The organism is Bifidobacterium pongonis (genome assembly GCF_019331805.1).
Taxonomy (GTDB): Bacteria; Actinomycetota; Actinomycetes; order Actinomycetales; family Bifidobacteriaceae; genus Bifidobacterium; species Bifidobacterium pongonis.
This window is the reverse complement of the sequence record NZ_JAHBBE010000012.1, coordinates 1-57,671: the sequence shown is the minus strand read 5'-3', so window position 1 is coordinate 57,671 and position 57,671 is coordinate 1. Positions and strand designations below refer to the sequence as shown.

45 protein-coding genes, 1 pseudogene and 1 riboswitch (1 of these 47 running past the window's edge) are annotated in these 57,671 nt (G+C 60.1%); of the genes and pseudogenes, 36 read left to right on the top strand and 10 right to left on the bottom strand.

Annotation, left to right across the window (positions count from 1 at the left end):
- The 10 genes from KIH75_RS04445 to KIH75_RS04400 all read left to right on the top strand — a co-directional run.
- Positions 1 to 103 carry the end of a phage/plasmid primase, P4 family gene (locus KIH75_RS04445; protein WP_219055577.1) on the top strand. Its footprint begins 1,715 nt before the window's first position, so 103 of the gene's 1,818 nt are visible here — the last part of the coding sequence; the start codon falls outside the window, past its left edge; its stop codon occupies positions 101 to 103.
- 13 nt (positions 104 to 116) lie between these two features.
- Positions 117 to 1,064: a hypothetical protein gene (locus KIH75_RS04440; protein WP_219055576.1), complete on the top strand. Its 948-nt coding sequence runs from the start codon at positions 117 to 119 to the stop codon at positions 1,062 to 1,064.
- A 28-nt stretch (positions 1,065 to 1,092) separates the two neighbouring features.
- Positions 1,093 to 1,413 (top strand): hypothetical protein, encoded by a 321-nt coding sequence (locus tag KIH75_RS04435; RefSeq protein ID WP_219055575.1) that lies wholly within the window; start codon positions 1,093 to 1,095, stop codon positions 1,411 to 1,413.
- A 301-nt stretch (positions 1,414 to 1,714) separates the two neighbouring features.
- The gene (gene mobC / locus KIH75_RS04430; RefSeq protein WP_219055574.1) at positions 1,715 to 2,173 is read left to right on the top strand and encodes a plasmid mobilization relaxosome protein MobC; all 459 of its coding nucleotides are present in this window, start codon (positions 1,715 to 1,717) and stop codon (positions 2,171 to 2,173) included.
- Positions 2,173 to 3,702 (top strand): relaxase family protein, encoded by a 1,530-nt coding sequence (locus tag KIH75_RS04425; protein WP_219055573.1) that lies wholly within the window; start codon positions 2,173 to 2,175, stop codon positions 3,700 to 3,702. Before mobC ends, KIH75_RS04425 begins: the two co-directional genes overlap by 1 nt.
- A gap of 331 nt (positions 3,703 to 4,033) precedes the next feature.
- Entirely contained in the window at positions 4,034 to 4,591 is a 558-nt protein-coding gene (locus KIH75_RS04420) for a ParA family protein (protein WP_219055572.1), read from the top strand.
- A 90-nt stretch (positions 4,592 to 4,681) separates the two neighbouring features.
- Positions 4,682 to 4,912 (top strand): hypothetical protein, encoded by a 231-nt coding sequence (locus KIH75_RS04415; protein WP_219055571.1) that lies wholly within the window; start codon positions 4,682 to 4,684, stop codon positions 4,910 to 4,912.
- Positions 4,913 to 6,202: an adenine-specific methyltransferase EcoRI family protein gene (locus tag KIH75_RS04410; protein ID WP_219055570.1), complete on the top strand. Its 1,290-nt coding sequence runs from the start codon at positions 4,913 to 4,915 to the stop codon at positions 6,200 to 6,202.
- Complete coding sequence (locus tag KIH75_RS04405) at positions 6,202 to 7,368, top strand: HNH endonuclease family protein (protein WP_236028047.1); 1,167 nt, start codon at positions 6,202 to 6,204, stop codon at positions 7,366 to 7,368. Before KIH75_RS04410 ends, KIH75_RS04405 begins: the two co-directional genes overlap by 1 nt.
- Before the next feature lie 129 nt (positions 7,369 to 7,497).
- Positions 7,498 to 9,081 (top strand): recombinase family protein, encoded by a 1,584-nt coding sequence (locus tag KIH75_RS04400; protein ID WP_236028039.1) that lies wholly within the window; start codon positions 7,498 to 7,500, stop codon positions 9,079 to 9,081.
- Between the two features lie 148 nt (positions 9,082 to 9,229).
- Here the strand turns inward: KIH75_RS04400 and KIH75_RS04395 are convergent, their stop codons facing one another.
- Positions 9,230 to 9,784 (bottom strand): hypothetical protein, encoded by a 555-nt coding sequence (locus KIH75_RS04395; RefSeq protein ID WP_219055568.1) that lies wholly within the window; start codon positions 9,782 to 9,784, stop codon positions 9,230 to 9,232.
- Positions 9,785 to 10,018: 234 nt separating this feature from the next.
- Positions 10,019 to 11,707 carry an aryl-sulfate sulfotransferase gene (locus KIH75_RS04390; RefSeq protein WP_219055567.1) on the bottom strand — a complete coding sequence of 563 codons (1,689 nt, stop codon included), beginning with the start codon at positions 11,705 to 11,707 and terminating at the stop codon, positions 10,019 to 10,021.
- 798 nt (positions 11,708 to 12,505) lie between these two features.
- Here KIH75_RS04390 and efp point away from each other — a divergent pair.
- From efp to gmk, 6 genes are all read left to right on the top strand, one after another.
- Complete coding sequence (gene efp / locus KIH75_RS04385) at positions 12,506 to 13,063, top strand: elongation factor P (RefSeq protein WP_033521907.1); 558 nt, start codon at positions 12,506 to 12,508, stop codon at positions 13,061 to 13,063.
- Positions 13,064 to 13,083: 20 nt separating this feature from the next.
- A complete protein-coding gene (gene nusB, locus KIH75_RS04380; RefSeq protein ID WP_033521905.1) occupies positions 13,084 to 13,497 on the top strand; it encodes a transcription antitermination factor NusB in 414 nt (137 codons plus the stop codon).
- Between the two features lie 206 nt (positions 13,498 to 13,703).
- On the top strand, positions 13,704 to 14,900 hold the full coding sequence (gene carA, locus KIH75_RS04375; RefSeq protein WP_420829172.1) for a glutamine-hydrolyzing carbamoyl-phosphate synthase small subunit: 1,197 nt from the start codon (positions 13,704 to 13,706) through the stop codon (positions 14,898 to 14,900).
- Position 14,901: 1 nt separating this feature from the next.
- Entirely contained in the window at positions 14,902 to 18,285 is a 3,384-nt protein-coding gene (gene carB, locus KIH75_RS04370) for a carbamoyl-phosphate synthase large subunit (RefSeq protein WP_219055566.1), read from the top strand.
- 1 nt (position 18,286) lies between these two features.
- Positions 18,287 to 19,237 carry an orotidine-5'-phosphate decarboxylase gene (gene pyrF / locus KIH75_RS04365; RefSeq protein WP_420829171.1) on the top strand — a complete coding sequence of 317 codons (951 nt, stop codon included), beginning with the start codon at positions 18,287 to 18,289 and terminating at the stop codon, positions 19,235 to 19,237.
- Between the two features lie 207 nt (positions 19,238 to 19,444).
- Entirely contained in the window at positions 19,445 to 20,023 is a 579-nt protein-coding gene (gene gmk, locus KIH75_RS04360; protein ID WP_219055565.1) for a guanylate kinase, read from the top strand.
- Between the two features lie 401 nt (positions 20,024 to 20,424).
- Here the strand turns inward: gmk and KIH75_RS04355 are convergent, their stop codons facing one another.
- Complete coding sequence (locus KIH75_RS04355) at positions 20,425 to 22,818, bottom strand: energy-coupling factor transporter ATPase (protein WP_219055564.1); 2,394 nt, start codon at positions 22,816 to 22,818, stop codon at positions 20,425 to 20,427.
- A gap of 10 nt (positions 22,819 to 22,828) precedes the next feature.
- Entirely contained in the window at positions 22,829 to 23,497 is a 669-nt protein-coding gene (locus KIH75_RS04350) for an ECF transporter S component (RefSeq protein ID WP_420829173.1), read from the bottom strand.
- A gap of 81 nt (positions 23,498 to 23,578) precedes the next feature.
- A riboswitch (FMN riboswitch) is annotated at positions 23,579 to 23,730 on the bottom strand.
- 231 nt (positions 23,731 to 23,961) lie between these two features.
- On the opposite strand from KIH75_RS04350, the gene ppgK reads away from it, so the two are divergent.
- Positions 23,962 to 24,732 (top strand): polyphosphate--glucose phosphotransferase, encoded by a 771-nt coding sequence (ppgK, locus tag KIH75_RS04345; protein ID WP_219055583.1) that lies wholly within the window; start codon positions 23,962 to 23,964, stop codon positions 24,730 to 24,732.
- 195 nt (positions 24,733 to 24,927) lie between these two features.
- Positions 24,928 to 26,100 carry a pyridoxal phosphate-dependent aminotransferase gene (locus tag KIH75_RS04340; RefSeq protein WP_219055563.1) on the top strand — a complete coding sequence of 391 codons (1,173 nt, stop codon included), beginning with the start codon at positions 24,928 to 24,930 and terminating at the stop codon, positions 26,098 to 26,100.
- A 44-nt stretch (positions 26,101 to 26,144) separates the two neighbouring features.
- Here the strand turns inward: KIH75_RS04340 and KIH75_RS04335 are convergent, their stop codons facing one another.
- A complete protein-coding gene (locus KIH75_RS04335) occupies positions 26,145 to 26,954 on the bottom strand; it encodes an ATP-binding cassette domain-containing protein (RefSeq protein ID WP_219055562.1) in 810 nt (269 codons plus the stop codon).
- Between the two features lie 192 nt (positions 26,955 to 27,146).
- Here KIH75_RS04335 and KIH75_RS04330 point away from each other — a divergent pair, with 192 nt between their 5' ends.
- The 13 genes and pseudogenes from KIH75_RS04330 to KIH75_RS04275 all read left to right on the top strand — a co-directional run bounded on the left by KIH75_RS04330 (position 27,147) and on the right by KIH75_RS04275 (position 44,967).
- Complete coding sequence (locus tag KIH75_RS04330) at positions 27,147 to 29,339, top strand: hypothetical protein (protein WP_476695624.1); 2,193 nt, start codon at positions 27,147 to 27,149, stop codon at positions 29,337 to 29,339.
- Positions 29,340 to 29,579: 240 nt separating this feature from the next.
- A complete protein-coding gene (locus KIH75_RS04325) occupies positions 29,580 to 32,771 on the top strand; it encodes a tetratricopeptide repeat protein (RefSeq protein ID WP_236028037.1) in 3,192 nt (1,063 codons plus the stop codon).
- Between the two features lie 46 nt (positions 32,772 to 32,817).
- Positions 32,818 to 35,673, top strand: coding sequence for an NAD-dependent DNA ligase LigA (gene ligA / locus KIH75_RS04320; RefSeq protein WP_219055560.1), 2,856 nt, complete (start codon positions 32,818 to 32,820; stop codon positions 35,671 to 35,673).
- 19 nt (positions 35,674 to 35,692) lie between these two features.
- Positions 35,693 to 36,493: a response regulator gene (locus KIH75_RS04315; RefSeq protein WP_219055559.1), complete on the top strand. Its 801-nt coding sequence runs from the start codon at positions 35,693 to 35,695 to the stop codon at positions 36,491 to 36,493.
- The gene (locus KIH75_RS04310) at positions 36,483 to 37,634 is read left to right on the top strand and encodes a sensor histidine kinase (RefSeq protein ID WP_219055558.1); all 1,152 of its coding nucleotides are present in this window, start codon (positions 36,483 to 36,485) and stop codon (positions 37,632 to 37,634) included. Before KIH75_RS04315 ends, KIH75_RS04310 begins: the two co-directional genes overlap by 11 nt.
- A gap of 438 nt (positions 37,635 to 38,072) precedes the next feature.
- Positions 38,073 to 38,753 carry a hypothetical protein gene (locus KIH75_RS04305; RefSeq protein WP_219055557.1) on the top strand — a complete coding sequence of 227 codons (681 nt, stop codon included), beginning with the start codon at positions 38,073 to 38,075 and terminating at the stop codon, positions 38,751 to 38,753.
- A gap of 23 nt (positions 38,754 to 38,776) precedes the next feature.
- Positions 38,777 to 39,436: a hypothetical protein gene (locus KIH75_RS04300; protein WP_219055556.1), complete on the top strand. Its 660-nt coding sequence runs from the start codon at positions 38,777 to 38,779 to the stop codon at positions 39,434 to 39,436.
- Positions 39,437 to 39,460: 24 nt separating this feature from the next.
- A complete protein-coding gene (locus KIH75_RS04295; RefSeq protein ID WP_219055555.1) occupies positions 39,461 to 39,934 on the top strand; it encodes a hypothetical protein in 474 nt (157 codons plus the stop codon).
- Positions 39,935 to 39,945: 11 nt separating this feature from the next.
- Positions 39,946 to 40,689 (top strand): ATP-binding cassette domain-containing protein, encoded by a 744-nt coding sequence (locus KIH75_RS04290; RefSeq protein ID WP_219055554.1) that lies wholly within the window; start codon positions 39,946 to 39,948, stop codon positions 40,687 to 40,689.
- Between the two features lie 116 nt (positions 40,690 to 40,805).
- Positions 40,806 to 41,393, top strand: coding sequence for an IS607 family transposase (locus KIH75_RS04285; RefSeq protein WP_219055553.1), 588 nt, complete (start codon positions 40,806 to 40,808; stop codon positions 41,391 to 41,393).
- Entirely contained in the window at positions 41,386 to 42,690 is a 1,305-nt protein-coding gene (tnpB, locus tag KIH75_RS04280; RefSeq protein WP_219055581.1) for an IS607 family element RNA-guided endonuclease TnpB, read from the top strand. The genes KIH75_RS04285 and tnpB overlap by 8 nt, the downstream gene beginning before the upstream one ends.
- Before the next feature lie 39 nt (positions 42,691 to 42,729).
- Positions 42,730 to 43,071, top strand: a pseudogene (locus KIH75_RS10220) (cysteine peptidase family C39 domain-containing protein); the annotation flags it as partial.
- A 60-nt stretch (positions 43,072 to 43,131) separates the two neighbouring features.
- Complete coding sequence (locus KIH75_RS04275) at positions 43,132 to 44,967, top strand: peptidase domain-containing ABC transporter (protein WP_338024286.1); 1,836 nt, start codon at positions 43,132 to 43,134, stop codon at positions 44,965 to 44,967.
- 173 nt (positions 44,968 to 45,140) lie between these two features.
- On the opposite strand, the gene KIH75_RS04270 is transcribed toward KIH75_RS04275, so the two are convergent.
- The 3 genes from KIH75_RS04270 to KIH75_RS04260 all read right to left on the bottom strand — a co-directional run bounded on the left by KIH75_RS04270 (position 45,141) and on the right by KIH75_RS04260 (position 48,649).
- Positions 45,141 to 45,950: a carbon-nitrogen hydrolase family protein gene (locus KIH75_RS04270; protein WP_219055551.1), complete on the bottom strand. Its 810-nt coding sequence runs from the start codon at positions 45,948 to 45,950 to the stop codon at positions 45,141 to 45,143.
- Between the two features lie 304 nt (positions 45,951 to 46,254).
- Complete coding sequence (locus KIH75_RS04265; RefSeq protein ID WP_219055550.1) at positions 46,255 to 47,406, bottom strand: Mrp/NBP35 family ATP-binding protein; 1,152 nt, start codon at positions 47,404 to 47,406, stop codon at positions 46,255 to 46,257.
- A gap of 121 nt (positions 47,407 to 47,527) precedes the next feature.
- Positions 47,528 to 48,649, bottom strand: coding sequence for a cation diffusion facilitator family transporter (locus tag KIH75_RS04260; RefSeq protein ID WP_236028036.1), 1,122 nt, complete (start codon positions 48,647 to 48,649; stop codon positions 47,528 to 47,530).
- A 346-nt stretch (positions 48,650 to 48,995) separates the two neighbouring features.
- Between KIH75_RS04260 and KIH75_RS04255 the strand changes: the two genes are divergently transcribed.
- From KIH75_RS04255 to KIH75_RS04235, 5 genes are all read left to right on the top strand, one after another.
- Positions 48,996 to 49,625 carry an ECF transporter S component gene (locus tag KIH75_RS04255; protein ID WP_219055549.1) on the top strand — a complete coding sequence of 210 codons (630 nt, stop codon included), beginning with the start codon at positions 48,996 to 48,998 and terminating at the stop codon, positions 49,623 to 49,625.
- Between the two features lie 202 nt (positions 49,626 to 49,827).
- Positions 49,828 to 51,303 (top strand): ABC transporter ATP-binding protein, encoded by a 1,476-nt coding sequence (locus KIH75_RS04250; RefSeq protein WP_219055580.1) that lies wholly within the window; start codon positions 49,828 to 49,830, stop codon positions 51,301 to 51,303.
- Between the two features lie 191 nt (positions 51,304 to 51,494).
- Positions 51,495 to 52,370 (top strand): energy-coupling factor transporter transmembrane component T family protein, encoded by an 876-nt coding sequence (locus KIH75_RS04245; protein ID WP_219055579.1) that lies wholly within the window; start codon positions 51,495 to 51,497, stop codon positions 52,368 to 52,370.
- Positions 52,371 to 53,412: 1,042 nt separating this feature from the next.
- Entirely contained in the window at positions 53,413 to 54,396 is a 984-nt protein-coding gene (locus tag KIH75_RS04240; protein ID WP_219055548.1) for a hypothetical protein, read from the top strand.
- A gap of 218 nt (positions 54,397 to 54,614) precedes the next feature.
- Positions 54,615 to 54,755, top strand: a complete 141-nt coding sequence (locus tag KIH75_RS04235) for a hypothetical protein (protein WP_219055547.1) — start codon at positions 54,615 to 54,617, stop codon at positions 54,753 to 54,755.
- Positions 54,756 to 55,209: 454 nt separating this feature from the next.
- Here the strand turns inward: KIH75_RS04235 and glnA are convergent, their stop codons facing one another.
- Positions 55,210 to 56,649: a type I glutamate--ammonia ligase gene (gene glnA / locus KIH75_RS04230; protein WP_219055546.1), complete on the bottom strand. Its 1,440-nt coding sequence runs from the start codon at positions 56,647 to 56,649 to the stop codon at positions 55,210 to 55,212.
- A gap of 353 nt (positions 56,650 to 57,002) precedes the next feature.
- Positions 57,003 to 57,671: DUF4191 family protein (locus KIH75_RS04225; RefSeq protein WP_219055545.1), on the bottom strand; the 669-nt coding region annotated here is incomplete at its 5' end.

The following is a 57,671-nucleotide window of genomic DNA, read 5'->3' as shown; positions in this document are numbered from 1 at the left end:
TTACTGCACCGCCCACGGCACGACTCCCGCAGACCTCGGTGCCGGTTACGCGGCGGTGAGGGAGCAGCTTGGTCTTGCGACGGATACAGAAGACGACGATTAAGGAGGAGTAAATCATGAGCGATTTGACGCCTGATGAGCTGGCTCGATTTCGCCTGAAGGCGAAGCACGGGACGCTCACGCCCGAAGAGCAGCGGGCGTACAACGACTATGTGACGGAGCAACTTTCCGCTGTTCCGTCGCCGCCCTCGGGTGCTGTACCGCCTAAGAAGGATAAGCCGAAGCGAAACATTGATGCGATTGATGTTGTGCGCAAGATTGCCGGTGTGGCGGTGATTTTTGTCGCGCTTGCGCTTCTTGGGACTAAACTTCTCGGCATTGGTACTGATTTGCTTGGTGATGCAATGAACTTCACCACGGCGGTGCACGATGCGGCAGATGCGCAACGCACTGGGAATGCGCATTATGTGGCAACCTCTCATGAGGCTGGCACGATTGACTTTAAGCGTTCCGACGTGTTTGTCAGCGGTGAGTATTTCATTGCTATAAAGTCGGATGCACACTATGGAATTTTGAGCATCACTTGCGGTGCGTACGATGCGAACGCTCCCGATAAGACAAACAAGTACAACACCGTACCTGATTATTTTGACAAGCGTGGCGGTGTTGGCATGGCTGTTGTTGATGCCGGTAGTAGTCAATGGACTATTCGCGATAACGAGCTTCGTACTGTTCTTGAGGCGCATGGTCTCAGCTACGACACGTTCTGCTCGAATGCAGCGACTTTCAATCTGAGCGAGAGCGAACTGGCCGATTTGACTGCACAAGTTGCGTCCGTGATTACGTATGGAGACATCGCGAGTTATCCGGTTACTGAGGATACCAATTTCATTGATGCACAAAACGGTCATCCCTATCAATCCGACGAGAATATGGATGACTGGGCTGTGTTTACGGGCGGTGTAATTCATATAAGTTACCCGGACAATTTCACTCTCGATGGTTCTGTTGATGGTTCCCAAATGTTCGCAGACGCACAGCCGACTTCGGCTGTGGAGCAGTAGCTATTTCACTAACAAGGAGGAATAAATTATGGCAACGAAGAGTTTTGATGATGTGGCCGAGAAGGCACGTGCGTTAGAGGCTCAGGCGAAGAAGCTGCGCCGCGAGGCGCAGGCCGCGAGGACGAAGGCTTACGCCGACGCGCTCGTGACGGTTTTCCCTGAAGTGAAGGACATGGGTTCGGCGGAAGAGGTCCTTGACTTCGTCAAGGGACTGAAGCCGGGCACCGGACACGGAACGCCGGATGCGCGCGCCGCTGGCGCTGCGGATTCCGGTCATGTTCCTACCGCAGAAGCTGGAGAGTCGTCGGAAGCGCACGGCGGTTTTTCCGGTGCGGCCTACCAAGGGTAGCCGTGCCGGGTTCCACCGAGGGATTCGGGTTCCATGTCGGACAGGGGAAGTCGTTCCCGTGTCCGACATGGACGGACGATGCTCGGTGGACAAAAGGCGGGGGTTCGAAGGGGGCGGCGCAGCCGCCCCCTCGCAAGCTGACGGAGTAGGGCAAATTGCGAGAATCGCAATTTGTACGTACGAAGTCAATGCTTGCTCTTTTCCCCTTTGCGCAGAGACGTTGTGAGATTAGCCGAAAACGGCATTTCGGATTGTCCGCCGCAGGCGGGCGTTTCGGATAGCAGCAAAGGAGGTGTTCCGCATGGCGGAAACGTATGAAAAAAGAAGCGGGAAGGCGACGCGCCAGAAGTACGTGAAAGACCGCCGTGACAAGGTGGTTCAGGTGCGTATGAGCGACGCAGAGCTTTCCCTGCTGGACGAGCAGCGTGGGACGTGCTCGCGTTCCAATTTTCTTCGCGGTGAGCTGTACGCGAGTCGGTACGCGCCGCCCAGCCGCGAGGTGGTTCTGGACGTCCCGGCCCTGGACCGTGTCCGTGTCGAGCTGAACCGCATCGGCGTCAACATGAATCAGATTGCCCGCGCGCGCAACCGGCGCTTGAGCGGCATGGGAATACTCGACGCGACGCGTGAGGAAATGAGGACGAAGGACGAGGCGGAAGCGTTCCGCGAGTTCCGCGATTCGGTGGACAAGCTCCGGGCGCAAGTCGATGGACTGCGTGCGGATTTGCAGGCGTACGTGGAGATGGGAGGTGATGTCTGATGTCAACGACGCATGTGCAGTCGCTTCCGAACGTGCGCGGGCGTATGTCGTACACCGAGTTCGGCGAGGGAAAGCGCAGACGCGCTCATCTGGAAAACGGCACGGACCGCATCGCCGCGCAGATGGGTGACGCCGCCTCAAGAGGGGATTTCATTGTCTACTGCGAGGGGCAGAAGCATCGCCACCCGAACGCGGTCAACGAGGGCTACGAGCTGCGCATCTCATGGGCGACCGACGAGCTTGACCCAAGCAAGGCCGACGACATCCAGCGTGGCATGGAATACGCGTACACGCTGTGCCACGAGCTTGCCCCCGACTCCATGTGCTGGGTCACCATGCACGTGGACGGCGAGGGAGGCTGCGTGCATGCGCACGCGACCATTGCGAACCACGACGCCCGTACCGGTCAGGTCATCAACAAGGGGGACACGAGCCTCTATGCTCCGCGTGTGAAGGCGGTCAATGATGAGCTGAGCCGTGAGAATGGTTTCTCGGTGCTCGGGGCGGACAAGGAGATGTCCCTCTGGGAGCAGAAGCGCGAGACGTTCCAGCCGGATTCCTTCGACAGAAGGCTCGGCGACAGGGTGGCGGGTGCCCGCGACCGCTCCAGCACGCTGGACGAGTTCAGGCGCAAACTTGGGCTGAGCGGCGTGACGCTGAAGGAGACCACGAAGACCGACAGGAAGACCGGCGAGGTCACGACGGGATGGTCCTACAAGGCCGTGGACGAGTGGGGACCGAAGCGCCGCACCCGCAAGCGCCGTGCCTCCAACCTCGCCGACGACCTGACCCGCGAGGGCATCGAGGCGTACTTCGAGGCGAAGCAGCGCGAGCTTGAGGCACAGCAGCAGGACGCCCCGGCACCGGAGGTCCTTCCCGACGTGCCCGAGACGGCAGAACCGGAGGAGCGGCCATCTAAGGATTTCGCTCTCGACGTGTACGACCTCGACCGGGCGTACGTGTCGGAGATGGCGTCCGACCTTCAGAAGGCGCATATCCACCGCTCACGCGAGGAGGGCAAGCCCTTCATGGACGAGCGCTATCAGCAGATTGTCGAGGCGCGGAACCACCCGGACGAGCAGCTGGCGAGGCTGCGCGAGGACGTGGACGCCGCAAGGCGCGAGTTCCATGCCTCCAAGGAGGCGCGCGACACCCTGCAACGCCCGTGTCCGGGGCTTCTGGCCGGCATGCACGTGTTCGCCAAGGCGGGGTGCAACGCCCGTGACCCCGTGTCCCGCATGATGGCCGACATGACCGCCATGATGCTGCGCATGATGATTCAGCAGTTTCTCGCGGAGGAACGGCGCCGCCAGCGCGAGGAGGCGGAGAGGCGCGTGTACGAGTCCCGCAAGAGCATGTGGGATGCCGAGAAGCGCCTCAAGGCGGCGGAGAAGGCACTGTCCGACGAGGACGAGCGCGAGAGGCGTCTGAAGCACGAGCGCATGCAGCGCCGTGTCAAGGAGGCCGAGCAGCGTGCGCCCGTGAGGACGCCGAGGTCGGCGGACAAGGACACGCAGTTCGACGAGTAGCCGAAACGATGAGGGAGCAGCGTCAAGCTGCTCCCTTTCTCAAGTACCCGCTCGCGGGCTTTGATGAGACCTTCAGAAGGGCTGTTGATGGGCGTACGCGCAAGGGGCGGAAAATCGGGGTTTTCGTCGTCCGCTCGTTTATGAGCCGGATTCGGAAAACGCGGCGGAACGGACGGAGCGAAGCGAGGGCGTGAAGCCCGTTTTGAGACCGGCAAAAGCCCAGATGAAGACCCGATAAAGCCCCGAAAGTGGCAGTTGAACATGTACTTGTCGGCTCATATAATTAAATATGGAAATACGTAATTGATTAAATATATAGCGAGGTGAGGATATGAAGACGATTCTGGTATGCAATCAGAAGGGCGGCGTTGGCAAGTCCCTGGTCGCCGACGAGATTGCCTTCTCCTTCGAGCGCTCCGGCATCCCCGTGAGCTTCTACGACTTGGACACGCAGGGCGGCACGCTGCACGAGACGCATGAGGCGGACGGCGCGCAGGTCGCCGTGGTGGACACGCCGGGGGCCTTGCAGGAGGCGCTGTCGGACTGGCTGAGGGAGGCGGACGTGGTGGTCATCCCGACCAGAACCACGTCGAGGGACATCGAGCCGCTGATGCGCATGCGCAAGGCGGTGTTCAAGAACGGCCGCGCGAAGATTGTCTACGTGATGAACGGGTGGAACCGCTTCAAGGCGTCCCGCGACTTCATGGAGTGGTTCGGCGGTCTTGCGGGCGACCAGACGGTGGCCACGCTGCCCCAGTCCGAGGCGTTCGTCCAGGCGGGAGCCGCCGGCAAGTCCGTGGTCGAGTTCGACCGACGCGGCAAGGCGGCGAGAGCGACGCGCGAGCTGGTAGACACGGTGCGCGAGGCTGCGGGGTTCCCGAAGGAATAACCGCAGGTCAGAGGTGCTATCCATCTGGACAAATGCGTCTCAATGATGTATAATTGTACAAATATGTAAATAATTAAAGGAGGTCGAGCCATGGCGAATATGTTCGAGAAATACGCTGCCGACCGCGAGGCCGAGCAGAAGAAGATAGAGAAGGCCGTCGTCGCCGATACGACGGCGGACGAGAAGCGCACGACGCTCTCGCTGTCGCTCACCGTGAGCGACAAGAAGGCACTCAAGATGATGGCTGCTGAGCGCGAGACGACGATTGCTGCAATCATCCACGAGTGGGTTCAGGAGCATCTTGAGGAGGTGAGCGAGTAAATGGCCGAAAATACAGCATTGCATTCAGCGAGGGATGCCAAGAACGATGAGTTTTACACGCAGTACAGTGACATTGAAGCCGAGATGAACGCCTATGTGGAGTTCAATCCTGATGTGTTCAGGGACAAGACGGTTCTGTTGCCTTGCGATGACCCGGAGTGGTCGAACTTCACGAAATACTTCGCGGCGAACTTCGAGCGCTTCGGGCTGAAGAAGCTGATTAGCACATCGTATGCGAAGAGCGCGGGTAGTCAGCAGCTCACGTTGTTCGAGCAGGAGTCGCCACTGTTTGACGCCGACAAGCATGATACGCACGGCAAGCTGTTCACCCTGGCGAAGGACAAGGACGGTTCCGGACGGGTCGATGCCGACGACATCGAGTTTTCGGGATACCTCAAAGGTGACGGTGATTTTCGCTCCGCCGAGGTAAGGGCGTTGCGCGATGAGGCGGACATCATTATCACGAACCCGCCGTTCTCGTTGTTTCGCGAGTTCCTTGCGTGGATTCTGGAGGCTGGCAAGCAATTTGTGATTCTCGGAAACATGAACGCTATCACCTACAAAGAGGTGTTCCCTCACCTGAAGAACAATGAAATCTGGCTTGGTTACAAGTCGCTCAATCAGGACATGTATTTCGATGTGCCAGACGAGCGCAAGCAATGGCTAGTTGAGCACAAAAAGGAGGGTTCTGCGTACAAGATTATCGGTGGCGTGGTCATGGGACGTTTGGCGTCCGCTTGCTGGTTCACGAACATAGACCATAACAAACGTCACGAGCCGTTGCTGCTTGATACGATGGAACACAATTTGAAGTTCAACAAAAGGCTTCGTAAGAAACTCGAGAAGGACTACGGCAAGCTGGAATATCCGCATTATGACAATTACGATGCCATCGAGGTACCGTTTGTGGAAGCCATTCCGTCTGATTATGACGGCGTGATGGGTGTGCCGATTACGTTTTTGGACAAATACAATCCCGAGCAGTTTGAAATTGTCGCTTTTCGCAAGGGTGAAGATGGCAAAGACTTAGTCTTCACGAGAGAGAGAGAGTTCAACCGTACTTTCGTATCCTTGTTCGACAGCGATAGCGGGGATGATAAAAAACGCAGAAGGCAAGATAAATGGGAAGATTACCTACGCCAGAATCACGGTCAGACACAAATTGAACCAATAGATTATTTCTTTCCGTCGAGTGTTAAGAGTCGTGCCACTGGCTCTATGAATGGAACAATCAACGGAAAGGAAACTTATCGCCGTGTTCTTATATGCCGGAAAGGAGGCAACAATTGATGAAGACAACTTTACATACTGATTGGACGGTCGGCGATGTCTGTAAGGGCTTCGTGTTCGACCGCAACGAGGGAAAGGGGTTGTTCGGCCTCGACGGACAGCTCATCATCCAGCCCGAGTATCAGCGCAACTATATCTACGGAGACGGCAAGCGCGATGTGGCCGTTGTCGAGTCCTTGTTGAAGGGCTATCCGCTTGGCCTGATTTACTTCGTGAAGAACGCCGACGGGATGTACGAGGTTCTGGATGGGCAGCAGCGCATTACGTCATTTGCCCGCTACGTGAACAAGTCGTGGCCGTTCGCCGTCGAGCTGAACGGCAAGCCGCGCTATTTCGACAGCCTGGACGCCGACCAGCAGAAGCTCATTATTGACGCGCCTTTGACGATTTACGTCTGCGAGGGCGAACCGTCGGAGATTCAAGCGTGGTTCGAGACTATCAACATTGCTGGTGTTCCGTTGGTGAAGCAGGAGTTGCGCAACGCGGCGTATCACGGCCCGTTCGTGACGATGGCGCGTGAGGTGTTCTCGAATACGGGAAATTCGAACATGAATCGCTGGCAGACGTACGTGAAGGGAGACCCGAAGCGTCAGGCGATTCTCGAGACCGCGCTCGATTGGGTGAGCGAGGGCGAGATTGACGAGTACATGGCCTCCCACCGCAACGACACGAACATCGACGAGCTGAAGCGTCATTTCGACACGGTCATCGACTGGGTCGATAAGGTGTTCGAGTACACCGGAAGCGAGATGTGCGGGCTTGATTGGGGCCGTCTATACCGCGAGTACCACAAGAACGCATACTCGAAGGATAAGGTCGCAGAGCGCGTCGAGGCCCTGCTGGATGACTCGCAAGTGACCGACAAGAAGGGAATCTTCGAGTACATTCTCGGTGGCGAGAAGGACGAGCGCCTGTTGAACATCCGCGTGTTCGATAAGAAGACGATTAAGTCTGTCTATCGCAAGCAGACGGCGGACGCTAAGGCGAACGATACGTCGAACTGCCCGCTTTGCGCCCTCGGACACGATGCAAATGCTAAACGCATTTACAAGGAGACCGAGATGGACGCCGACCATGTGACTGCATGGAGCCGAGGCGGAGCGACGGATGAGGCGAACTGTCAGATGCTCTGCAAGACGCATAACAGAGCGAAGGGCAACCGATAACGGAAGCGAGAAGCCCGTCGTCCTTATGGGCGGCGGGCTTTATAATTAAATGCGTATTTACGCAATTCATCATACAGGAGGAACTAACGTGAAAACCTATAAGCAAAAATTACAGGGGGTGGTAAACCTATGGCACGCAAGAAGAAATTCGCGCCGAACGACAACAACCTTGCGATAGCGTACTATCGCTTCTCGTCCCACTCGCAGAACGACGCGAGCATCGACCAGCAGCGCGAGCTTGCCCACGAATGGGCGGACGCGCACGGCTTCAAAATCGTGCAGGAGTATGAGGACGCGGCAATATCCGGCACCACGGACGCACGACCGGGGTTCCAGCAGATGCTGTCGGAAGTCGCAAAAATCCGTCCCCATACCCTCATCATGTGGAAGACCGACCGTCTGGGACGCGACAAATACGTCCTGGCGATGGCGAAGAAGAAAATCCGCGACGCGGGATGCGAGATTCACCTGCTGGCCGAGCACATCCCGACGGAGGGACCCGAAGGCGTCCTCATCGAGGGGCTGATGGAGGCCATGGCGGAGTATTACAGCCGCCAGCTGTCGCAGAACATCCAGCGCGGCATGGACTACAACGCGCAGCACGCCCTGTACAACGGCCACAAGCTGTTCGGCTACGACGTGGACAGGTCCACGAAGAAGTACGTCCCGGACCCGAACACGGCGCCGTTCGTGCAGTGGGCGTTTAAGGAATACGCGTCGGGCAAGCCGCTGAAGGCCATTGCCGAGGAGATGAACGCGCAGGGCCTGCGCACGCCGAGGAACGCGAAGTTCAGCGTGAACATGCTGAATAAGATGCTCAAGAACCGCGCCTACATCGGCGAGTACCACCACGGCGACATCACGGTCGCCGGCGGAATGCCCGTCCTTGTCGACGAGGCGACTTTCGATAGGGCGCAAAGGCGGTTCGCCGAGAACAAGCGCAAGGGTTCCCAGCGGGCGCACGGCATGGACGGCAGCGACGCCCCGCGCTATTGGCTCACGGGCAAGCTCTATTGCGGTGAGTGCGGGAGCACCATGCAGGGCGTGTCAGGTACGAGCAAGACCGGGCGGACGTATTACTACTACTACTGCTCCGCCCAGCGCAGGAAGGAGTGCCACCTGCACAAGGCCCGCAAGCGGGACTTGGAGGACATGGTGCTGTTCGCCCTGCACAACATCGTCGACGACGAGGAGAACGTGACGGCGCTCGCCCTGGATGCGGCGGAGTATTACGAGAAGAGCCACGACGACACCGCATATCTCGAGGCGCTGGAGGCGAAGCGCAGGGAAGTGGAGAAGAGCCTCGCGAACCTCGTGAAGGTCATCGAGAAGGGCGTGGTCAGCGACACGGTGACGGAACGTCTCGCGCAGCTCGAGGAGCAGAAGAGCGCCCTGGACGATGCCATAGGGACGGAAAACGTCCGCGTGTCGCTGTGCGAGGACAGGCACAGCATCCAGGCGTACTTCGACAAGTTCCTGCACGCCGACGTGAACGACCCGGAGATTCGAGACCAAGTCTTCGAGTATTTCGTGGACAAGGTCTATCTGTACGACGACAAGCTCGTCGTGAGCATGTGGTTCTCTGAGGACGACAAGCAGGAAATCACATGGCGTGACTGGTTCTCGCTGGATGAGTATTGGACCGACGAATCCCCTTTTGCTAAAGGGGGAAGTGTCGGGTTCGACTGCTTCCCCCTCGGCTCCACTGGTTGAAAGCCGCCAGAAATGGCGGCTTTTTCATTTGTCATTCCCCTTGTGGGAACAAGTCCATGCTAGTGCGCAAGGCAGCGGCCCAAAGACGGGATCTTTGGGCCGTTTACCGGTAAAGCCGGGCAACGCTTAGCGTGCGTCGCCGCCAACGCTAGGAGATCTGTTCGAAAACGGTGGCGAATTCCTCCTCCGATAGGGACGTGCCGTCATACGCTCCAAGCGAATACGCGTAGCCGTCCTTGACCCATGTCGCAAGTTTGACGGCACCATCCGCATCGCCCTTCACCGTTACTTTGGTGCTGGCTTTGCCGAGGGAAAGACTGCGCGTTTGAGCGTACTCGTTGTAGTCGCCGGATATGTCGTCGTTGCCGGCGGCCTTACGAATCGTGTAGGAACTTCCGCTGGCATCCGATGAAGCGGTATATGTTATTTGGATCATGGCGTCGCCCTGGCCCGCGTTCATCACTTGGTAAGCAAGATGGCCGTAATCTCCGATGGAGCCGGGAACATTCAGGCCGAACCCAGCAGCCTTGGCCGCTTCGGCGAGGGTCTCGTAGCTGGTATAGGGGTTCGCCATTTGCGAGGAAGAGGAAGAAGAGCCGGAGGAAGAAGAGCCTGTATCGGCGGCGGAACTGCCGGACGAATCGGTCGCCGACTGACCGCCGCAAGCCGTGAGCAGCATGAGCGCGCCCAACAGTCCGGCCAATGCGGTATATCTCGCTGTTTTTCCACGCCGCTTTGAATAGCCTTTAGTCACCATGTGTGCACCTTACCATGTGACGCTATTCGTTGTACGGTCATGTCGCTTCGCAAGGCGGTGAGGACGGTATCTGTAAATCCGTGCATCGGTTTCGTCGAGCAAGGGCGCCATCCCCAACAATCGGAATGGCGCCCTTGCGCCCGCGTTTGTCTACGTCGCCCGAGCCGCGCACCCAACCGCCTACGCGAAGTAGAAGCCTTGGAAATCGTACAGGTACACGCGGTAGATGTATGTCGTGGCCAGCTTCATCGAATACTGCGCCTGCAACGTGCCATCGGAATCGTACACGCCGAACAGTCCCTGCATACCGGAATCCACAAGATTCAGATCATCGTCGATCTCCTGCACGGAGCTGACGTAAGGGGAGTAAGGCACGTCGAAGGAGTTCACCTCGGTGTAGGTGCCGGTCTTCTCATTCACCAGATACTTGCGCAGCTGGGAGCGTGAATTCTCGTCCTTGGCGCTTTGCGCGGTGCTCAGGCCGATCTTGCTCCAGTCGTAATCCGGGCGGGTCATCGCATAGCCGAAGCTGTTGTCGAACAGCGTGAGATAGTAGCTGCCGTCCTCCAGCGAATCATCCGTGCTGTACGTCACGGAATGCTGGCCGCCGGTGTCGCGGAAATCGCCGTCCTTGGTGAGGAACGACGACTGGTACTGCGTATCGTCCCACACGCTCGGCTCGCCGATCATGTACTCAAGCGTCGGCGTGCCCTCGATGTCGGCGACCTTGATGATCGTGGAGGTTTCGCGCGCCGAAAGAATGGCCGAACCGTCGTCCAGCAGCTGGATGGTGTTGCAGTGGATCCAATCCCAGCGGTCGGAGGCCGACGTGTCGGATTCGTCGATGCCCGAATGCGTGGTCTTCGCCTTGTAATCGGCGAACATCGTGCCCAAGTCGAGCAGATGCGTGGTTTTGCCGGTGGTGGTGTCGAGCTTGACCACCTGATCCTGCACCGCGTGATCGGAACGCTTCAGGTCGGTGGCGAGCAGCACGAGGTTGCCGTCCGAGTCGAGCGCGTAATCATGGTGGAGGATGAACCGTTCATCCAGATCGAAGATCTTCTCCAGCTTGCCGAGCCGGTTCATGCCGACCATGGTGTGCGTGGACACGGAGAACCACATCAGCCCGTCATCGTCGAACACCAGACGGTGCGAACGGTAGTACTTCACGGGTATTTCGCCACGCAGCACGCCGTTCACGTCGTAGTAGTACATGAAGTCCTGATCGTCGGAATCGTTGCCGAGGATTGCGTACAGCCCGTTGCCAACGCTCTGTTTGGCGGCCGATGTGGGCTGCTTCTTCTGTTCGAGCTGGATCTCCTCCTCGCCGAGCAGTGCCGGACCCTTCTGCTTGATCTGCTTGGTCGCCACGGTGTTGCCGTCGGAGTCGGCGAGCGTGAACGTGATGGTATTGGTTTTCTTCGGAATGAGGCCGAGCGCTACGAATTCATGCGTGGTGGAGTAGTCCTCGCCCTGGTTGGCGGTGGCGGAGAAGTCCGGGTAGCCCTCCACGTGGATGGTGTAGGAGACGTTGGTGGCCTGATCGGTGGTGAAGTACACGTACAGCGAGGTGGTGTTCGTGCCGTAGGGGTTGACCTTGGTGAAGGGCTTGTCGAGCGTGGCGGACGACTTCTCGCGCTGTTCGGCGAGTTTGGTGTCGGCGGTCTGCTGGTAGTCGCTGGTGTAGATGTTGGTGATTTTGGCGCTGAGCCGTTCGAGGCGGTTGCGTTCGATCGCGGAGCTGATTTTGCTGCCGGCGAGGGGTGTCAGTGCGACTACGACTGCGGCGGCGGCGATGATGGCCACCGGCTTGATGATCTTCTTTCTGGCGATGACGCCTTGTGGAATGTGCGGTTTCAGGGATCTCATGGTTTGGCTTTCACATGGGTGCTCGGCGTGGCCCGGGCGTTGGCGTTGCTGACGCCGCCGGCTGCTTGGCGTTGTGGGTGTTTTGGGTTGTGTTGGGTTTTGGGTTGTGTTGGGTTGTGTTGGGTTGTGGGTTGTGTTGGCTTGTGGCCTGCGCGGGCGAACGACTGTTGGCTGTTGGGCCGCGGCTGTTGCTGGGGCGCGGTTGCTGGGGCGCTGTTGCTGGGGCGCGGTTACGGGCCGTTGCTGCGGTTGCGGGCCGTCGGTCGTCGCTTCCGATAATAGGGTGGTACGCGACTCCATGGTTTACGTGGAATCGCACTGAAAATGTATGTGGTTTTTCCTGAATATTTTCTGGGAATTTTGTACGGTACGGGGGTGTGTTGGGCGACTGCGTTTGGTTTGTCGAATATTGGGGTTGTTGTTTCGGGAGGGGATTGTGGGGAAGTCTCATCCGAAATCGGACAAAATGGGGTGGCTTTTGTCTGATTCCGGTAAGAGGGATGCTTCGGGAATGGGGTGCTTGTGGGGCGTGGGGGATTGTGTGTGTGTGTGGGGGCTCAACCGGAATCGGACGGGAATGGGGCGGTTTTTGTCTGATTTCGGGAAAGGGATGGCCTAGGGGAATCTGCAAACCCTGGCGATACCTGGCCTAGGGGAAACGCTGCGGAGGGCGGCGGAAACGCCGCCTCCAGCAAGCCATAAACGCCGCGTCACACGGTGTTCTAGGGGTGGTGGCATAATAGCCAAGGCAATTTTTAGGGTTTTGCCCTTGAAGACCAACAGTATAGGTGAGTAAACGTGGCACAGACTACCAATGACATCAAGAACGGTTCCGTTCTGAACCTTGACGGCCAGCTGTGGACCGTCCTGAAGTTCCAGCACGTCAAGCCGGGCAAGGGCCCCGCCTTCGTGCGCACCACCATCAAGAACGTGCTGAGCGGCAAGATCGTCGATAAGACCTTCAACGCCGGCATGAAGATGGAATTCGAGACCGTCGACAACCGCACCCTCCAGTACTCCTACGAGGACGGTGACAACTACGTCTTCATGGACATGACCACCTACGATCAGATCATGGTTCCGAAGACCCTCGTCGAGAGCAAGTTCCTGCTCGAAGGCACCGACTGCATCGTGTCCTTCCACGACGGCACCCCGCTGTCCGTCGAACTGCCGGCCTCCGTCGTGCTGACCGTCACCCACACCGAGCCGGGCCTGCAGGGCAACCGCTCCAACGCCGGCACCAAGCCCGCCACCGTTGAGACCGGCGCCGAAATCCAGGTTCCGCTGTTCATCAACGAGGGTGAGCGCGTCAAGGTCAACACCACCGACGGCTCCTACCTCGGCCGCGAGAACTGAGTCGAAGGACTGACGGCTGTATGGCACGTTCCACTGCTCGCAAGAGAGCTCTGAATACGTTGTATGAGGCGGACGAGAAGGGGCAGGACATCCTGTCCCTCCTTGAGGAGCGCATCGCCGTTCCCGGTGCTCAGACGCCGTTGCCCGATTACGCCATCGACATCGTGCGTGGCGTCGCCGAGCACCGTCGTGACATCGACGCGAAGCTGAACGAGTGCTCCACTGGTTGGAAGACCAGTCGTATGGGCGTCGTCGACCGCAATATTCTTCGTATCGCCGCTTGGGAGATCATGTATAACGATGATGTTCCCGACAAGGTGGCTATTGACGAGGCCCTCGGCCTGGCGAAGACGTTGTGCGATGACGAATCGCCTGCTTTCATTCACGGACTGTTGTCCGCCGTATGCGCGGCTCACGAGAAGCCGTTGGATTGATATTTTTTTGAACGCCTCCCGTATTTCACGGGGGGCGTTCTTTTGAGATGTGTTGTACACAGGGTGCGTTCCATGGCCCACAGTACATGGAGCGATGCGAAGGAATGGCACGAGCTTCGGCACGATGCCCGTCGGTCGGCGTGTGAGTCTGCGCTGAACGTTACGCTTGGCATGAATAACCCGGATGAGAATAAGGGGGTTGCGCGGTGAGCGACAAACCAATCTGTGACCAGAATGAGGCCATTCTCGTTCTGGAAGATGGTCAGGTATATGTAGGTGAGCCTTATGGGGCCGAGGGCAGGACGACCGGCGAGATCGTATTCTCCACCGGTATGACCGGCTATCAGGAAACCCTTACCGATCCGAGTTACGACCGTCAGATTGTGGTGCAGACCTTCCCGCATATCGGCGATACCGGTGTCAACAGCGAAGACCCGGAATCCGAGCGTATCTGGGTCGCCGGCTACGTGGTCCGCGATCCCAGCCCGAACGTGAGCAACTGGCGTGCCGGGGGAAGCCTCGACGATGATCTGAAGCGTCAGAACATCGTGGGCATCAGCGGCATCGACACCCGTAAGCTCGTGCGTCACCTGCGTTCCGCCGGTGTGATGCGCGCCGGCGTGTTCTCCGGCGATGCGCTGCTGGACGATAAGGGCGATGTGCGCGATCTGGCCGAGTTCCTCGACGAAGTGAAGGCCACCGCGCAGATGCAGGGCCTGAGCCTGTACGAGGAAGTCAGCACCAAGCAGGCCTACACCATCGAGCCGTGCGGCGAATTCGAAGGCAAGGAGCCGCTGTACACCGTGGCCGCCGTCGACCTGGGCATCAAGGCCATGACCCCGCACCGCATGGCGGAACGCGGTTGCCGCGTGCACGTCGTGCCCTCCAGCATCACCTTCGAACAGCTGCAGGAGCTGAACCCCGACGGCGTGTTCTTCTCCAACGGCCCGGGCGATCCGGAACAGGCCGGTCCCGAAGTCGAACTGCTGCGCAAGGTACTCGACGCGGGCTACCCGTTCTTCGGCATCTGCTTCGGCAACCAGCTGCTCGGCCGTGCGCTCGGCTTCGGCACCTACAAGCTGAAGTTCGGCCACCGTGGCGTCAACCAGCCGGTGAAGGACATGACCACCGGCAAGATCGAGATCACCGCGCACAACCACGGCTTCGCGGTCGACGCCCCGATCGGCGAAACCGTCGACGCCCCGTTCGAAAACGGCAAGTACGGCAAGGTGTTCGTCTCCCACATCGATCTGAACGATAACGTGGTCGAAGGCCTGCAGTGCGTGGACATCCCCGCGTTCTCCGTGCAGTACCACCCCGAAGCCGCCGCCGGTCCGCACGATGCGGCATACCTGTTTGATCGTTTCGTTGAACTGATGAAGAATTCCAAGGAAGGTAAGTGACATGCCGAAGCGCACCGACATCAAATCCGTGATGGTAATCGGTTCCGGCCCGATCGTGATCGGTCAGGCGGCGGAGTTCGATTATTCAGGTACCCAGGCTTGCCGCGTCCTTCGTGAGGAAGGCATCCGCGTCATCCTGGTCAACTCCAACCCGGCCACCATCATGACCGACCCGGAGATGGCCGACGCCACCTACATCGAGCCGATCGCAACCCCGATCCTCGAACGCATCATCGCCAAGGAACGTCCGGACGCGCTGCTGCCCACCCTGGGCGGCCAGACCGCGCTGAACGCCGCCATGGCACTCGGCGAGGCAGGCGTGCTCAAGAAGTACAACGTCGAACTGATCGGCGCCTCCCTCGACGCCATCGACCGCGGCGAAGACCGTGAACTGTTCAAGAAGGTCGTCGAAAAGGCCGGCGCGGAATCCGCAAGATCCGAAATCGCGCACTCCCTGGCCGAAGTCGACAAGATCGCCGAGGAATTCGGCTACCCGCTGGTGGTCCGCCCGAGCTTCACCATGGGCGGCCTCGGCTCCGGTATCGCGCACGACGAGGAAGAGCTGCACCGCATCGCCGGCGCCGGCATCCACTACTCGCCGACCGACGAAGTGCTGATCGAGGAAGGCATCGAAGGCTGGAAGGAGTTCGAGCTCGAACTCATGCGCGACCGCAACGACAACGTCGTGGTCGTCTGCCCGATCGAAAACGTCGACCCGGTCGGCGTGCACACCGGCGACTCCATCACCGTGGCCCCGTGCTTCACCCTGACCGATCGCGAATACCAGAAGCTGCGTGACATCGGCATCGCCATCATCCGCGGCGTGGGCGTCGACACCGGCGGCTGCAACATCCAGTTCGCCATCCACCCGAAGACCGGGCGCATCATCGTCATCGAGATGAACCCGCGTGTGTCCCGTTCCTCCGCCTTGGCATCCAAGGCCACCGGCTTCCCGATCGCCAAGATCGCCACCAAGCTGGCCCTCGGCTACACGCTGGACGAGATCCAGAACGACATCACCCAGTCCACCCCGGCCTCCTTCGAACCGACCATCGACTACGTGGTCACCAAGGTGCCGCGTTTCGCGTTCGAGAAGTTCCCGGGCGCCGACCCCACGCTGACCACCTCCATGAAGTCCGTGGGCGAGGCCATGGCGCTCGCCGGCAACTTCCAGGAATCCCTCGGCAAGGCCATGCGCTCCATCGACAAGCGCCACATGGGCTTCAACTGGGACGGCGAAAAGCCGACCGCCGACGAGGTGAACGATCTGCTCGCCGCCATCAAGGTGCCGACCGAAAACCGTTACCTGCAGCTCATGCGCGCCATCTGGGGCGGTGCGACCATGGAGCAGCTGTACGCCGCCACCAAGATCGACCCGTGGTTCCTGCAGCAGTTCATGCTCATCAACGAGACCGCGCTCAAGGTGCGTGACGCCGAAGCGCTCACCCCGAAGCTGCTGAAGAAGGCCAAGCTCGCCGGTCTGTCCGATCTGCAGATCGCGCACCTGCGCCACTTGGGCGACGAAGGTGAGAACACCGTCCGCGAGCTGCGTTGGACCTACGGCCTGCGCCCGGTCTACAAGACCGTCGACACCTGCGCCGCCGAATTCGACGCGGCCACGCCGTACTACTATTCCTGCTACGCCGACGAGACGGAAGTCAAGCCGCGCGAACGCGAAGCCGTGATCATCCTCGGTTCCGGCCCGAACCGTATCGGCCAGGGCATCGAGTTCGACTACACCTGCGTGCACGCGGTGCAGGAGCTCGGCAAGGATTACGACACGATCATGGTCAACTGCAACCCGGAGACCGTGTCCACCGATTACGACATCTCCGACCGCCTGTACTTCGAGCCGCTCACCTTCGAGGACGTGCTGGAGATCTACGAGGCCGAAAAGAAGATGGGTCCGGTCAAGGGCGTCATCGTGCAGCTCGGCGGCCAGACCCCGCTGTCGCTCGCCGCGCGTCTGAAGGCCGCCGGCGTGCCGATCCTGGGTACCACCCCGGAGGCCATCGACTTGGCCGAGAACCGTGAGCTCTTCGGCGAAGTGCTGAAGAAGGCCAAGATGAATGCGCCGCGTTACGGCACCGCCCTGAGCCTTGAGGAGGCCCAGGAGGCCGCGCACTCCATCGGCTACCCGGTGCTGGTGCGCCCGAGCTACGTGCTCGGCGGTCGTGGCATGGAAATCGTGTACGACAACGCTCAGCTTGAGAAGTACGTGGAGCGCGCGCTCGCCGAAGCCCAGGCCGATACCGTCGTGTCCGGCCGTCTTCCCAGCCCGCTGCTCATCGACAAGTTCCTGCAGGACGCCATCGAAGTCGACGTCGACGCGCTGTTCGACGGCGAGGAACTGTACATCGGCGGCATCATGGAACACATCGAGGAGGCCGGCGTGCATTCCGGCGACGCCGCCTGCACCCTGCCGCCGAACACCCTGTCCGAAGATCAGATCCGCCGCCTGCGCGAAGGCACCTACGCCATCGCCAAGGGCTGCAACGTGCAGGGCCTGATCAACGTGCAGTACGCGTTCATGGCCAACACCCTGTACGTGATCGAAGCCAACCCGCGTGCCTCCCGTACCGTGCCGTTCGCCTCCAAGGCCACCGGCGTGGCCCTGGCCAAGGCCGCCGCACGCATCATGGCCGGCGAAACCATCGCCCAGCAGCGTGCCAACGGTCTGCTGCTGCCGAAGGGCGACGGCGGCGAATTCCACCGCGGCCAGCAGATCGCGGTCAAGGAATCCGTGCTGCCGTTCAAGCGCTTCCGCACCCCGGTCGGCAAGACCGTCGACATCCTGCTCGGACCGGAAATGCGCTCCACCGGCGAGGTCATGGGCTTCGACCGTGACGTTCCGCACGCGTTCGCCAAGAGCCAGCTCGCCGCATACGATGGCGGTCTGCCCACCGAAGGCAACGTGTTCATTTCCGTGAACGATACCGACAAGCGTCAGCTGCCGCTGATGGCCGTGCGTCTGGAAGAGCTCGGATTCAAGATCTGGGCCACCGAAGGCACCGCTTCCGTGCTGCGCCGCTACGGCATCGAATCGAAGATCGTGGATAAGATCTCCGGCCGCATCGACTCCGACCCGGATGCTCCGGTCGTGGTCAAGCATGCCGAAGGCTCCGTGGGCAAGAACGTGGTTCAGCTCATCGAAGAGGGCGAGATCGACATGATCCTCAACACCCCGAACTCGCGCGGTTCCCGCTCCGACGGCTACTCGATCCGAGCCGCCGCCATCGCGGCCGACCTGCCGCAGTTCACCACCATCACCGAGTTCAACGCCGTGCTGCTCGCCATCGACGCGGTCAAGCGTAACGACTACCAGGTGATGAGCATTCAGGAGCATGCCCAGCAACTGTTCGCACTGGAGAGCGAGGGCCGTTGATGTGACCGAGGTTATTGCCAGCAGCCACGAGGATCAATTGCGTGCACAGCGTACCAATTTTGGCCTGCGTCTGCGTAATTCCATGAGTAAATACGGTCCGCTGTGCGTTGGCATTGACCCCCATCGCAAACTCCTGACGGACTGGGGCTACAACGTTGACGCGAACGGCGCGGAGATGTTCTCGATGCGCATGTTGCAGGCCGCGAACGGCCGCGCCGCCGCCGTCAAGTTCCAGATGCCCATGTTCGAACGGTACGGTTCCAAGGGTTTCGCCGTGCTCGAACGCGTGCTGTATGCGGCCCGGCAGATGGGTGTGATCACCATCGTGGACTGCATGCAGGGCGGTCTGTCCACCACGATTTCCGCCATCGCCGACGCCTATTTCAAGCCGGGCGCACCATTGAAGGCCGACGCGATCACGCTGCTGCCGTACTACGGCGAGCGTTCGCTGCGCGGTCTGATCGAGGATGCGCTCGACAATGGCGGTGGCGTGTTCATCGCCTCGCTGACCTCCAATGAGGAGGGGCGCAGCGTGCAGAGCGCCATCCGCCAGGGCGGCTCCTTCAAGGGGCAGACCGTGGCGTATGGCATTGCGGCCGCGGCGCAGAAGCATAACGCCGAGCATGAGGGACTGGGTTCCGTGGGCCTGATCGTGGGCGCCACCGTAGGCCAGTGGATCGAGCAGACGGGCGTCGACCCGGCGCATTTCACCGGTCCGATCCTTTCGCCCGGCTACGGCTGGCAGGGTGCGGAGGCCAAGGATCTGAAGACCCTGTTCAAGGGCACGCATGGCAACGTGCTGGTCACCGTCTCCCGTTCCATCGCCACCAAGGGCCCGGCGATCGCCGATCTTGCGGCGGCCACCGAATCCATCGCGCTGGATGTGAGGCAGGCCATTATGGAAGCCGAGGACGAGAGCGAAGACGACGGCAGATCAGGGGTAGCGGCCTGATATTCTGCGGTTCTTGCAGGTTCTGCAAGCTTTGCGTTGGGCGAGGTTCCGCGGTGCGCGGTGCCGGAGCCTGAGGTGGAATCTCATTGGGCGTGGAAGCGCTGGATTGGTGAAGTGCCGAGTGCTGAGCATTGAGTGCTTCAGCACCCCAGCGCTGAAGCGCGATGAGGTTTCACCCGTAAGACGACAACATGGAGGTATGAGCAAGTGACGAATGGACGTCTCATCGTTCTGAGCGGGCCGACTGCTGTTGGCAAGGGCACGGTGGAGCAGAAGCTGCTCGCTGATCACCCGGAGATTTGGGTGTCGGTGTCGGCCACCACGCGCGACCCGCGGCCCGGCGAAGAGAATGGCGTGAACTACTGGTTCATGGATGAGGACGAGTTCGTCGCCGGCGAACGGGACGGCAAGTTCCTGGAAACCGCCGTGGTACATGGCATGGCGCATTACGGTACGCCGCTTGAGCCCGTGAAGGAGCATTTGGAGCGGAACGTGCCCACGCTGCTGGAGATCGATCTGCAGGGTGCCCGGCGAGTGCGCGAACGTGCCGCCGAACTTGGGCTTGAAGTGGTGTACGTGTTCATCGCGCCGCCGAGCTTCGAGGAGTTGAAGCGTCGCCTGATCGGGCGCGGGACCGAAACCGAGGAGCAGCAGGCCAAGCGTTTGGAGACGGCGAAGGTCGAGCTTGCCGCGGAGAACGAGTTCGATGTGGTTATCGTCAACGATACCGTCGAACGTGCGGCCGAAGAGCTGTGGCAGGTGATCGCCGAAGAGTACGGCCTGTGAACTAAGGCATTCGCCAAGAAAGCCCATCCCATGATGCTTGCATGGGGTGGGCTTCTTCATATTCGCTTTCTTGCCTCTTACCGTCCATCACCGGTAATCGGGACCCCTTGACCGGAATCGGACAAAATTGGGCTGATTCTGTCTGATTTCGGTAATGGGAGTGGTGGGGGTTTGGGGATTCCTTGACCGGAATCGGACGGAATTGGGCTGGTTTTGTCTGATTTCGGTAATGGGGGTGGTGGGGGTTTGGGGATTCCTTGATCGGAATCGGACGGAATTGGGCTGATTCTGTCCGATTTTGGTAATGGGGGTGGTGGGGGTTTGGGGATTCCTTGACCGGAATCGGACGGAATTGGGCTGATTCTGTCTGATTTCGGTAATGGGGGGGAAAGGCAAGCCGATTAGGGGAGGAAGGCGAATGCGATAATGCCGATGATGGTCAGGGCCGTCGCCGCCATGAATATGATGTCGCGCGTTTCGATGCGCAGCACCCTCCAGTGCGTGCGGTGGATGCCTTCCTCATAGCAGCGCGCGTCGAGCGCAAGCCCGAGATCGTCCGCATGACGCAACGCTCCGGCGAACACGGGTACGATGATCGCGGCCATCGCATGCAACCGTCGTGCCGGTGAACCGGTTTCGATGGACCCTCCGCGGGCGGATTGCGCATCCATGATCGCGCGGGTTTCCGTTGCAAGCGTCGGCATGAATCGCAACGCCAGACTGAAGACCAAAGCCACTTCCTGGGTGTGTACGCCGAAGCGCCGCAGGGGCGAGCATAGTGCGGCGGCCGCGTCGGTGATGGCGGTTGGTGTGGTGGTGGCGAGGAATACCGAACCCAATATGATGACCATGGTGAATCGGCAGATGTAAAGCGCCGATATGGCCAGTCCGTCGTCGGTGATGGGGATGGGACCGATGGTGGCGAGCGTGGTGCCGGTGCGCACGAAGAATACGTTTGCCAGTCCCATGAGGGCGAAGAGCACGAGGAATACGCGGATCGATCGCCAAAGTCGCCTTGCCCCGATGCGCGATGCGAGAAGCACGCAGGCAACCGCACATGCGCCTACCGCGAGTTGCCGGATGTTCGTGATGGCGAATGCGCACATCATGACAAGGAGGAACGCGGGTAGTTTGACGCGCGGGTCGAGCCGCCCGATGAAGGACGTGGCGGTGCGGCTCTGTGCGCCGGAACGTGCGGAATTATCGGAACCCGCGGAATCTGCGGAACCTTCGGAAATTCCGGAATCATCACCTGTGCCGGTCACACCGGACGCGCCCGTCGCCGGAATCCGTATGATGCGGTCGGCGAGTGTGCGCGCCTCATCGCCGTCGTGCGTGATGAGCATGACGGCCACGCCCTGTTCGCGCAGATGCCGGATCAACGTGTGGAATCGATGCCGTGCGGCTGCGTCCAGTCCGGCTGCGGGTTCGTCCATGATGACGAGTTTCGGCTGGCATGCCAGTACTCCGGCGATGGCGACGAGTCGCTGTTGGCCGCCGGATAGGGCGAATGGCGAGCGGCTGGCGAGATGCTCGATGTGCAGGAGCTGCATGGTTTCGTTGACGCGCTGCGTGATTTCCTGCTCGGTGAGCCCTTGGTTGCGCGGCCCGTATGCGATGTCGTCGGCGACGGTTTGGGCGAAGAGCTGCCGTTCCGGATGCTGCATGATGTAGCCGACAGTGGCGTGTATGCGGGCCCGCTGTTTGCGGTTGGCGTAGCGGATGCGCGTGCCGCGGCCGCGCGGGCGGGCTACGGGGATGCCGCTTATGGTGACGGTGCCGGCGTTGGGGGCGGCGAGGGCGCAGAGGATGCGTGCGAGCGTGGATTTTCCGGCGCCGTTGGGACCCATGATGGCAACGATTTCACCCGTGTTGATGGTGAGCGACAGGTCGTTGATCGCAGGGGAGAGAGCGCCCGGATAGGTGTAGGAGAGATGTTCGACGGATACCAGCGGGGCGGTCGCATGCGCATTCGTGGTCGTCCTGATTCCAGCGGTTTCCGTAGCCGCAGCGGCTTCGTTCCCGGCGTTCCCGGTATTCTCAGCAAACCCGGCGACCTCAGCGTTCCCGGCAACCTCAGCGCCGGCATCCATCCCGTCAACCTGCGTGAGCGTTCCGTTCTCCAACCTGAGGATGCGCGTCGCATGGGCGGTCTCCTCGGGGCGGTGCGTCACATGGACGATGGTGGTGCCATGCCGTTGCAAATCGTCGAGCACGCGCATCACCTCGCCGCGTGCCGTCTCATCCAGCATCGCGGTCGGCTCGTCGAGAACCAGCAGTTTCGGCTGCATCGCAAGCATGCCGGCGATGGCGGCCCGCTGCTGCTGGCCACCGCTCATGCGGGTCGGATCGGCTTGGCGCAGACCGTCCAATCCGACACGCTGGAGCGCGCTTGCGATGCGTTCGCCGATGCTGCGGTGCTCGACCGCGAGGTTTTCGGGGCCGAACGCCACATCGTCCTCCAGCACGGTGGTGACGATTTGGTCTTCGGGTTTCTGGAATACCGCGCCGATGCCGCGTCGCGCCATACGGTAGGCGTCGGCGTCCGGCCCGGCACCGGTACGGAACACCTGCTGGCCCAGCAGTCGGATGTCACCGGAATCGGGCGCCGTGAGTCCGGCGAGAAGCCGGGCGAGCGTGGATTTGCCCGACCCGTTCGCACCGATCAGGCAGACGCGCTCCCCGGGCATGATCGTAAGGTTGAGGCCGTCGAGCGTCCAATGCGCGCCGCCGTCGTAGCTGAAGCGCACGTCCCGCAGTTCGGCCATCGGCTCACGGTTCACCATTTCCGGCATGTTCCCGACCTCAGGCCGCGCGGTCGAGCAGCGTGGTGATCGGCTTGTAGATCAGGAACGTCACCACGGCATGGATCGCGAACTTCAGCAGGTTGAACGGCAGCAGGATCGGCAGGATCATCGCGGCCACCTGGGCCATGGTCATGTGGGCGTACAACGGCGTGACCAGCAGGTTCGAGATCAGCGCGACGACCAGCGCGATCGCCATGCCCAATGCCATGCCGCGCATCGCCCCGCCGCGGGTGCGGTTGCGACGGTAGACGAGCGAGGCTGGCACGGAGATGGCCAGCGCCACGAGCATGCCCATGAGCGCACCCCACGGGCTGGTGAACACGTGCGGCATGAAACCAAGGATGGAAACGATTGCAGCGGCGTAGGGGCCGAAGGCGAAACCGGCCACGAGGCAGACGATGCCGGACGGGTCGTATTTGAGCCACGGCGCGGCGGGGAAGATCGGCAGTTCGATGAGGCTTGCCGCCATGGCGAGCGCGACGAACAGCGCGTACATGGCGATGCGGCGTGTGGACCAGCGCCCGTGGTCTGCGACGCCGGTGGAGTGTGCGCCGATGGCGTGGTCGGTGGGCTTGGCTGGGGTGGCTGTGGATTCGGTTGCGTTTGCGTTGGTGGGGGATGCCGTGCCTGCGGAAGCGTTTTCCTTTGCGTTGCTGCTGGGTTGGATCGTTGCGGTTTCGGCCATTGCGGCGTTGCTTCGATCGGAATCGGTATGGGATTGCATAGCAGAAGACTGGCTCATAGGAGCTCCTCGTTTCTTCCATCCGGACTGTACCGTTGGCTTCGGATTCTCACCGAATCGGCCGCTTTCGCGGGTCGCGGGCTTGCCGTTCGCGCCGTTATGGATGCCGGGCGTCGGCTTACCGCCAGTAAGGAATTTCACCTTCCCTGAAACTTACGAGTCTCGTTCTACATGGTGCGGGCGACCGCATGGGTGAACGGTCCATTGTGTGAGATGAAACGGTATGGGAATGGTAACGTTTGCGCCACGCCGAGACGCCGAAAATATCGCACACGTTTGCATAAGATGCGTTGGTGTTATGGGATTTCCCGCGTGGCACAAGGCATTCGGGGGATACCATGATAATACCGGTTCACTAACTATTCACCTTCTGCGAAGAGAGGTCAATGATGATTGAAACAGCCCAGGCGTTTGGCGTCGATATCGGCGGCTCCGGAATTAAGGCCGCACCCGTCAATCTTGAGAAGGGCGAGTTTGCTGAACCCCGTCTGAAGATTCTTACCCCTGAGGTTTCCACCCCGGAAGCGGTGGCCGCCATCGTCAAGCAGCAGCTTGAGCATTTCGAAGTGCCGGCGGACGTTCCTGTCGGCGTTGCCTTCCCGGCCCCGATCAAGCCCGGCCAGCCGCTGGACTTCATGGCCAATCTTGACCAGTCCTGGATCGGCACCGACGTCACCGAGGTGTTCTCCGAGGCGTGCGGTCGCCCGATCACCGTGGTGAACGACGCCGACGCCGCCGGTCTCGCCGAGCAGCAGTTCGGTGCGGCTAAGGGTCAGAAGGGCCTCGTCATCGCCACCACGCTGGGTACCGGCATCGGCACCGCCCTGATCATGGACGGCGTGCTGGTCCCGAACACCGAGCTTGGCCACATCATCCTCAACTCCAAGCACCTGGATGCCGAGAAGTACGCCGCTTCCTCCATCAAGGACATCGAGGGTATCACCTACAAGAAGTGGGCGAAGCGCCTCACCAAGTACTACGGTCTGCTGGAGAAGTACTTCAACCCGGATCTGATCGTGATCGGCGGCGGCGTCTCCCGTCAGGCCGACAAGTTCATCCCGCGCATCGACATCAAGACGAAGGTCGTGCCGGCAACGCTGCGCAACGAGGCGGGCATCATCGGCGCCGCCTACTACGCCAGCGTCAAGCAGCAGCACTGATTACGCGCCATCGGCGTATGATCGCGTAGCACGCGCATAGGGAGACGGCTCGACTTCGGTCGGGCCGTCTCCTTTTTTCATGCCATCGTTCATGCCATCGTTCATGCCATCGTTCGTGCCTTCCGGCGCCTTTCCGGGCCCTCACGAGGCATCCGCATCCCGCAGGTATGCGCGGGCGCGAGTAGTCTGGGACGCATGACTGTGCATTTCTCGTCCCGTGTGGATATCAGCGCGCCGAACCCGATCGCGGCGGCCCAGGCCAAGGCCAAGGAAGCGGGTATCACGCTCGGCAGGCTCAACGATTCCAACCCCACCCGTCACGGCCTCGCGCCAGGGCTCATTCCCAACGTCTATGAGGCGAACCCGCGCGGTCCCAAGGCGGCCAGGGAGGCGTTGGCCGGGTTCCTAGGTGGGCAGGCCGGCGGGACGGTCGACCCGGAACGCCTGTATCTGCTGTCCTCCACGTCCGAAGCGTATTCGTGGCTCATCAAACTCCTGTGCGACGCCGGCGACGCGGTGCTCGCGCCCAAACCGGGCTACCCGCTCATCGAATCGATCGCCGGCCTCGAATGCGTGCAGGCGATCGAATACCAGTTGCGCTACGACGGCTCCTGGTATGTGGAAGCCGCCGACATCGCGGCGATCCTCGATTCGCCGGAAGGCGCGCGCATCCGTGCGCTCGTGCTCATCAACCCCAACAATCCCACCGGCTCCTACATCAAAGCCGACGAACGCGAGGCTCTGGTCGGCCTGTGCCATGAGCGCGGCATCGCCATCATCGCCGACGAGGTGTTCTTCGATTACGATCTGGAACCCATCGCGCCCAACCGCCGCTTGGCGGGGGAGGAGGGCGTGCTCACCTTCGCGTTGGACGGATTCTCGAAGATGCTGGCCGCGCCGCACGCCAAGGTCGGTTGGATCCGCGTGTCCGGACCGGAACGTGACGTGGTCGAGGCGCAGCGCAGGCTGGATGTGATCGCCGACGATTACCTGCCGATGAGCGACATCATCGCCGACCGTATTCCCGAACTGTTGGATGCCGCCGAAGCGCAGACCGCCAATGTGCGGGCCAGGGTGCGCGGCAATCTCGCCGTGCTGCGGGAGATGCTCGCCGCCGACGAGCTTGGCGTGGTGGATGTGCTGCGCCCTGAAGGCGGTTGGAATGTGCTGTTGCGTGTGCCGTCGGTGCTCGACGAGAACGAGCTGGTGCTCAAGTTGATCGACGATCACCGTCTCACCGGTCAGCCGGGGTATTTCTTCGACATGACCTCGAACGGGTATTTGGCGGTGTCCCTGCTGCCCGAACCGGAGGAGTTCCGGCACGGCATCGCCGCGGTGCTCGACACGGTGCGGGCCATGCTCGGCTGAAACCGTGATCGGCCCCGCGGCCCCGCGGCCGGGCGGCGGGGAGCTCAGCGGAGCGACTCGTAATGACGGCGGATGAGATCGGTGTAGAACGCGACCGCATCCGTGGGCGTGCCGTCGAACACGACCGTGCGATCGTCCAGCACCAGCGTGCGGTCGATCGCGTACTCCGGGCGCACGATCATATCCGTATCGTGCGTGGCGAAGATCACCTGACTGTCGTAGGAGAACAGCGCCTTCGCCACATGCGCGGTGCCGATCTCATCCAACCCCTTCGACGGTTCGTCCGCCACGACGCAGCTCGGGCGGAGGCTCAACGCCGCGGCGATCGCCAGCAGATGCCGCTGCTCGCCGTTGAGCGCGGAGGCGGGTTCCCTCGCCGCGCTCGCCAGATCGAAATGCGCGAACAAGTCGCCGATGATCGCACGGCGTTCCGAATCAGGCACATGATGCTTCTTGAGCAGGGCATCGACCGCGTCGGCGATATTCTCCGACCGGTTGAACGATTCGGGAATCTCCTCGCGGCGCACGCGGCCGATCAGCTCGTCGACGCGCTTCATATCGCGTTTCGACCGGGGATCAAGGGTTTCCTGTTCGCCGCCGGCGGCATCGCCGTCTGCGGAACCGGCGATGGTCACCGTGCCGCAAGTGGCCTTCAACGTGCCGTCCAGCAATCCCAGCAGCGTGGATTTGCCGGTGCCGTTCAGGCCGATGACGGCGACACGGCGCTCGCTGATGGTCAGCGAAGTGGGGGAGAGGCCGGTGACGCCGTCGTCATAGGTATGCCCCGCTTCGGCGAGGGTGAAAGTGAGACGGCGGGGCTTCGGACGTGCGGTGCGCTTGGAGAAAAATGGCATACCCGTATCTTAAGGCGCACCCCGGGCGCCATGCCGGACGGCCCCGCGTGGAACATGACGCCCAATATATAGAATGGGGGTGTGCTTCACCTCCTTCACCCCACGCGAACCCCGCGATCCGCGCGTCCAACGACGTGCCGCGCCGTCCACCGCCCGCATACCGCGCGTCAAACGCGCCGCCGCACGATCCGCGTGATCCTGGCCGCACTGCTGGCCATCCTGCTCATCGAATGCGTGGGATTCAACATGCCGTTCTGGCGCACCCGCGGCGCAAGCACCGACACCGCCGCATACGCTAACACCATGGGATCGGGACTCGAACGCACCAAGGAAGGTATGCTGCGCATCATCGACCCCACCGAAGCTTGGCTCGAAGTGAACGCCGACGGCACCTCCGACTACGCGCGCATCGACCCGTCCTTCGTCACCGGCAAGGCGCTCACCGTCGTGCACGTCAGGGCATCGGTGGACCACGGCACCGCCATCGCGACCTCGTTCAGCCCGCAATCGGCACGATCAAGCTACATCCGCGCACCCGGCAAAGGCGTGCTGCGCGTGAGCATCGAAGAACCCAAAGGCTCCCTCATCCCCATCCAGGCGGTCCGCGCGAACGTGAGCGTCCCCTTCGAGTTCAACCCGGTGCGCGTGGGCCTGATGGCCGCCATACTACTGATCGCGGCATGTTGGAGGCCCGGATCGCGCCTGTGGCGCATACCGCTCGACACCACAAGCACGGCCCAACGCGCGCTCGGCCTGTGTCTTGTCATCCCCCTCGCCGCGCTTATGCTCTACGGCGCCGGCAGCCAGATGACGGGCGACCCGCTCGTATTCCATGAGACGGGCGGCTACACCTACGATTTCGACCAGTACGGGCATATCGCCGACGCGCTGCTGCACGGCCACGCCTCGCTCGACCTCGACGTGCCGCAGGCGCTCGCCGACACGTCCAACCCGTACGACACCGACACCCGCGCGGAACTGCTCGCCAAAGGCGTGAACCCGATCTACTGGGATTACGCCTACTACAACGGGCACTGGTACTCGTATTTCGGCGTACTGCCCGCGGTGCTGCTGTTCATGCCGTTCCGCGCCATCACCGGGCACATGCTTTCCAGCGGCGCGGCCGTGCTGGTGTTCATGCTCGTCGCGCTGGTGTTCCTGGCGCTGCTGGTCATACGCCTCATCAAACGTCTCGCGCCGAACGTCTCGCTGGCCGCGACATCCATGGCGCTCGTTCTCATGCTGAGCGGGTCGAACGCGGGCTACATGCTGTTCCGCCGCAACTTCTACTCGGTGCCGTTCGCCGCATCCCTCGCGTTCAGTGCGCTCGGCCTCTGGCTGTGGCTGGGGGCCGTGGAACCGGACGGCGACGGGGCGCAACCCGCCGGAAGCGGAAAGCCCGCCCGCCGCGTGTTCGGCCGTTGGCAGGTGGGAGACGCGCCGGCGCTGTCGCTACCCAAAGTCGGGTTCGGCGCACTGTGCATCGCCGCGAACTTCGGATGCCGACCGACCTTCTGCCTGACCGCGTTGCTCGGCATTGCGGTGTTCTGGCCGCAGATCCGCGCGATCGGCACGGCGTTGCGCAACAAGACCGTCGCGCCCGGCAAGGCGTTGCTGGCGCCCGCGGTGGTCGTCGTCGCGGCGCTCATTCCGGTTCTGCCGGTCATGGTCTACAACGCGGTCCGATTCGGCTCCCCGCTGAACTTCGGCAACAACTACCAGTTCACCGTCACCGATCTGACGACCTACCGCATCGCCTTGGCGAACATTCTGCCGATCGTGGGCGACTATCTGCTGCTGCCGCTGCGATTCGTCGGTCAATTCCCTTGGATCGCGCTGTCCAAGGCGTCATTGCCCACATGGTCGTACACGGAACCGATGATCGGCGGCCTGTTCGCCATGTGCCCGGCATTGGCGCTGTCGCTCGCCCTGCCGCTGCTGCGCCGCCATGCCAAAGGCAAGGAAGGCAAGGGGAGCGCGGTCAGGCCGGGACGCACGTGCTTCACGCTCTCGGCGCTCGCGTTGGCCCTTGGACTGACGGTATTCGACGCGGTCGTCGCGGGACTCGGGTGGCGGTACATGACCGACTTCGGATGGCTGTTCGCGCTGGCCGCCCTGCCGGTGATGCTGCGGTTGCTGGGCGAACCGGGCGTGCCGGGCGAAACGGGCGAAACGGACGCGCCGTGCGGATTGGACGGATCGGACGGATCGCGCGTGGGAGGACTGCCGTTGAAGGTCCGTGCGGGCCGTCTGATCGGCATGATCGCCATGCTGTTCGCCATCGCGGTGGCCCTGCTGTCGCTGTTCACCATCGGACGCCACGATGCGCTGATCTCCGCGGCGCCGAACCTGTTCTACAATGTATTCGCTTGGTTCCTGCAGTGAACCGGCGAACGGATGCGACCGGGCCTGCGCCCGAGCGTCCGCGGCACGACGGATGGAGACATCACCATCGCGGTTTTCACGCCCGGATTCTTCCGAGGGCGATATCGCGAGGGCATGTCTGAGCGAATTGAAAGAATGTGGGATATGTCAGCACGCAAGTCACAGCCCGACTCCTTCGGAGATGCCCTGAGGCAAGCGCGTCAATGGATGTCTCGGCTGTCTCATAGGGGAAAAACAGCCATGCGCACCGTCGGCCCGTTCGGCGCCACGCTCGAATCGCACGCCGCCGAAACCGGCAAAGGCCATGCCCATACGCCCGGCGAAAACCCGGCCGGCAACGCCGCCTCCGGCGAACAGGCCATCATCGCGCAATTCGCCGGTCACGCCGTCCGGCTCGGCCCGCTGGTCAAACGCCGCATGTTCGATTTCGCCGAAGTGCCCGGCAGGCTCACCCTCGGCTGGGCGCAGCTGCCTAGCGCGAACTACCAGGGCAACGTGTTCTCCCTCGGCCTGTTCGCCGACCGCGACCATTTCGCGCAGATCGCCGTGGCCGACAGCAAGGGCCGCGTATTCGTCGGCAACGAGATCGGCATGGACATGCAAGGCCTCGAACCGCGCTTCATCTTCTCCAAGGAACGCCCGGATTACGGCGGCATCGTAGGCCGCGACATCACCGGCCGCATGACCTGGCTGGCCGCATGGTCACGCAACGCGGGCCGGTACAAGCTCGAACAGATGCGCCGCAAACTGCCCGTCTCCATGCGTGAAGGGCTCGAATACCGCGACGCCATCGCCATCGCGTTCTTCGCCGCCTACATGCTGCCGCAGATGAGCAACGTCCTGATCGGTTTCGGTGCGGGCAACATCTTCCGCAGGCTCAACCGCGAAGCGCCGATCGGCGCGATCCGCCGATCCGTACGCGACATGCTGGAGGCCCGCGCCCACGACATGCGCGTCTCCGGACTCGAAGACCATTTCGCCGAACTCATGCGCGAAGCCGGCGCGCTCGACGAAGTGCCGGGGCTCGAAGCCACGCATGGCGCCGAACCGTTGCACCTGTACACGTCCAGCTATTCGGGCGCCTACTTCTTCAACTGGGATTCCTCCCTCGCCCTCGCCCCGGCGCTGCGCGCGCTCGACATCGAAGGCAACCTCAACCGTTTCGCCATGGTCAGCTCGTGGCTGGAACACAACTCCCGCCTCGGCCTGGAACCCACCGAGGAGACGGTGACGCGCGAACAGGCCGCCGCCATCGACATGAACCTGCTGAAGAACCCGGCGCTGCTCGCGTTGGGCGTCGACCATGCGCCGGAACCGGGGCACAGCTCCATGCAGATCCTCTTCGACGCCGCCCGCGAAACCGCGAAGAACACCGGCGAACCCGCCGACTCCGAATGGGTGTACCGCCAGACCATGGCGCTGCTCGTGCGCAGGCTGCGACTGCCGTACCGTTTCGACGTGGCGTTGCGCTCCAACCTTGAAGAGGGGCGCGTCGCGGTCGGATTCACCACGGCCGGCGTATCGATGATGCCCGCCACCCGCTACGACGAACAGACCAGGCAGTGGGTCACCCTGAGCGACAAGGAACGCGCGGCGCTGAGCGCCGACTACAACCTGCGCGTCGGCCTCATGCTGGCCATGCTGAGCTTCGGCGCATGCGACGACGTGCGCGAAGTCTCGCTGCACGTCGATTCGCTCGGACTCGAAGAGGCGCTCGCCGAACAGGACACCGCCATCGAAGCGATGATGAGCGAGGCGTTGAGCGCGTTCGAACGCATGCACACCGGCGACATGGGCTCCGCACGCAGCAAGGCCGAACCCAAGGACGGCGACCTGCACGGCGACCCCACGCAGACCGCCGCGCGAACCATCACGGAAATGGATGCCGACCTCTTCATGCCGGACGCGCACCACGACGGCGATGCCGTCGACACCGCCGGAGACACCGCCGATTCGGGCGCGTCCATCGAACAGCAGTTCGAAAACCTGGTGCGCGACATCGACATCGACGAGGCCACGTTCGCCGACCCGGGCACGCAACCCTCCGGATTCGTGAACGACGATGACGACGGCGGCAAGCGGGACGATCCGATGAACGTGCTGCGCCGCAACCCCACAGTCCGCACATTGGCGACCGTCCGGTTCACCCGCGACGAATTCCTCGCGCGCATCATGCAGGACGGCCTCGAACATCCGCAGGAAACCTACCGCATGTTCAACGCGACGCTCGACGTCGACGAGAACGGCGGATTGAAGCAGATCGTCCCCGACTTCGACCTGCGCGACCGCGGCTTCGCACCCGCCGGATCGCAGGAGGAGCCGGAGATGTCCGATCATGAGTTCGCGCCGGAAGCCGCCCAGGTGCTGGGCGCCCGCAACGCCTTCGGCCTGTCCATCCAGCGCGTGGACGTGATGCAACGCGCCGACAGCGAATTCCACCGTCTCTCCTCCGACACCACCATTCCTTCCGTCGTCAAGGCGCAGGAGGCCGTGCGCCTCATCAACGAGATCTCCGACCCGGAACTCAACGAACAGTCCTCGGACATCGCCGGCGCACTGATCGACGAACGCGACACGCCCGCCATCAAACTCAACTACGCCGCCGAAATCGACAAGGCGCGCTCGCACGTGCACGACCTGCTGTTCTCCGGTCAGGTCGATCAGGCGTGCGAATTCGCCGAAGAGGCGCTCAAGCACATGGACGCCCTGTACGCGAAGGGCGACGGCGTACCGAGATACTTCAACTCCTATGCGGAACGCGTGGTCTACAACCGCCTGTTCTCCACGCCCGGCGAACGCACCGTGCTCATCCCGGACAATCTGTTCTACATGCACATGGAAATGGCCGACATGTACTCGCAGATCAAGGGAAGCGAGGAGGCACGCCCGCATCTGAACGCGATGGTGGCGTACGCGCCGTCCTACCCGCTGGCCCATCTCAAGCTCGCGGTGCAGCTGGCACGCGACGAGGACTGGGATTCCGCGCGTGCCGCCTGCCTGAATGCGCTGCTGGTGGCCCTCGACCGTGACGACGCCGCATTCGCCTACTACCGTCTGGCCTACGCCGAATGGATGCAGGACCGGTTCGACACGGCCGCCGCCGCATACATCATGAGCAACCACATCGCCCCCGGGAGGGTCATGACCCTTGAGGACGAGCTGCGCGAACTCGTGTCGCGAGCCGACTCGCAGTGCATTCCGGTTCCGGAGAGCGTCCAGGAGGCCGCCATGGTGCTCAACCGCCGTGGACTGCCTGTCTGGCCGAACACCGAGGCCGCGGGCATCGTGCGCCGGGCCGCGCGCATCACCGTGGACGAAGGGCTGTTCGTGCCCGCACGCACGTTGTCCGTCGCGGCGGCGCGCATGGACGACACGGATTCGAACGGCATCGACGTGGTGCAGGCGCAGTTCATCCGTTCGCTCAGCGAATAGCGGCTGCAACCGGAAGGGTTGCGGTCAGGCGATAGAATCGGAGACTATGAGCAACGAGAGCGAACAGCTGGCATGGGACTTCGACGAACTGCAGGACAACCCCGCACCGGGGAGGAAAGAGGTGCCTGCGAACGGCGGTGACGGTACGGATCCGAACGGCGGCGCGGATAGCAACACTGCCATCGACCCCGTCTCGGACACCGGCATCATCCGATTCCCCGCAGGCTCCGACCAATGGGTGTCGGCCCTGCAAGCCACCGACGAGGACGCGCTGAGACTGAACCACCTCGACGTCTCCGGCATGGAAGCCGACACCGCGGCCCGCCTGTGGGCGAAAATCGCGGCATGGGTGGAATCCGACCAGATCGCCTACTACATCGACGACGCGCCGGTCAGCTCCGACGCCGCCTACGACGCACGCCTACGCTGCCTGCAGCGTCTCGAATCGGCGTTCCCCGCGCTCGACAACCCGCAATCGCCCACGCATCGCGTCGGCGGCACCTTCTCCAACGATTTCGTATCCGTCCGTCACCCCTCGCGCATGATGAGCCTCGACGACGTGTTCTCCATCGAGGAACTGCGCGGCTGGTACGACGGCGTGCTGCGCGGCCTCGACTGGCCCGAAGGCAAGCCGCTGCCGATGAGCTGCGAAGTCAAGATCGACGGCCTCGCATTGAACCTCATCTACCGCCACGGCGTGCTCGAACAGGGCCTGACGCGCGGTGACGGCGTCACCGGCGAAGACATCACGCTCAACGTGCGCACCATCGGCACCATTCCCGCCAATCTCGCCGGTCCGGCCGAAGACATCCCCGATTTCGTGGAGATCCGCGGCGAAGTGTTCATGCGATGGGACGACTTCCGCACCCTCAACAGCGAGCAGGAGGACGCCGGGCGCGAACCGTTCGCCAACCCGCGCAACGCCGCCGCCGGATCGCTGCGTCAAAAGGACCCGCGCATCACCGCCACACGCCGCCTGAGCTTCTACGCGCACGGCATCGGACGCCTCGAATGGGGCCCCGGCCACACCGGTCACGACGAGATCAACGACCAGTCCGAAGCCTACACGCTGTACACCAAGTGGGGCGTGCCGGTTTCGCCGCACAACCGCACCGTCACCTCCTTCAACGAAGTGCTCGACATGATCGACTATTACGGCGAGCATCGCGGCGACATCGAACACGCGCTCGACGGCATCGTGGTGAAAGTGGACGATCTGGCATTGCAGCGCTCGCTGGGCGCCACCTCCCGCGCGCCACGCTGGGCGACCGCCTACAAGTACCCGCCCGAGGAAGTCAACACCGAGCTGCTCGACATCACCGTGCAGGTGGGACGCACCGGGCGCGTGACCCCGGTGGCCGTGCTCAAACCCGTGCATGTGGCGGGATCCACCGTGGCCCGCACCACGTTGCACAATCCCTTCGAAGTGAAACGCAAAGGCATTCTGATCGGCGACACCGTGGTGGTGCGCAAAGCCGGCGACGTGATCCCCGAACTCGTGGGGCCGGTGCTGGAACGCCGTAAGGGGCGCGAAGGCGAGCTGCGCGAATTCGTGATGCCCGAATACTGCCCAAGCTGCGGGGCGAAGCTCGCGCCCGCCAAGGAAGGCGACAAGGACATCCGCTGCCCGAACGTGGAAAGCTGCCCCGCGCAGCTGACCGAACGCGTGATCTCCCTGGGCATGCGCAAGGCGTTCGACATCGAGCACTTGGGCGACCAGTCGGCCATCGCGCTGACGAATCCGGAAGAGAACAGGCCGGATTCGGTGGCGACGTTCGCGCCGAACATCACCGAGATCCTGGTCGCGCCCGGCGAGGACCCGGACGAATACGAGTCGGTCGAAGGGTTGGAACTGCCGCCCGTGCAGACGCCGGTGCTGACCTCCGAGGCGGGCATCTTTGACCTGACCGCTGCCGATCTGAAGGACGTGCGCGTGTGGCGCGAGGCGCCGATCATCGAAGTACGCGAAGTCATGGGCGATAACGGGCGCAAACGCAAGGTGCGCAAGCGTCTCGGCGGTTCCGGCCTGTGGCATCAGGTGCCGGCGTTCTGGACGACCGCGGCGCCCGCGCCCAAGGTGCGTAGGAAGAGCGGTGCTGGTGCTGGTGTGGCCGGTGCGGCCGGTGACGGTGCGGCTGGCGTGGCTGGTGTCGCTGGTGACGGTGAATCCGCCCTCGCCGAACGCTACCCGGGCTTCAACGTGCCAGCCGACGCCGTGGTGGTGCGCGAGGAGACGAAAACCTCACGATCCGGCGAAACCACGGTGACACCGATCATCGTCAAACCCGCCGAAAACACGCGCAAAATGCTTGAGGAGATCGAGAAAGCCAAGCAGGCCGATCTATGGCGCGTGCTCGTGGCCTTGTCCATCCGCCGGCTCGGACCGCCCACCGCGCGTCTGATCGCCTCGGCCATGGGATCGCTGGACGCGATCAGCGAGGCGAGCATGGACGACTTGACGCAAATCGACGGCGTGGGGCCGGAGATCGCCGAATCGGTGGTGCACTGGTTCGCGGCTTCGCGGGAACCGGGGGATTGGCGTGGCCAGACCCTGGCGGCATGGCGTGCGGCCGGCGTGGGTGTCGGCGAGGCGCGGAAGAGCGATATGCCGCAGACACTGGCGGGCAAAACCGTGGTGGTGACGGGTTCGTTGGAGGAGTTTTCCCGCGATTCCGCCAAAGAGGCGATTCTGGAGCGTGGAGGCAAGGCCGCCGGGTCGGTGAGCAAGAAAACCGATTATGTGGTGGTCGGCGCGAACGCCGGTTCCAAGGCCACGAAGGCCGAAGCGCTGGGCATTCCCATGCTGGACGAAGCGCAGTTCAAGCTGCTGCTCGCCGGCGAATACGGTGCGGACGCGGCCGAGGGCGCAATCGAAGAGGAAATCGAAGAAGAACTCGACTGATTCGAGCGAAAACCGGCAGATGAGTGTTGATTCGGTCGTTTTCAGCCCCGGAAACGACCGAATCAACAGGCAATTAGCGGGAAGCGTCCGAATCGGCACCCAGCTGCTGGTGGATTCCTGCTCAGCCTTTGGGAGTGCGGCTATTCTATGGAATATGAACGATCGTCAAGATTTCCGCATTCGCGTGGCACTGGTGGACAACGATGCCTTTACCTTGGACATGCTGAAGATGGCCATCCCTCGCAGGAACCCACGGTTCGACGTGTGCTGGTCCGCGCGTAAAGGCACTGATGCCATTGATTGGGCTTTGGAACCTGTTACTATGCCGGATATCTTATTGACTGACATGAGCCTGGAAGATATTAGCGGCGTAAGTGTGTGCAGGGAAATACGTCGAAGAACCGAGCAGGTTCCGTTGCTTGCTATCACGGCATTCTCGATTGACCGCTATGCAAACCGTGCCGCTGAAGCTGGTGCTCAGGGCATTATTCCTAAAGCCAATCTCAATGAACTTGTTGACTCGATTGATGTGATAGTCAAGCACGGCACATTGGGTATGTGCGGGAACATCGATTTTGTGGATGCGAAGACCGCGCATCAACGACTTGCGGAATCCGATATGTGTCCGATTCAACGCCTATCGCCCACGGAGCAGCAGATTCTGACGCTTTTGGCGCAAGGCATGGAACCTCGTGATATTGCCGATATGCTGTCCATTGGTATCGGCACCGTGAAGACGCATATTATCCGGTTGCGCAAGAAGCTGAATGCGCGTAGTACCAAGGAAGCAATGGCGATGTGGTGGAACAATGAACGATAGAATTCGAGAGGTTCTCACGGGGCTGAGGCAATGGTGCAGTGCGCGAATCCCATATATCCTCATAGCCGCTGCGCTCTATGCTTTGACTTTTTCGAATATCGCACTTGTGCTTCCGCTTGATATGGTCCAGATTATCTATGCGGCAATTGCCATAGTATGTATTGCCGGAATAATCGTCATGCCCTTACCGGCATCGTTCGGTTTAGGAATTGTCTCTATCATAGGTACGTTGCTGCCTATGACAGTGACGGTGCCGAACCCTTTGCTGACTTTATTCGCGGTACTTGGAATATTGGGATATTCGTCCCGCCTGTGGATATGCCTGTTGATGCTCGCAGTTGAATCGGTGGGAGTCGTCATTATTCAGGTTGTATGGCATTATGACACGGGCATGGATATGTATGGTGTGATCAATTCTCTGGCTATGCTCGGCTGCGCGATTTTTGTTGGATATGCCCTGCGTTGGAGGAAGCAGGTTGATCTGAATCGCATCGATAAGATGAGGCTGGAGCATCTGCAAATGAGGAATAGGATCGCCGCTGACATTCATGACTCCACAACGGCGAATCTGACTAAAATATCGCAGATTGCACAGCATAATATTCATACTGGTGGTTGTGAAAACCATGCTTGGTCTGATGTCAATCGTCTCGCTGTCTCAACCTTGCGGGATATATATAAGGTCATAGATCTGCTCAGCAATGAGGATTCCCAGCAGATTATGCCATCGCATGGCACGTTCATGGAGCACTTGGAAGATGTTACGGATACGGAAGATGCATTGCTGCAGAACTTAGGCTTTAGAGGGAAAACGGAAATATCCGGAGTTGCCGAAGGCATATCGGTGCAGCAGGAAGATGTTCTGCTGTCGTTGATGAGGGAGATATATCGCAATATTCAACGGCACGGTAATCCAAACGGAACATACAAGGTCGTTATCACGATAGGCAACGGTAGATTGCTTATCGCGCAATCCAATGAGATTCATCCAGTGAACGATTGGCATATTCCTCATGGCAGGGGGATCCGACTGCACAACAAACGAATAGAGCTGCTGGGTGGGAAGATGCAATGCTGGAAGAAGAGCAGACAATGGCATCTGACGGTATGCGTTCCGCTGGTTAGCGAGTCGGAATCCTAAGCTCGTGAGATGCTAATGATGGCACAGCCATGGCATGAATGAACAGGCCACATTGAGTGTGATATTCCCGGAATCGGCGGATAGCGGTTGCTCGATTGTTGCGCAAACCAGGCAAATGGATAGCGTGACTGCAAGTACGGTATTGATTGTATGTTGTAGAGGCATGGCACAGCTCCGTTCTTGATATTGACGACAGCAACAATGATATAAAGACCAGTCACGATACAAAGTTCGTGTATTCCTCTGGAATACACGGGCGGGCGGTTTCTGTTGTGGGGAGCTTATACTGGCGGCGCTTCCGCTCCGGAAGCCACTGCGATGTCTGTTGCATCGTATTTCCATGTTTCCGGAACGTGCAAGAAGCATTAACCGACGACTGGTGAGACTTGGGTGTCGCGGCATTGATATGCCGCAACACCCTTTCTATGGGGGGTGTGCATGAAAGCGCTGCTGTACAGGGATTTGCAGTTGTATAAGAAACCGAAGTATGCGAGTTTCTGGCTGGTAACTGTTTTTACGGCGATAATCATGGAAATCTGGCTTGGGTGGATGTATGAGGTCGGAGGGGGTGACGTGATGCCTATAACCATGAAGCAAGGACTCGTTGACAGTATGTTATGTACATCGTTTTTCGAGTCAGTATATACAAATGCGAATCTTTTAATTGAAGATAAGCGTGTCGGTATTATCAAGATCCTGCATCAGTCGGGGCGTGGCATGAATTATTATTTACTGGAAAAGATAGGATTCACGCTGCCTCACAATCTGTTGTTCGCGTTCGTATACATTGCTGTCGGAATATATATGAAGCTTTTTTCGCTGTCTGAGGTGATGTACCTATTGCCTGTAATAGGCATAGCCTTTATGACGTTGCTCACGGAAACGTCGGTTGCCAATATGCTGGTCTTTCGAGTAAAAAACGGGACTAATCAAAATGCGGTATGCGGTGGACTGGTTATTTGCGGATTGATCTGCATAGGTGTGGCGACTGCTGCTGCATTTGATTTTCCGATGTGGCTGAGTGCTGCCATATTGGTTGGCATGGGTCTTGTGTCTTATCTGTGCACGTTTGTTACATATAAAACCGAATATGTAAGAACAGTATCTGTTTTTGCCTAGTGCTGTATGGTGTTGGTGATTGTATGATTGCGTTGCTGTATCGTGATTGCTTGAAGGCAAGAAAGCCTGGATTTGTCGCACTCGAGATATTGGGAATTTGCGTGACACTGGCAGTGGAAAGCGCAATGTATGGTACATTGCAGCCAGTAATGGACGTGTTTCTCTCTTTCGTTTTGCCTGGGTTGTTGGTGACGATTTCTGTTTTTAAGTTGTCGTCTTTGGTTTATGGAGATCATATTTGCAATATAATAAGTTCGATTCATAGAGCGGGATATGGTATTTATGGATATCTTGTTGAGCGGTATGTGTTTTCTTTTTTGGTTGTAGTGCCAATATATGCCGCTGGTTTTATTTTTGGAGTATTGAAACATTGTTTTCATGATTATTCCATGGCAATGGCTGATGTAGTTTCTTTTGTTGTTGTTTCTTTCTTGGCTTTATCTGTGATCATGGTATGTGCCATCAATTGTTCCGTCGAAGCGGATTCCCAGACATTGTTGCAACTTCTGATACTTCTGGTATCGAGTGGCGCAATGGCCTTGCTGATGCTTTTGCAATATGCTTTCATACCGTTTTATGTATTCTGCATAGCTGCTGTTTTGGTGACATTATGCGTAAATATGATTATCGCGAGAAGAGAAAAAACAATGTACTGCAAGACGCTTCTCATGCTGAGTAAATAATGTAATTCATTGAAGGGATATGCTGTGGATATTGTAAAAAGTATGTATGCGGATACCATCGAAGAACGCTATTCGTTGATTGATGACGATGACGCTTCCGGTGATGATTCGTTTGTCGATTCTGTTATCAGTCAATGGATGTCGCGAAATTGCGCGTTGCGCCCCGATGATTTTGCCAGCATGCTTGAGCTTCGTGGTTATGATAAGAAAAAATATGCGAAATGCATTGATGGAAAGTCGTTTTTAAAGGGAAACAAGGGCAATCTTTCTTCATGGTATTCTGATTTTGAAAAGATATTCGCCTTCTTTTCAAACAGCAAATTCGTTGAAGATATTAACGTAGGATATGTTAATATCTTCATGCCTTTTATTCTTTATGCGGAAAAAACGCTGAGAACAACAATTCCCGATTCGCAGATGAACTCATATGACAATGTTCAAAACAGCATAAACAGCTTGGCGGAGTACTTTGCGTCATTACCACAGGTGGAGCATTGAAAGGAATACACATGAACACAACGGATATTATCAAAGTAAACGACTTGACTTTTGGGTACAAGCGTAAGCAGGCGGTGCTCGAACATATCACCTTTGCAGTCCCCAAGGGACAGTCATTGGCTATTTTGGGCTATAACGGTGTTGGAAAAACCACGTTGTTCGATCTCATAGTTGGATTACGGCGGCCCTGGTCGGGGTACGCTGCCATTAACAAAGCGTTTGTTCCCTCGATGAGAGACGTATTCCAAATGACCGAACAGGGCGGCCTTGTCGACACGATGACCGTGCGAGAGAATTTCAAGTTCCGCAAGATGCTATTCAAGCCAAAGGATGACGATAAGACCTTTTTTGAAGCCTTGGAGAAGAATCCATTGGTTCGGGCATTCGAATTGAACGACCAGCTGGACAAAAAGGTCTCTGACCTAAGCTCAGGATTGCGCAAACGAGTGGGAATAGTGGCCGGCATGATGTTCGACCCGCATGTCATCATGCTCGACGAACCCACGAATGCCATTGATCCGCTGACACGTGATCTGTTGATTGAGTATATGGGAAGGCTGCGTGCCGATAACCGTACGATACTTACGATCACCCATGACCTGCATTATTGCTGGAACGTCTCTGATCGTATTATCGTGCTTGATCACAAGCATATTGCCTTGGATGCGATGCTCTCCGATTTCAACTCGTTCGATGAATTCTCAAAGGCCGCGATGCTCGGCAAAGAACATGAGCATGTTGATTTTGGCTTGTAAGTTAAGAGGAGGCTTTGTATGGCAGGGCATTTGCGTATCCCTCTCGTCGAACAGGGGTTGTAACCAGCTACCTTAACTATTTGCTTTTGTCTGTTTTCGTATGATATAATAAAGCCATGCGTGTCAGGGAATGGGCGAAACGCGAGGGCTTCAACGAGCAGACGGTGTGGCAGTGGTGCCGTGAGAACCGTATGCCCGTTCCGTTCGAGCGCATGGCGACGGGTACGATAATCATCCACGACCCGAAATACGAGAGCCAACCCGTCACCCCCACGGCGAACGGCAGGACGGTGTGCTATGCGCGTGTCGGCTCAGCCGACCAGAAGGCCGATCTGACACGTCAGGCCGACCGGTTGAGAGCGTTCGCTCTTGGCATGGGAGTGGAGAAACCGGAAATCGTCACAGAGACGGGTTCCGGTATGAACGACAGGCGGCGCAAGCTCAACCGGCTATTGTCCGACCCGACCGTGGGCACTCTGATTGTGGAGCGCAGGGACAGGCTCGCCCGCATGAACGCGGGACTGGTGGAGAGCGCGTTGAAGGCGCAGGGACGCCGAATCATCGTGGTGGACGACACGGAGCCGGATGACGATTTGGTGCGCGACATGACCGAGGTGCTGACCTCGTTCTGCGCCCGGCTGTACGGGCGTCGCGCAGCCAAGCGCAAGACGGACGCGGCGTTGAAGGCGGCGCGTGATGCATGAGGCGGTCAAGGTGGCGCTCGATCCGACGCCACGGCAGGAGCGATTGATGGAATCGCACGCCGGGGCGGCTCGATTCGCCTACAACAAGGGACTGGCGCACGTCAGGGACATGCTCGAACGCGGCGATGCCCCCGAATGGTCGTACTATGCCTTGCGTAAGTGGTGGAACCAGGCCAAGAACACGCTCGCCGTGGACGAGACCACGGGAGAACCATGGTGGCCTAGGAACAGCAAGGAGGCATACAACAGCGGCCTCGAATCATTGGGCGACGCGCTGAAGAACTTCTCCAAGTCCCGCAAGGGGCAGCGGAAAGGCCGCAGGATGGGGTTCCCGCGTTTCAGGTCCAAGGACTCCGGCATTCGGCGCTTCGCGTATACGACCGGCTCGTTCGGCCTCATCGACCATGACCCATACGCGCTAAAACTCCCGAGGATAGGCCGTGTGCACTGCATGGAGGACGTGTCCAAGCGAGTGGACGGCGCGAAGGTGCTGCGCATGAGCGTGTCCCGCCGTGCGGGACGCTGGCAGGCCAGTCTGACCGTCGAACGAGCCGATAATCCAGCACCCAAGCCTCCGAAGGGCGGGAGCGTCGGAATCGACTTGGGCGTGAAGGAGCTCGCCACATTGTCGGATGGCACCGTGATACGCAACCCGCACGCCTTGAAGTCGGATCTCACGCGTCTGAGGAAAGCCCAGCGGAGCCTGAGCCGCAAACGGAAGGGCTCCAACCGCCGCCGCAGGGCGAGGGCGAACGTGGCACGCCTGCACGCACGTGTGGCCAACCTGCGGCGCGACCTCTTGGATAAGACCACCGCCATGCTCGCCTGTACCTACGCGGACATCAGCATCGAGGACTTGAACGTGGCGGGCATGGTCAAAAAACGCGGGCTCGCCCAATCGATTCAGGACGCCGCATTCGCGGAGTTCCGACGCCAACTGACCTACAAGACCGCACGCGCCGGCACGAGACTGCATGTCATCGACCGGTGGTATCCAAGCTCGAAGACCTGCTCGAACTGCGGGACGGTGAAAACCAAACTGTCCCTATCCGAACGCGTCTACCACTGCGACAAGTGCGGACTGTCCATCGACCGCGATCTGAACGCGGCCATCAACATCCAAGTCGCCGGGAGTGCCCCGGAGACGTTAAACGCGCGTGGAGGAAGCGGAAGACAGGCCCACCTTGAGTACGGGACAATGCGGCGTCCGGCGAAGCGTGAACCAAGCGGCGGCGAGAGTCGCGTAAGACTTGGAGCTGGTCTCGGCAACGAGGCCATGCAGATGACTTCGCTCTAGCGACAAGCTAAAACAAAGTCATCTACAACGGAGCATAGCGAATGTGGCTTGGCTGCATGTGCCATGATACTCAAGGCGTATGGGCGCGATTCCGGATTGGAGGATTTGCGTAATGCGTATGGTGTTCCTCGTGGCGGGCTAAGCATCAAAAATATAGTGACCATTCTGAATGATTACAGGGTGACGAACCGGGCCGTTGCAGTACGGAATATCGATGGATTCAAAAAACTGGATTCGCCGTCCATCCTGCTATGGAATCATCATCACTTCGTAGTCTTGAGCCATTACGCATTCGGCCGTTTCTATATTATTGATCCGGCGAGTGGGCGTTCATCCGTGCGAGAAGAGGATTTTCGTAGGCACTGCTCCTCGGCGGCTGTGCTTACCGAGCGTGCGGGAGAGAAAAGATCCATTCGCGGGGCATGGCGCGACTCGAATTGCATGGGAGTGATTAAGGACTTCCTTGTTTCTTCCCCGGTTTTCGTGTTGAGTGCCATAGTATTGTCGCTTGCAATACAAAGCTTGGGATTGATTCCTCCAGCAGGAATGAGATTTATCGTCAATCGTCGGCAGCTGTGCACCAGCGAGGGGTTTCTGCTGGCCGCGTTCGCGATGATGCTTGTTTCTTTTGCGCTGTATTACCTGATTTCCATGCTCAATGGATTGGCGAACGCTCGATTAAGGATAGGGTTTGGGAACTTTCTATTCCGCAAATACATGCGGGGAGTGTTTGAACGAGAGTTTGCCTTTTTCATAAACCGAACAAGCGGCGATATGATCTACCGGGCGAATCTAGTGGCTGTCGTTGAACAAATGCTGGCTACCGGAATGATTGGATCGCTGGTGTCCTTCGTGTTTCTTGCCGTGTATCTGGTGATGATGATCAACTACTCACCGCAGCTCACAATGGTGACATTGGCGATTTGCTTTGTTATTCTCATCGTCTCGACGATATATGCTGCGAAATCCAAAAAGCTGGTTGATAAGGAGACCGCTGCGCAATCCGCAGTGCAACAGTCCTTTATTGAAATTTTCTCCGGAATAGAGACCGTAAAAAGCATGAATCTGGAGGGCTTCTTTTATCGGCGCTGGTCTGATTTACTGCAGAAGCAGCTTCACTTCCAGTGGAAGAGGGGCAAACTCGATGCATGGATGTCGTCACTGTCGGCGGCACTGGAATTCGTATTGCCTCTCGCCATCATCCTATGCGGTTCCGTGCTGCTCGTTCAAGATATGGTCGACTTGGGTACGGTAGTCGGATTCGTAACGTTGGCTTCTTCGTTTGTTGTGCCATTCGGCAGCATCATGACGTCCATTGGGCAGTTTGCTGCCGTTCTCTCATATATCCGCAAGATTGCAGACATTATTCCATCAGGAAAACGAACTAATGACGGGCATATGGATTATGAGATGCGGCATGTGGATGGAGAACATGCTCCTCTCCAAAGAGTCTTGTCGAGTGATTCCCAGAGCGGCAAAGAGATAACGGGAATAGGGGAGAGCCAAGAAAATCCCTCGTGCTATGCTGCGCCGCATTCCGAGCGTATCGATAACTACGGCCGGGAGAGTCTGACTGCACACAATGTCTCATTTTCGTATACGGTTTTTTCCAAGCCCGTAGTAGAAGACATTACTTTACATATTCCCAAGGGGCGCAAGGTCGCGATAGTAGGGCCCACTGGTTCGGGGAAGAGCACGGTTCTCAAGCTTCTTTCCGGATTGATTCGTCCGACGCAGGGAAGAGTGATGGTCGATGGCCATCCATGTGAAGAGTTGCCGCTTTCGTGGCGTGCAAAGAACATTGCTTTTGTCCATCAAGATACAACGGTTTTCAATATGACGTTGCGTGAGAATATCCTGCTGCGACGGACATCCGTGGATGAATCTCGATTAAGGCAAGTGTGCAAGGACTGTTGCATCGATGAATCGATGATGAATCCGGGCTTGGGACTGGACACCATGATCAGTGAACATGGTTTGAATCTTTCCGGAGGCCAGAGGCAGAAGATCGCAATCGCCCGTGCCATGGTGACCAATCCGATGTTCATGGTGATGGATGAGCCGACCAGTGCGCTGGATAATGTTACGGAAAACAAGATAATGAGAGCCCTTATGCGTGCGCCGTACGCGTGTGTGGTGGTGGCGCACAGGCTAAGCTCGATACGCATGTTTGATGAGATATATGTGATGGATGATGGGCATATTGTTGAACATGGGTCGCATGAGAGCTTAATGGCCGAGGGGAAGTTGTACGCAAAGTTATATCGTCAGCATTAGTACTGAATACGCTGGCTGCGATGATTTTTGCTCTGCTGTTTTCTCTATTCGGCTGTCCATTCGGACGAAATCGGGCAAATGAGTGTTGTTCCGGACGAAATCGGGCTCGAAAGCGTCTGAATCGACACCCATCTGCTGCACGGTCGGTTGTTTCAGGCGAATGCAGGGACAGGCTAATCAGTCGTCCGTGTCGCGCCCTGCAGCACCGGCGCTGTAAAACGCCTATTGCGTAGCACCGGCAGCGTTCGCCGAGCATTCTCCAACGTATCCCGGTCGAAATCCGCGAATACGATGTCGTCGCTTCCCGCCTGTGCGATCACATGCGCCAGCGGGTCAACGGCCATGCTATGTCCGATATTGTGCGCGCTGTGTTCGCTGCATGCCATCAAGTAGCATGTGTTCTCCAACGCACGTGCCTTGCACAGTGTCGTCCAATGATCCACCTTGTCCGCTCCACGCGCCCAGGCCGCCGAAACAACCAGCACGTCCGCGCCGGCAATGGCATGTGCCCGCGCCAGTTCGGGGAACCGCAGGTCATAGCAGGTCATCACGCCGAACCGCCAGCCGTCGATGGTGATAAGCGGGGGAACCTCATTACCCGGTTTGATTACGTCGGACTCACGCTCGCCGAACGCGTCGTACAGGTGGATTTTGCGGTAGGCGAGCCTGATTTCGCCATCATCGACGATGAGGAACACGTTGGCGGGCTTATCCGCTGCCGATTCCCGCAGGTGGACGGTGCCCATAAGCGCCACGCCGGTGCGTGCGCTGATGTCGCGCAATCCGGCGACGAACGGGCCGTTGATCGACTGCGCGTGATGCGCGGGGAAATACGGGTCGGTGGCGTCGCGGGCGATGATGCCTTCGGGTAGCAGCAGGACGCGGGCGTTCCCGGCGGCGGCCTGTTCGGCGTAGGAGCGGATGATTTCGATGTTGCGTTCCGGGCTGCGTGCGACCGCGAACTGTGCTATGGCGACTCTCATACTCGGCATTCTCGCACGCGCCCGTTAACGGCAGTGTGCGGTCGAAATGGACGAATCACGCGACAGGGCGGTCGAAATGGACGTTTTCGGGCCGGAATTCGTCCATTTCGGTAGCCAAATCACGGATTTCGTCCAAATGGGTAGTGGAGTTGACCGGGGCAGTTGGGTGGATCGGCCGGATGGGGTAGCCGGGGTCAGCCGGACGGGTTGGTCAGCTGGGTTGACCGGACGGGTTGACCGGGTCACCCGGGGTCGGTTAGCTGGGGTGGCCGGGCTGGCTGGCCGGGCCAGCCGGTCAGCCGGGTCAGTCGGACGGAAGCGCCATCAGCTGCCGTGCCAGCGAAGTGAACTCGTCCGCTAGGGGAGTGCTGGCCAACGCGCCTTCCGGTGTCAGCACCGCAGGCCGGCCAGCCTCACCGGTCTCGCGCAGTTCGGGCATCAGCGGCAACTGCGCCATCAGCGGCACATCATGGCCCAACGCCGTGCTCAGCTGCTCGGACACGCGCTTACCGCCGCCCTCGCCGAAAATCCGCAGTTTTTCGCCCTTATGCTCGTAGTAGCTCATATTCTCCACCACGCCGCGCACCTTCATCGGCACCTGCAACGACACCAGTCCGGACCGCACGGCGATATCCGACGCGGACGGCTGAGGCGTGGTCACCACCACCAGTTCGGCATTCGGCAACGCCTGTGCCACGGAAATCGCCATATCACCCGTGCCGGGCGCCAGGTCGAGCAGCAACACGTCCGGCTCGCCCCACCACACGTCGGAAAGGAACTGTTCCAGGGAACGCTGCAGTCGCGGTCCGCGCCACAGAATCGCACGATCCGCGCCCGCGAACATGCCGATCGAAATCAGTTTCACGCCCCACGCGGTCACAGGCATCAGCATACCGTTCAGATTCGTGGGCTGCGTGTGCACGCCGAACAGCCGGGGCAGCGAGAAGCCGTAGATATCCGCGTCGATTGCGGCCGTATCGTAGCCGAGCGCGGCGAACGTGGCGGCGAGATTGGCGGTTACAGAGGATTTGCCCACGCCGCCCTTGCCGGAGGCGATGGCGAAAATGCGCGTTTTGATGCCGGGCTTGCTGAACGGGTTCTGCCTGCGTTCCGCCTTAAGGGTCTGCACGAGACTGGTCAGCTTGTCTTGCGGCATGGAACCGATTTCGATATGCGGTACGAGCGTGGCGTTGGGGGAGTTCGGGTCGGTGTACGAGCGGACCGCGCCGTTGATCTGATTGGTGATGGTCTCGCTCAGGGGACAATCCTTGACGGTGAGCTCCACGCGGACGGTCACGTCGATGATCTCGCCGCCGCTCTCGCCGGTACTGTCCGACGGTACGGCGTCGATCGAGGTGATCATGCCGAGATCGGTGACGGAACGGCCCAATTCCGGGTCGATGACGTGGCTCAATCGTTCGAAAATATTCGCTTCGATGGTATGAATGTCGTTCATGGTCCTCCTGTGTGCGCCTACCACCTTAGCGGGTGGCCTCGTGCCACGCCAGAACGTGTTCGGCCGTCCGCCCCTCGCAAAAGCCGGGCGGGCGGCCGAACCGTTCGTCAAAGCGCGTCTGTTACGCCTCGGCGGAAACGTGGTTGGCGCGCCAGATATCCGGTTCCACGTAGATTTCCCACTCATACCAAGGCAGCGCGGCGCGAATGCTGCGTTCGATCTTATCCACCGTCTCCACGTCATAATCGCGGTCCAGCTTGGACGTCTGCACCTTCAAGCACAGCAGCACCGCATCCTCATCCATGTGAATCGCCTGCATGTTGATCAGACGCTCTACGCCAGGCGTAGTGGTCACGGCCTGCGCGAGCAGCTTGTGCGTACGCGGGTCGACATCCTCGCCGAGCAGCAGCGAACCGGACTTGAACGCCAATGCGGCGGAACCGACCACCAGCACCAGGCCGACCATCAGACCGCCGATCGTATCGTACAATTCGTCACCGGTCAGCATCGAACAGCCGATACCAAGACCGGCGAACAGCAGACCGATGAGCGCGAGCGTATCCTCCATCATCACCGACGCGAGTTCGGCGGACTTGGTGCGCTTCCAGAAACCGATCAGCGAATCCTCCTCGACCTTCACACGGTCCATGCGCTCGCGGGCTTCCTTGATGGACGTGTGCAGGCCGTAGCCTTCGAGGCAGGCGGAGATGACGACCACGGCCAGCGCGGCGAGCAGTTCGAGCGAGTCGACCTGGCGGGCCACGGAGCCGTCGAGCAGTCCGATGAGCTTTTGCGAGGCCTGACTGACGGCGAACACGCCGCCGACGAAAAACAGCAGTGTGGCGACGATGAAGCTGGCGAGGTATTTCGCGCGGTGCATGCCGAACGGGTGGTCGCCTTTGGATTTGCGGTCGGAGGCGCGGTCGCCGAACATGAGCACGATTTCGTTCGCGCAGTCGGCCACGGAGTGGACCGATTCGGAGAACATCGAGGAGGATCCGGTGAATGCGGCGGCGGCGAATTTCGCGCAGGCCACGCCGATGTTGGCGATGAGGGCGGCTTTGACGGCGGCGCCTCCGTTGGCGGGTTTGTTGGCGGGTTGTTGATTGGCGGCTTGTTGGTTTGCGGGCTGGCTCGTGGGCTGGCTCGCGGCGGGCGCCGTTCCCTGCGTCTGCGTCTGCGTCGACGCGGCGGGGGAGACGGATTCGTTCCGGGCGACGGTCGTATCGGTTTCGTCGGTCAATGTAGTTCCTTTCGCTCTTCCTATGCCATCCTAGGTCACGGCGGCGAAAGGGATGCCATCGTTCTCACTCCGGTGGCCGGGCCTGTGCGCATCCCGCATAACGGAGCCTCGCCACCAAACCACGCCACCGAATCCAGCCACCAAACCACGTCACTGAATCCAGCCACCGAATCCAGTCACCGAACCGGCACCCCGCGAAAATCGCACGCCCTGCGTAGTATCGGAGATGACACGGGGGCCGTACAGGCTGAGAGAAAGCGCATGCTTCGACCGTATGAACGTTTACCGGGTAATGCCGGCGCACGGACGTCTCTCTTCCCGTGCCTTGAAGAAGAAAGGCACATCAATGACTGAATCTCAAACGAACAAGACGGACGAATCCGCCGTGGTTCGCAAGCACAACAACACGTGGCGTGTGGTCGACATCGTCGTGGCGGCCATCATCGCCGTGGCATCCGGCGTGATCTTCTGGGGCTGGGACATCGTATGCACGGCTCCGCTGACCATTTTCGAAGCGGTGACTCCGGGCTTCGAAGGTCTGCTGAACGCATTCTGGCTGTTCGCCGGCCCGCTCGCCGCCGTCATCGTGCGTAAGCCGGGCGCCGCGCTGTTCGCGGAAACGCTCGCCGCCGCGCTCGAACTGACCATGGGCAACCAGTGGGGCGTGGGCGGTTCGCTGATCGTCGGCATCATGCAGGGCATCGGCGCGGAGATCGGCTTCGCGTTGTTCGCCTACAAGAGCTGGAACCTGCTGTCCACCGCGGTTTCCGGTGCGCTGGCCGGCGTGGGTTGCGGCATCTACTACTGGATTGCGAACCCGGCATGGGGTACGCTGCGTGCCAGCATCTACCTGGGCACGTCCGTTGTGTCCGGCGCGTTGCTGGCCGGTATCGTGATGTGGCTGCTGCAGCGTGCCATCGCGAAGACCGGCGTGCTCGACCGTTTCGAATCCGGCCGCGCACAGGCTCTGGTCTGATTCGCTGTGTCCCGTGCCGTTCGCCGCGGCACGGGACTTTCGCTATTCGAGGCAATGCCATTGTGGGCAGCCGTGACGAATACGCCTGTAATGGGAAGGGGAATGGGAGCCGATGACCGCCATCGACACGAATACGAATGACATGAATGACGTGAAGCCCGCCGGCGTGAAGCCTGCCGGCGTGAGCGGTGCGAATGATGCAATCGACGTGAAGCCCGCCGGCGTGATAGCACGCGACTGGGGCTGGCGGCACATGTCGCGCAAGGATTATGCGCTGCGCCACGTCAGCATCGAAATCAAACCGGGGGAGCGCGTGCTGCTGCTCGGCGCTTCCGGAGCTGGCAAATCCACGCTGATGGCCGGTCTTGCCGGTGTGCTCGGCGGCGACGATGAGGGCGAGCAGGAGGGGCGACTGCTGGTCGGCGGCGTGGACGCGCGGTCGGCGCATGGCGTTTCCGGCTTGGTGTTGCAGGACCCGGACGCGCAGACGATCCTGGAGCGCGTGGGCGATGATGTCGCGTTCGGATGCGAGAACCTGAACCTGCCCAAGGATGAGATCTGGAAGCGTGCGCGTGCCGCGCTGAACCTGGTGGGACTCGACTACATGCGTTTCGACCATTCCACCCGGCGTCTTTCCGGCGGCCAGCGGCAGCGTCTGGCCTTGGCCGGTGTGCTGGCCATGCATCCGGGTCTGCTGCTGCTTGATGAGCCGACCGCCAATCTCGACCCCGATGGCGTGAAAGAAGTGCACGATGCCGTGCGGCAGGTGGTCGAACGGACCGGTGAAACGCTGATCGTGGTCGAACATCACATCGACGTCTGGCTTGATTTGGTCGACCGGGTAATCGTGCTGGGGCGGCCCGATGAGACTTCGCCGTGCGGCGGCGTGATCGCGGACGGCACGCCGGACGAGGTATTCGGCACCATGGGCGACACGCTTGCCGAAGGCGGCGCTTGGGTGCCTGGGCGGTCCATCGAACCATGCCCTGCGGTGCATGAGCCCGGCGAAACCGTGCTTCGCGCCGACGATTTGAGTTTCGGCCGTGAATTCCCGCTTGGCGAGCATATCAACCTCGAATTCCATGCCGGCGAAGTCACCGCGTTGACCGGCAGGAACGGTGTGGGCAAATCCACGCTGGCGTTGACGTTGGCCGGTTTGCTCGCGCCGATCGCCGGGCATGTGCGCGTGGCGGAAAGCATGGTGCCAGCGCATCGTGCCAACGATGTGAGCGTCTGGAAGAGCCGTGATCTGCTTGGTCGCATCGGCATGGTGTTCCAGGAGCCGGAGCATCAGTTCGTCACGTCCAGCGTGCGCGATGAGGTTGCGGTCGGGCCGAAAAGCATGGGTATGTCGGACGGTGAGGCGTACCGGATCGCCGATGAGATGCTGGAGCGCATGAGGCTTGCGAGGTTCGCGCCGGCGAACCCGTTCACCCTGTCGGGCGGGGAGAAGCGACGGCTGTCGGTGGCGTCCATGATGGCGGCCGCGCCCAAGGTGCTGGTGATGGATGAGCCGACATTCGGGCAGGATTTCACCACATGGACGCGGATGGTGCGTTTGATCGCGGACATCCGCGATTCGGGTTCCGCGGTGATCATGGTCACGCATGACGAGGCGCTGATCGAGGCACTGGGTGCGCGTCGCATCGTCGTCTGCGAGCGGGAACGGGGACGGTAGGAAGCGACGGGGCGCTGAAAACGTCGGAACGCTGGAACGTCGGAACGTCGGAACGCTGGAACGTCGGAACGTCGGAACGCTGGAACGTCGGAACGCTGGAACGTCGGAACGTTGAAACGTCGGAACGTCGGAACGCTGGAACGCTGAAAATGGCAGGAAACAGAGGCGTAGAGGAAACAGTGAGTGAAACCATGAACGAAACCGTGAACATCGCAACGCGAGGAACCGCCGCAATCGAAACCATCGGCGTCGTGCCGCATAAGGACCGTCTCGATGAGCCGCGTGCCGCGTCGCCGTCATGGTTCATTGCGAAAATCAACCCGGTCAGCCGTTTCGTCGGCGCGCTGATCCTATGCATCCCCATGTTTTTCACACTCGACATCGTCTCCGCATCGGTCGCGTTCGGCTTGGAACTCGCACTGTTATGGATCGGCGGCATCGCGCCTTGGACGGTGCTGCGCAGAACATGGCCGGTGTGGATCGCCGCGACGGGCAGCTTCGTTTCCGTGGCGCTGTACGGCAAAACCTCCGGTACGGTGCTGGCGAATCTGGGCGGGCTCATGGTGATTTCGCAGGGGTCGCTGTATCTGGCGTTCGCCACGTTCATCCGTGTGACCGCCATCGCCGTACCCGGCGTGATTCTGGCGTTGGGACTTGACCCCACCGATTTGGCCGACGGTCTGGTGCAGATCCTGCACCTGCCATCCAAATTCGTGTACGGCGGACTGGCCGGTATGCGCATGTTCACGCTGCTGCAGGATGATTGGCGTGCTTTGGGGCAGTCCCGACGCTCCCGCGGACTAGGCGACGGCAACGTCATCAAACGCGTGTTCGCGCAGGCGTTCAACCTGTTGGTCGTGTCGATTCGACGCGGTACGAAACTGGCCACGGCGATGGAAGCGAGGGGCTTCGGAACGGACACGCCCCGCGGGCAGGCGCGCGAATCCAAACTGCATGCGGTTGATTGGCTGTTCTATCTGATTTGTATTCTCGTGCCGGTGATCGCGCTCACCACGGCGTACTGCACTGGCTACTGGCACTGGGCCTTCAGTAGCATCTCCAACTAAGCCAACCATTCATCACCGAAATCAGACAAAATTGGCCCGCTTTTGTCCGATTTCGGACAAGACGCCCCACCCCCCCCCACTTCCCTCATTACCGAAATCAGACAAAATTGGCCTAATTCTGTCCGAAAACGGTATGAAAGCCTGTCCGTTACCGGAATCAGACAAGAATGGCCCGCTTTTGTCCGAAAACGATATGAGGCCAGCCTCACCCATACTTCTCCCATCGCCTCCGCATTACCGGAATCAGACAAAATTGGCCTAATTCTGTCTGAAAACGGTATGAAAGCCTGTCTGTTACCGGAATCAGACAGAAACGGCCCACTTTTGTCCGAAAACGGTACGGGCCAACCCAACCTCTCATTACCGGAATCAGACAAAAATGGCCTAATTCTGTCTGAAAACGGTATGAGGCGTCCAGGCCGTCGCCGAGATCGGCCCGCGTAACTGGCTACTTGGCTTATGTATGGCAGATTCGGGGGTCTGCGGAATGCTAGGTGGCTTATATATGGCACTCAAAGCGCGATATGCCGAGTATGGAGGTTGGAATTCCGCGGCTCGTACTTGGGTTTTCCGGGTTTAGGTGCCATATATAAGCCACCTGGCAAAATTCAGACCCCCAAATCTGCCACAAATAAGCGATGTGGCCGATTAAGACGGCCCGAACCGGCCTGAAGCCACCCATTCCACAATCATCCATTACCGAAATCAGACAGAAACGGCTCGCTTTTGTCCGAAAACGGTATGGATCAGCCAGAACCAGCGCAGGGGGCATCCTTCCCGGTTCACTCATTACCGAAATCGGACAGGAACTGGCTGTTTTTGTCTGATTCCGGTAATGAGATACCCCAACTTTCCCTGTGCCCTTCCACTACCGAAATCAGACAGAATTGGGCTGATTTTGTCCGAAAACGGTAATGGGGGCTTCCTCCGGAAAAGATGAAAGCAAACGGCTTGACGGGGATAGGCGATAGAGTTTCCGAAGGCTTTTTTATATTCTGGTGAGAGAGCAGAGAAACTAGCGCAAGGAAGAAAGGGGCTTCTGATGAGCGAGGAACAAGTCGATAAGACTTCTGAAAACAAGGTTGCCGATCAGGCTGTTGGCGCAAAGCGCGGGAAGCGTGGCGTCATCACAGCTGGTGTCGTCGCTGCGATCGTGCTGGCTGGTGCCGGTGCGTATGGTTGGAATGCATGGAACGGGCATCAGCTGAATGCCGCGAAGACGGATTGCGCGGCTGCATCGGAGTCGCTGCGCATCGCGATGAACGAGTACAGTGCGCTGGTGAACGGGGATGCGGCGGAGGCATCCGATATTACCGCCAAGCAGGTTTCGGACGCGAAGACCGTGGATGCGCTGGCCAAGGCATTGCGGACCGAGGAACCTGAAGTCGCGGCGTGCATTGCCGACGATAAGGCCGGGTATGAGGAACGGACCGCGGCCGTTAATTCGAACACGGCGTGGTATGCGAAGCATAAGGTGAGCCTGGCGAAGGCGGTGAAGGCGGTCGAAAAGTCGCGCGACGCGAAGACCATCGCGGACGCGGAGAAACTGCTGAAGGACTCGAAGGGCAAGGTGGCCGACGAGAAGACCCGCACCGCGCTGGACAAGGCCATCAAGGCGAAGGACGTGGACGCGGTGGCGAAGGCCGTGAAGGCGGTCAATGATTCCGTGAAGGCGAAGGAGAAGGCGGACGCGCAGGCCAAGGCCGAGGCCGAGGCGGCGGCTCGGGCCGCTCAGGCGCAGGCTCAGGCGGTGCAGGCTCAGGCTCAGTCGCAGGGGTATTCGGGTGGCTCGCAGTCCGGCGGATCGTATTCGGGCGGCGGGTACGCCGGTTCCGGCTCGCAGTCCGGCGGTTCCGCCGGCGGGAACGCGGGTTCCGGCGCATCGGGCGGCGCGGCGAACGGCGGTGGCGAGGCCGGCTCAGGGGGTTCCGGATCGGGTTCGGGTGGCCAGTGGATCTCCGGTTGCGAGGTCACGCTTGGCAATGGTCGATACGAGTATTGCGAGGGTGGTGATGTCTGGTTCTAGCGCCTGTCCGGTTCCGTGTGTTGTCGTGTGTGTGACACGCCCGAACTTGATTACATCAAAGGTATGACCCGTTGATGGTGTCAACGGCGGAAACCACAGGGGCTTCCCGAAACCCAAGGGGGCAGCATGGACGCGACAGGCGACGAACGAGACGAGACCATCGCCGCCATCGTCTGGAGGGGGGGGGCGACCTGCGCGGCTGGCTCGAAGACCGCGGCATGCCCGCCACCGAAAGGAACGTGGACGCCATGGCCGCCACGCTCGGCGGCGCCCTACACGGCCTGTGCGTCCAGCGCGGCTGGGAGGCCATCGACGACGCCGTCGCCCCCGGCGGACTGCCCGACCAGCCCGAAGCCTGAAATAAACCACGCCGGTGCGGCGGCTTCCTGCGTGTGAGCTGCGGTATCAACCGCGTGTTCGATGGGGATAGAGGCGAGTACGCTGGTAAAAGGGGCGGGTTAGAGAATCGTGATATCTTGGGTGTGCCCGCACAGCTTTTGAGAAACCTCGCTGGTGAATTACAAGTGCAAGGTTGCCATATGCCAGTAGGGTTTGTTCCCTCTTCGCACATTCCCGCTCGATCCATCGGAAACGGTTAGATTCCCCTTTTTTGAACAGGGAGACAAGTTTTAGAGCATCAGCAGATTATGTCCGAGCGTGGTCAAACAAAAACACAGCCAGGCGTGGTCAAACACGGGGAAGGCCCCATGAAGGAATCATGGGAACCCCCGAAAAACAGTTAGAGGCGGCTTCCTTGGGGAATCCAAGGAAGCCGCCTCTAACCTACGTTCAGCGTATTAGCGCGTCAACGTATCAGATGTGGAAGTAGAGCTCGTACTCCAGCGGGGTCGGAGCCAGACGGGCTTCGTCGATCTCGCCGCGCTTGAGGTCGAGCCAGGTCTCGATCAGATCGTCGGTGAACACGTCGCCGGCGGTCAGGAAGTCGTGATCCTCTTCCAGAGCGTCCATAGCCTCGGCCAGGGAGCTCGGCACCTGCTTGATGCCAGCGTGCTCTTCCGGCGGCAGCTCGTACAGATCCTTGTCGACCGGTGCCGGCGGCTCGATGTGGTTCATGATGCCGTCCAGGCCAGCCATCAGCTGAGCGGAGAAGGCGAGGAACGGGTTGCAGGACGGATCCGGAGCGCGGAACTCGATACGCTTCGCAGCCGGGGAGGTGCCGGCCAGCGGGATACGGATGGCGGCGGAACGGTTACGAGCGGAGTACACCAGGTTGACCGGAGCTTCGTAGCCCGGAACCAGACGGTGGTAGGAGTTCAGGGACGGGTTGGTGAAGGCCAGCACGGAGGAGGAGTGCTTGATCAGGCCGCCGATGTACCAGCGAGCCATGTCGGACAGGCCGGCGTAACCCTTCTCATCGTAGAACAGCGGCTTGCCGTCCTTCCACAGGGACTGGTGGCAGTGCATGCCGGTGCCGTTGTCGCCTGCGATCGGCTTCGGCATGAAGGTTGCGGCCTTGCCAGCCAGAGCGGCGGTCTCGTGCACGACGTACTTGTACTTCATCAGGTCATCGCCTGCATGCTGCAGGGAGTTGAAGCGGTAGTTGATTTCCTGCTGGCCAGCGCCGGCGACCTCGTGGTGGGAACGTTCGAGGATCAGGCCGACCTTCTGCAGGTTGGCGACCATGTCGTCGCGCAGATCCTGGGTGTGGTCGATCGGCGGAACCGGGAAGTAACCCTTCTTGATACGGTTCTTGAAGCCGATGTTCGGGGTGCCGTCGTCTTCGGTGTCAACGCCGGAGTTCCACGGGGCTTCGATGGAGTCGACCTCGTAGAAGGAACGCTGCATGGAGTTCTCGAAACGAACCTTGTCGAAGATGAAGAACTCGGCTTCCGGAGCGAAGGAGGCGGTGTCGGCGATGCCGGTAGACTTCAGGTAAGCCTCGGCCTTGCCGGCGACCTGACGGGGATCGCGGGAGTAGGGCTCATCGGTGAGCGGGTCGACGATGGAGAATGCGACGTCGAGGGTCTTGTGCTTGCGGAACGGATCGATGAAGGCGGTGGAAACATCCGGAACCAGCTTCATATCGGATTCGTTGATGGCCTGGAAGCCCTGCACCGAAGAACCGTCGAACGGCATGCCGTCCGTGAAGGCATCCTTCAGGAATTCGCTCGCCGGCACGGTGAAGTGCTGCTGAACGCCGATAAGGTCGGTGAAACGGACGGAGACGTACTCCACGCCTTCCTTATTGATAAGGGCCTCGGCATCAGCCTTGGTTTTCAGTTCGTCGGTCACGGGACCGCTCCTTTCAAAATCAGAAGTTACGAGAGACAAGCATAGAAAAGCGCGTTTCGCGGACTCGTATTTTCGGTTACGAGAATGTTTCGAGTTGAAACCTTTGACGTGCGGTGCCCGATATTCCGGGGAAACGGGGAAAACCGCCTGTCCACACAGTGGACGGGCGGCATGACGGGGCGGTGGAACGGGGCGGTGGAACGGGGCGGTGGAACGGGGCGGTGGAACGGGGCGGTGGAACGGGTTGTGTAGCGGGCAGGGCGACGGGGTGAGGCGATGAGGGAAAACGAGGGGAGTGCGGATACAAAAAATCCCGGCCGCTAGGCCGGGATTTCAAGACGATGCGTTGCGGGTCAGCGGCCGCGCATGGCACGACGGCTGATCTTCTGAGCGTGGTTCGGGTCCATGCCCTTCGGAATGTTGTAGCCGGTCTTGGCCTGCAGGGTGCGCAGACGATCGTTCAGCGTGGTCAGCTCGGTCTTGGTGAGCAGGAAACGCTGATGCGGGTGGATCTTCTTCATGAGCTTGTTGGTGGTGGTGTTCGGCTGCAGGGTCTTCAGCTTGACGATGTACTTGCGCAGATCCTTCAGCTGGACCTGACCCTTGCCGCTGCCGATGTAAACGCGGTACACGGGGATGGAGGAGCCGGCGGTCACGCCCTTGATGGCGTGCTCCTGGCGGTCCATCGCATGCTTGAGACGCTCGGCGTTGCCTTCACCGATCAGGTAGATGCCGTTGTAGCCGGTGCCGCGCCAGATGGCGTCCTTGGTACGCGGATCGACCCACACCGGTTCCTGCGGGAAGCTGAATCCTGCCTTGTTCATGTTGCTCAGAATGCTGATGGCGGCACCCGGGCGGCCTTCCATCTTGCGGAATCCGACCGCGTCGGCGCGGCGGGTCAGCATCATGGTGGCGAACAGAACGCCGAACAGGATCGCGGCGATCATCATCAGGATCCAGGTCAGCCACATCCACTTGAACACGACACCCAGCACGATCGCCAGCACGATCGGCGCGGCGAA

Coding starts and splice junctions, on each gene's coding strand:
- KIH75_RS04440 (WP_219055576.1), top strand. CDS start 117: ATGAGCGATTTGACGCCTGATGAGCTGGCTCGATTTCGCCTGAAGGCG.
- KIH75_RS04400 (WP_236028039.1), top strand. CDS start 7,498: ATGGCACGCAAGAAGAAATTCGCGCCGAACGACAACAACCTTGCGATA.
- KIH75_RS04290 (WP_219055554.1), top strand. CDS start 39,946: ATGAACACAACGGATATTATCAAAGTAAACGACTTGACTTTTGGGTAC.
- mobC (WP_219055574.1), top strand. CDS start 1,715: ATGGCGGAAACGTATGAAAAAAGAAGCGGGAAGGCGACGCGCCAGAAG.
- KIH75_RS04325 (WP_236028037.1), top strand. CDS start 29,580: ATGCGCACCGTCGGCCCGTTCGGCGCCACGCTCGAATCGCACGCCGCC.
- KIH75_RS04275 (WP_338024286.1), top strand. CDS start 43,132: ATGGGAGTGATTAAGGACTTCCTTGTTTCTTCCCCGGTTTTCGTGTTG.
- ligA (WP_219055560.1), top strand. CDS start 32,818: ATGAGCAACGAGAGCGAACAGCTGGCATGGGACTTCGACGAACTGCAG.
- KIH75_RS04415 (WP_219055571.1), top strand. CDS start 4,682: ATGGCGAATATGTTCGAGAAATACGCTGCCGACCGCGAGGCCGAGCAG.
- KIH75_RS04265 (WP_219055550.1), bottom strand. CDS start 47,406: ATGAACGACATTCATACCATCGAAGCGAATATTTTCGAACGATTGAGC.
- KIH75_RS04435 (WP_219055575.1), top strand. CDS start 1,093: ATGGCAACGAAGAGTTTTGATGATGTGGCCGAGAAGGCACGTGCGTTA.
- KIH75_RS04340 (WP_219055563.1), top strand. CDS start 24,928: ATGACTGTGCATTTCTCGTCCCGTGTGGATATCAGCGCGCCGAACCCG.
- KIH75_RS04355 (WP_219055564.1), bottom strand. CDS start 22,818: ATGCCGGAAATGGTGAACCGTGAGCCGATGGCCGAACTGCGGGACGTG.
- KIH75_RS04405 (WP_236028047.1), top strand. CDS start 6,202: ATGAAGACAACTTTACATACTGATTGGACGGTCGGCGATGTCTGTAAG.
- carB (WP_219055566.1), top strand. CDS start 14,902: ATGCCGAAGCGCACCGACATCAAATCCGTGATGGTAATCGGTTCCGGC.
- KIH75_RS04235 (WP_219055547.1), top strand. CDS start 54,615: ATGCCCGCCACCGAAAGGAACGTGGACGCCATGGCCGCCACGCTCGGC.
- KIH75_RS04240 (WP_219055548.1), top strand. CDS start 53,413: ATGAGCGAGGAACAAGTCGATAAGACTTCTGAAAACAAGGTTGCCGAT.
- KIH75_RS04270 (WP_219055551.1), bottom strand. CDS start 45,950: ATGAGAGTCGCCATAGCACAGTTCGCGGTCGCACGCAGCCCGGAACGC.
- KIH75_RS04420 (WP_219055572.1), top strand. CDS start 4,034: ATGAAGACGATTCTGGTATGCAATCAGAAGGGCGGCGTTGGCAAGTCC.
- KIH75_RS04390 (WP_219055567.1), bottom strand. CDS start 11,707: ATGAGATCCCTGAAACCGCACATTCCACAAGGCGTCATCGCCAGAAAG.
- KIH75_RS04335 (WP_219055562.1), bottom strand. CDS start 26,954: ATGCCATTTTTCTCCAAGCGCACCGCACGTCCGAAGCCCCGCCGTCTC.
- KIH75_RS04285 (WP_219055553.1), top strand. CDS start 40,806: ATGCGTGTCAGGGAATGGGCGAAACGCGAGGGCTTCAACGAGCAGACG.
- KIH75_RS04410 (WP_219055570.1), top strand. CDS start 4,913: ATGGCCGAAAATACAGCATTGCATTCAGCGAGGGATGCCAAGAACGAT.
- ppgK (WP_219055583.1), top strand. CDS start 23,962: ATGATTGAAACAGCCCAGGCGTTTGGCGTCGATATCGGCGGCTCCGGA.
- nusB (WP_033521905.1), top strand. CDS start 13,084: ATGGCACGTTCCACTGCTCGCAAGAGAGCTCTGAATACGTTGTATGAG.
- KIH75_RS04245 (WP_219055579.1), top strand. CDS start 51,495: ATGAACGAAACCGTGAACATCGCAACGCGAGGAACCGCCGCAATCGAA.
- KIH75_RS04310 (WP_219055558.1), top strand. CDS start 36,483: ATGAACGATAGAATTCGAGAGGTTCTCACGGGGCTGAGGCAATGGTGC.
- KIH75_RS04300 (WP_219055556.1), top strand. CDS start 38,777: ATGATTGCGTTGCTGTATCGTGATTGCTTGAAGGCAAGAAAGCCTGGA.
- KIH75_RS04425 (WP_219055573.1), top strand. CDS start 2,173: ATGTCAACGACGCATGTGCAGTCGCTTCCGAACGTGCGCGGGCGTATG.
- tnpB (WP_219055581.1), top strand. CDS start 41,386: ATGCATGAGGCGGTCAAGGTGGCGCTCGATCCGACGCCACGGCAGGAG.
- KIH75_RS04255 (WP_219055549.1), top strand. CDS start 48,996: ATGACTGAATCTCAAACGAACAAGACGGACGAATCCGCCGTGGTTCGC.
- KIH75_RS04305 (WP_219055557.1), top strand. CDS start 38,073: ATGAAAGCGCTGCTGTACAGGGATTTGCAGTTGTATAAGAAACCGAAG.
- KIH75_RS04315 (WP_219055559.1), top strand. CDS start 35,693: ATGAGTGTTGATTCGGTCGTTTTCAGCCCCGGAAACGACCGAATCAAC.